A 56,361-nucleotide genomic window follows, 5' to 3' on the forward strand; every position below is an offset into this window, starting at 1 on the left:
CCCTCGCGAAGGTGACGCAACAGCTTGAGCTTGTCGTCGTCGCTGATCCCGTCCTCGGCCGACTTGGCCGCTACGCCGGCAGCCTCCAGCCGCGCCAGCAACCGGTCCACCGGAATGCCGACCTCGTCCGCGAGCTGTTTAACCGTCGTTTGCGCCATCAATCACTCTCCGTTAGCCAAGTCCGCCCGAACAGGCCGAGTCGTCTATTCGGCCTTGGCTTCCTCGTCGGCGAACCAGTGCGCGCGCGCCGCCATGATCAATTCACCGGCGCGCTGCTCGTCCAGTCCGCTAATCTCGACCAATTCGTCCACACCCTGCTCGGCCAGATCCTCGCGGGTGACCACACCGTTGGCGGCCAGGTCCGCGGCAAGGGTTTCGTCCATGCCTTCCAAGGCCAGCAGGTCTTCGGCCGGCTCGGAGACGTCGCCGCCCTCGACCGAAGCGATCGCGCGGGTCAGGAGCACGTCCCGTGCCCGCGCCCGCAATTCCTCGACCACGTCCTCGTCGAACTCCTCGATCTCCAGGAGCTCGGCCGGCGGCACGTAGGCGATCTCGTCGACCGTGGTGAAGCCTTCCTGGACCAGGATCACGGCCACCTCGTCGTCGACATCGAGCTGCTCCCGGAACATCGTCTGGAGCTGCTCGCCCTCGGCCTCGCTCTTGGCGTCGGCCTCCTCGAGGGTCATCACGTTCAAGTCCCAGCCGGTCAGGTCCGAGGCCAGCCGGATATTCTGGCCGCCGCGACCGATCGCCTGGGCCAGCTTGTCCTCGGCGACCGCCAGATCCATGCTGCCGGCGTCCTCGTCCATCACGATGGACTCGACGTCGGCCGGCGCCATCGCGTTGATCACGAACTGCGCCGGGTTCTCGTCCCAGAGGACGATGTCGATGCGCTCGCCCGCCAGTTCGTTGGACACGCTCTGCACCCGCGAGCCGCGCATGCCGACGCAGGCGCCGACCGGGTCGATCCGGCGGTCCTTGGCCTGCACCGCGATCTTGGCGCGCAGGCCCGGATCGCGCGCGGCGCCGCGCAGCTCGATCAGGCCCTGCCCGACCTCCGGCACCTCGAGCTTGAACAGCTCGATCAGGAATTCCGGACGGGTCCGGGTCACGAAGAGCTGGGGGCCGCGCGGCTCGGTGCGCACATCGTACAGGTAACCGCGGACGCGGTCGCCCGGGCGCATCGGCTCGCGCGGAATCACTTCCTCGCGCGGGATGATGGCCTCGGCGTTGCCGCCCAGGTCCAGGATCACGGCACCGCGCTCCATGCGCTTGACCAGGCCCGTGACCAACTCGCCGACGCGGTCCTCGTACTGCTCGACCACCTGGGCGCGCTCGGCCTCGCGGACCTTCTGCACGATCACCTGCTTGGCCGCCTGCGCCGCGATCCGGCCGAACTCGACCGACTCCATCGGCTCTTCGACGAATTCGCCGGGCTGTATGTCCGGATGCGTCTTGCGCGCCTCCTCGAGGGAGATTTCGCGCTCGGGCTCCTCGATCGCGAGCGGCTCGCCCTCCTCGTCGGTGGCGCTCTCGTCGATCACTTCCCAGCGGCGGAAGGTCTCGTAGGCGCCCGTCTCGCGGTTGACCGACACGCGCACGGCGATATCGCCGCCATGCTTCTTGCGCGTGGCGGACGCCAGGGCCGCCTCGATCGCCTCGAAGATGATCTCCTTGTCGACGCCCTTCTCGTTGGAGACCGCCTCGGCGACGAGCAACACATTCTTGTTCATGACCTCGCCTCTCTAAAACGTCGGGACCCGTCGGGGTCCGTCGGCATCAATCGAATTCCGGCACCAGCCGCGCCTTGGCGATCGACGCGAACGGCAGCGTCACCGGCTCGCCGTCGCACTCCAAGCGCACGCCCTCGTCGTCGGCATCGCTGAGTACCCCGTTGAAGCGGCGCCGGCCCTCCAGGGGCGCATACAGCGTCACCCGGGCACGCTCGCCGAGGAAGCGCCGGAAATGGTCGGGCTTCGTCAGGGGCCGGTCCAGTCCCGGCGACGACACTTCCAGGCGGTAGGCCCCCGGCAGCGGGTCGGCGACGTCCAGGGCCGCGCTGACCTCGTGGCTGACGCGCTCGCAATCCTCCAGCACGATGCCTTCGGGCGCATCGATATAGAGCCGCAGGAGGCGATTGTCGCCGCTGCCCTCCAGCTCCAGATGCCATAGCTCGAAGCCGAGATCCTCGACCACCGGCTCCAGGATTTTTACCAGACGCTGCGACATACTGTTCCCGCCGCCCCGTCATCCACGGTGCCCGGTCGGCACCAATAAAAAAGCCCCGCATCGGGGGCCGGCGTTGGAGTCCCATGTTGGTAGCGGGGGCAGGATTCGAACCTGCGACCTTCGGGTTATGAGCCCGACGAGCTGCCAGACTGCTCCACCCCGCACCCGATGTGGCGGCATTGTACTCGCGCGATGTCGCTTTCGCAACAGACGGTCGGCCCATGCGAGTATTGCCCCTCGCGGTCGCCGTATCGGCCGTCAACGCCGCACCCTGGATTCATACGACCACGATAACGAGACAGGGTTCCGTCATCGTCCGGCCTCCGCGCGGGACGGGGCCCGACGCGGAGTGGAGAGATAATGAGCAGCCCCGATCTGAAGCGAGCCGTATGGGCATTGTGTCTCGTCACATACGCCGGTGGCACATGGGCCGGCGAGGACATGACCGGCGCGACCGTCCTGGACCCCGTCCGGGTGGAATCGCCCCGCCTCGAGCGCGACTGGCTGTCGACGCCGGCGGCACTGAGCGTGGTCGCGGGCGAGGACCTGGATCAGGGACGCCAGCACCTGCAGATGGACGAGCAGCTCGCGCGCGTGCCCGGCGTCTTCACCCAGAACCGCTTCAATTACGCCCAGGACCTGAGGCTGTCCATCCGCGGCTTCGGCGCGCGCTCCGCGTTCGGCATCCGCGGGGTCAAGCTGATCGTCGACGGCATCCCCGAGACGGTGGTCGACGGCCAGTCCCAGACCGATGCGATCGATCTCACCTCGGTCACGGAGATGGAAGTGATCCGCGGCCCCGCCTCGGCACTCTACGGCAACGCCACCGGCGGTGTGCTCGATATCGACACGTTCGATCCACCGCCGCGACGACTGGCCCGGCTGCGGCTGGATGCCGGCAGCTTCGGCTACGACCGCCAGAGCGTGCAGGCCGGACGGCAATACGAGGACTGGGGTTACGCCGTCAGCGCCTACAGCCTGGACTACGACGGCTATCGCGAGAACAACGAGGCCGAGCGCAAGCTGGCGAACGGCAAATTCAACGTCCGCCTGGGCGGCGACGCCACCCTGCAGGGCGTGGTCCGGTTGCTGGACGCGCCGGTGAGCGAGGACCCCGGCGGCCTCAAGATCGAGCAGGTCCGCGAGGACCGCAGCCAGGCCCGGCCCGAGAACCTGCTCTATGACAGCTATCAGGCGGCCGAACAGCGCACGTTCGGCCTGGTCTACCGCAACCCTGTCGGCGAGAACGACGAATTCACCGCGCGCGCGTTCCACACGCGGCGCGACCTGACCCAGTTACTGCCGTTCGAGAACGGGGGCATCGTGACCTTCGACCGCGCCTTCTTCGGCGGCGGCCTGCAGTACCGGGGCGATCTCGATACGGCCGGCCTGCCGGGCCGTTTCACGGCCGGCATCGACGTGGAGAAGCAGGAGGACGACCGCCGGCGTTTCGACAACGACGAGGGCGAGTACGGCGATCTGTCGCTGGACCAGATGGAGGAGGCGCGCGCGATCGGCGTCTATGCCCGTCATGTGCTGCCCCTCGGCGAGCGCTTCGAGCTCACCACGGGCCTGCGCTACGACGATATCCGTTTCGAGATCGACGACCGCTTTGAAGTGTCCGACCAGAACCCCGACGAATCCGGCCGCCGCGACTACGAGGAACTCAGCGGTAGCGTGGCCCTGGGCTATGCCCTGTCGGCGCGCCACCGGCTCTATGCGACGGTGGGCACCGCCTTCGAGACCCCCACCTTCACTGAGTTCGCCAATCCCGCCGGCGGCGGCTTCAATCCGGACCTGCAACCGCAGGAAGCCGTCAACTACGAAGTCGGGGCGCGCGGCTTTCTGCACGACCGCGCGCGCTATTCCCTGACCCTGTTCCGGGTCGAGGTCGAGGACGAACTGGTGGCCTTCGACGTGCCCGGCGACGACACCGACCGAGATTTCTTCGAGAACGCCGGCGAATCCGTGCGCAACGGCCTGGAAGCCCAGATCGAGGTGCTCCTGGCCGAGCGCTGGACCACCACCCTGGCCTTCACCTATTCGGACTTCGAGTTCGAGGAATTCGTCGACAGCGGGGGCAACGATGTCGCCGGCGAGCGTCTGCCCGGCATCCCCGAGAGCCAATTCTTCGCCGAGCTGGCCTATCGCTCGCCCGGCGCGTTCTTCGCGATCCTGGATGCCAGCGTTTACGACGAGCTTTATGCCGACAACACCAACGAGGTGAAGGTGGCCGGCTACGGCCTGGTCAACGCCCGGCTCGGCATCGAGGAACATCCCGGCCGCCGCACGCTGACCCTGTTCTTCGGGGTCAACAACCTGCTCGACGAGGCATATTTCACCAATATCCGGATCAACGCCTTCGGCGGGCGTTACTACGAGCCGGCGCCCGGTCGCAATCTCTACGCGGGGGTCAAGCTGGAACTCTAAGGCACGTCAATGCTTCCCGCCGGCGCGCGACGCACGCGGCAAGGATTGACCAACACCGGGACGACTAGCGTATTTCCTGGAAGGCGCGCAGGACGTCGCTGCGGGTGATCTGGCCGGCGAGGCGGTTGTCGTCCATCACCGGCAGGGACTTGAACGAGGTGTTGCGGAAGATACGGGCGACGTCGAGGATACTGGCGTCGGCATCGACCGTGATCACCTCCGGCGTCATGTACTCCGAGACATTGCCGCCCCATTCCTCGTGATAGCCGGCATCCATGGCCACCTGCAGGCAATCCTTCTCCGAGAGGAAGCCGACCACATTGCCCAGCTTGTCGGTGACCGGCGCGCCGCTGACGTTATTCTCCAGGAGCAGGTGGATGGCCCGCAGGACATCCGTCTCCGGCGTCAGATGCACCAAGCTGGCGGACATGTAGTCCTTGACCTCGACGGAATGCAGCATGCGCGTCACCCCCGATATTCGGGATCGGCGTCGCACCGATCCTTGCAGGCGCAATCGCCGCCGTTGAGGCCGCCGCAACTGCCCTTGATCTCGCGGCCCGTGAACATCACGCCCACGGCCATCGCCAGGACCACGAGGGACATGACGACGAAGGCGATGGCGGATACGGTGATTAGGGAATTCATGGCTTGTCACCTCGGGACATGTAGCGCTCGAACGCGGCGGTCGCGGTGCCAGTATACCCGTCGTCGTCGCCCGCGATAAACAAGGCCGCGAGGTCATGCTCGCGGGCGTATGCGAGCCCCGCGTCCGGGCCCAGCACGAGCAGCGCCGTGGCCAATCCGTCGGCGTCCGCCGCGGACCGCGCGATTACCGTCACCGAGCGCAGATCGTGGTCCGCCGGGCGTCCCGTGCGGGGGTCGATGGTGTGGGAATAGCGCTCGCCGTCGGCCTCGAAAAAGTCACGGTAATCCCCGGACGTGGTCATGCCGACACCGTCGATGCCGACGGTGCCGCGCAGGCGGCGCACGCCCGGCGTGGGCTCCTCGACCCCGATGGTCCAGGACTCGCCGCGGGCATTGCGACCCCGGCCGAAGAGTTCGCCGCCGAGCTCGACCAGGTAGCGATCCGCGCCGGCCGCGTCGAGCCGGTCCGCCAGGCGGTCGACCGTGTATCCCTGGGCGATGCCGTCCAGGCTCACCAGCACGCCCGCCCGCGCCTTGCGCAATGCCGGCGGCTCGCGCCGGGTCCCGATCATGTCGGGGCCGGTGCGGGCGCGCGCCTCGCGGATCGCGGCATCGCCCGGCACGTGCCGCGGACCTGCCGCCTCGGGGCCGAACCCCCACAGGCGCAAAAGCGGCGCCACGGTGATATCGAAGGCACCGTCCGTGCGGCGGCCGATCTCCAGGGAACGCGCCACCAGCTCGACGAGCTCGGCCGGCACCGGCACCCAACGTTCGGCGGGCGCCCCGTTGAAGCGGGCCAGATGGGAATCGTCGCGCCAGATGGAGAGCAATTCGTCGACGGCCGCGAGCTCGGCTTCGACGGTCGCGCGGAGTTTCGCCTCGTCGAGGCCGTCGGGCGGCGCGACCACCTGCACCGAGTAGGTCGTACCCTGCGCCGGCCCGGAAATCTCCAACACCTCCGGACCCGACTCGCAGGCCGCCAGCAAGGCGGCAAGACATAAGATTAACCACAGAGGCACAGAGGACACAGAGCGTGAGGAATCAAGTACGCAAAGAGCGTGGACAAGAAGGGATGATGACTTTCGTCGCCTTCTTCCTAACCCCTGCGCTCCTTGTCGCAAATCCTTTCAGTTCTCTTCCTCTGTGATCTCTGTGACTCTGTGGTTCACACGCTTAACCGCCGAAGTCGTCGAGCATGATGTTCTCGGGCTCGACGCCCAGGTCTTCCAGCATGTTGATCATGGCGGCGTTCATCACCGGCGGACCGCAGAGGTAATACTCGCAATCCTCCGGCGCCGGATGGTCCTTGAGATAGCGCTCGTACAGCACTTCGTGGATGAAGCCGGTATCGCCTTCCCAATTGTCCTCGGGCTTGGGATCGGACAACGCCACATGCCAGGTGAAATTGTCGTTCTCCGCCTCCAGCTCGTCGAAGTCCTCGACATAGAACATTTCGCGCTTGGAGCGGGCGCCGTACCAGAAGGTCATCTTGCGGTCGGTCTTGATGCGCCGCAACTGATCGAAGATGTGCGAGCGCATCGGGGCCATGCCGGCGCCGCCGCCGACGAACACCATCTCGGCGTCGGTTTCCTTGGCGAAGAACTCGCCGAACGGTCCGGCGATGGTCACCTCGTCGCCCGGCTCCAGCCCGAAGATGTAGGAGCTCATGATGCCCGGCGGCAGGTCCGGATTGTTGGGCGGCGGCACGGCGATACGCACGTTCAGCATGATGATGCCGCGCTCTTCCGGGTAATTCGCCATCGAATACGCCCGCGTCACCGGCTCGCGCACCACGGACTTGTAGCGCCAGAGATTGTGCTTGTCCCAGTCCTCGTGGAAGCGCTCGTCGATCTTGAAGTCCTTGAATTCGACCTCGTGCGGCGGGCAGGTGATCTGGATGTAGCCGCCGGCGCGGAAATCGACGTGCTCGCCCTCCGGCAACTCCAGGACCAACTCCTTGATGAACGTCGCGACGTTATCGTTGGAGCGCACGCGGCAGGTCCACTGCTTGACCCCGAAGACCTCCTCCGGGACCCGGATCTTCATGTCCTGCTTGACCGTGACCTGGCAGGACAGGCGCTCGCCCTCGCGGGCCTCGCGCTTGCTGATGTGCTGTTCCTCGGTGGGCAGGATGGCACCGCCGCCCTCCATCACCTTGACCCGGCACTGGGCGCAGGTGCCGCCGCCGCCGCAGGCGGACGAGACATACAGCTTGGAGTCCGCCAGCGCCCCCAGCAGCTTGCTGCCGACCGGTGCCTGGATAGTCTTCTCGCCGTTGATCTCGATGTCGACGTTGCCGGTTGCGACCAGCCGCGACTTGGCCAACAGGATCACCATCACCAGCGACAGCACCACCCCGGTGAAGACCCCGACACTGAGACCGATTTGCGCTATTTCACCCATATTTCGCTCTGCCGAATATGAACCACAGAGGCACAGAGATCACAGAGAATATTCATTCGCGCATATCTCCGCTCTGTGCCCTCTGTGCCTCTGTAGTTAATTCTCTTTACAGCTGGATGCCCGAGAAGGCCATGAAGCCCAGGGACATGAGGCCCACGGTGATGAACGTGATGCCCAGCCCCTGCAGGCCGTCCGGCACGTCCGAGTACTTGAGCTTCTCGCGCACGCCCGCGAGCGCGGCGATCGCCAGCGCCCAGCCGATGCCGCTGCCCATGCCGTAGACCACGCTCTCGCCGAAGCTGTAGTCGCGCTCGACCATGAACAGCGAGCCGCCGAGGATGGCGCAGTTCACGGTGATCAGCGGCAGGAAGATACCCAGGGCGCTGTACAGCGCGGGCACGAAGCGGTCCAGGAACATCTCCAGGATCTGGACCATGGCCGCGATCACGCCGATGTAGCTCAGCAGGCCCAGGAAGGACAGGTCCACGTTGGGCAGCCCGGCCCAGGCCAGCGCGCCCTCCTTGAGCAGGTGCTGGTAGATCAGGTTGTTCACCGGGACCGTCAGGCCCTGCACCACGATCACCGCGATGCCCAGGCCGATCGCGGTCGAGATCTTCTTGGACAGCGCCAGGAAGGTGCACATGCCCAGGAAAAAGGCCAGGGCCAGGTTCTCGACGAAGATCGCCTTGATCAGGAGGCTCAGATACTGTTCCATCGCGTTCGCTCTCGAATGCCGTCGGGTTCGCCGGAATACCGGGTCACATGACCTCGGTGCGGTGGACCTGGTGGATCTGGTAGTCGGCCTTCTCCACCTGCTCGCTCTTCCAGGTCCGCAGCCCCCAGATGAAGAAGCCGATGATGAAGAACGCGCTCGGCGGCAGCAGCATCATGCCCACCGGCTCGTACCAGCCGCCGGCGCTGGCCAGCGGCAGGAGCTGGTAGCCCAGCAGCGAACCGGAGCCGAAGAGCTCGCGCAGCGTGCCCACCACGATCAGGATCAGGCTGTAGCCCAGGCCGTTGCCGATACCGTCCAGGAACGACAGCATCGGCGGCTCCTTCATGGCGAAGGCCTCGGCCCGGCCCATCACGATGCAGTTGGTGATGATAAGACCCACGAACACCGACATCTGCTTGGCCAGGTCATAGGCGAAGGCCTTCATCACCTGGTCCACCACGATCACCAGCGAGGCGATGATGGTCATCTGCACGATGATGCGGATGCTGGACGGGATGTGGTTGCGGATAAGGCTGACCGACAGATTCGAGCAGGCCACCACGGCCGTCAGCGCCGCGCACATCAACAGGGAGGTGGCGAGCTGGGTGGTGACGGCCAGCGCCGAGCAGATACCGAGCACCTGCAGGGCGATGGGGTTGTTGTTGAACAACGGGTCGGTCAGGACCTTGGTCGCTTGATTCGCCATGGTTACCTCTGCCTCTACGTCCTATACCGATTCGGATTGCTCGCGGATGCGGTCGAGGAACGGCTCGAAACCGCGCTCGCCCAGCCAATAGTGGATCATGCTCGAGACACCGCGGCTGGTGAGGGTCGCGCCGGACAGGCCGTCGACCTTGTGTTCCTTCTGCGGCGTGTCCGGACCGACGGCGCCCTTGATCACGCTGAGCCGGACCTCGCCGTCCTCGCCATAGACCTTCTTGCCGTCCCAGAGCGCCCGCCACTTCGGATTCTCGACCTCGCCGCCGAGGCCGGGGGTCTCGCCCTGCTCGTAGAACTTGAGACCGATCACGGTGTTGGCGTCCGGCTCCAGGGCCAGGAAACCGTACATCGTGGACCACAGGCCATAGCCGTGGACCGGTAGGATGATGGCCGAGAGCTCGCCGTTCTCGTCACGCGCCAGGTACACCTCGGCATATTTGGCGCGCCGCTTGATCCCGGCGATGTCTTCGCCGCGCGGCACGTTCACGCTCATCTGCGGATCGCGGGCGGCCTCGCGCTGGTCGTATTCCGCCGGATCGATGTCCTCGGCGAACTCGCCCGTCTCCAGGTTCACGATGCGCGGCTCCAAACGCTCGTTGAACACCTCATTCACGTCGTCGCCCGGCTGGTACAGCTCGGCGACCTGCAGGATGTTGCGGCGCTTGTCGATCTGCGCGTTGGCCACTTGCAACGGCTTGAGATACACCGCCGAGGCCGCCACGAACACGGAGCAGACCAGGCAAACCGCCAGCGCGAACACGACGATGTAGGCGACGCCGTCACGGGAGAATGTCAGCAGTCCGGGCATGGCGTCACTCCGCGGCGGCGACCGGCTCGCCGCCCGTGTCGGGCGCCGATTCCGCGGCGGCCCGGGTGCGGCGCTGCCGGCGCCGGATATTGGATTGGGTCACGAAATAGTCGATCAGCGGCGCGAAGATGTTGGCGAACAGGATCGCCAGCATGATGCCCTCCGGGAAGGCCGGATTGACCACGCGGATCAGGCCGGTCATCACGCCGATCAGGATGCCGAAGGCCAGCCGCCCGGTGTTGGTCATGGCCGCGCTCACCGGGTCGGTGGCCATGTAGACCGTGCCGAAGGCGAAGCCGCCGATCACCAGGTGCCAGTACCAGGGCACCCCGAACATCGCGTTGGTATCGCTGCCGACCATGTTGAACAGGCCGGTGATCGCGACCAGCCCGATCACGCAGCCCAGCATGATCCGCCACGACGCGATCCGCGTGTAGAGCAGGAAGGCCGCGCCGAACAGGATCGCCAGGGTCGAGGTCGAGCCCAGCGAACCCTGGATGTCGCCCAGGAAAGCGTCCCACCAGGTGACCTGGGCGGCGATGCCCGCGATGCCCTCGGTGGCGCCGATACCCAGGGGGGTGGCCCCCGAGAAGCCGTCCACCGCGGTCCAGACGGAATCGCCGGACATGTAGGCCGGGAAGGCGAAGAACAGGAAGGCGCGACCGGTCAGGGCCGGGTTCAGGAAGTTCTTGCCGGTGCCGCCGAATACCTCCTTGCCGACCACCACGCCGAAGGTGATGCCCATCGCCACCTGCCACAGCGGGATCGCCGGCGGCAGGGTCAGGGTGAACAGGATGGAGGTGACGAAGAAGCCCTCGTTGACCTCGTGGTTGCGCACCGCGGCGAACAGCACTTCCCACAGGCCGCCCACGATGAAGGTGACCATGTAGGCCGGCAGGAAATACCACAGGCCGTGCGCGAAGTTGTCCCAGAAACTGGTCGGGTCGTAGCCGACGCCGAACAGGTGGAGCGGAATCCGGCGCCAACCGTCGACGTCGGCCAGCCCCATGTCCGCCATCGCCATGTTGGCCTGGAAACCGGTGTTCCAGCAGGCCATGAACATGCAGGGGAAGGTGGCCAGCCAGACGTAGATCATCACCCGCTTCAGGTCGATGCCGTCGCGTACGTGCGGCGCGGTGCGGGTGGTGTCCGACGGCGAATAGAAGAAGGTGTCCACCATCTCGTAGACGGCGTAATACTTCTCCAGCTTGCCGCCCTTGGCGAACAGCGGATGAATGCGGTCGAGAAAATTGCGAAGGCGTGCCATGGCGTATCTTCGGCTCCCCGCGCCGCGCCCGTCGGGCGCCGCCGCGGTTACGGCCCTATCCCTCCTTCTCGATCAGTTCAAGACTGGCCCGCAGATGGGGCCCGAAATCGTATTTGGCGACGTCGACGAACGACAGCAGCGCCACGTCCTCCTCGTCCAGCTCCATGCAGCCCAGGGCCTGCGCGCTGTCCGTGTCCCGCACCACCAACGCCCGCAGCAACTGGGTCGGCAGGATGTCCAGCGGCATCACCTCCTCGTAGTTGCCGATCGGCACCATCGCGCGCGGACTGCCGTTCTGCGTGGTGGTGAAGCGGTACTCCGAGGGCCGCAGCAGGCTGGATATGAATACGTTGATCTTGGAGAACTTGTTGCGTCCCGGCCGCAGCCATCCCATGAACTCGCGCTCGCGCTCCTCCGGCAGCACGGTGATCTGGGTGTGATAACGGCTCAGGTAGGTGCCCCAGCCGGCGGCACGGCGGCCCGAGAGCACCGAGCCCGAGATGGCCCGCGCCTCGCCGGGCTCGAGCTCCTCGCGCAGCAGGTCCTCGGTATTGGCGCCCAGGCGCGTGCGCAGCAGCCGGGGCCGCTCCACGCTGGGCCCGCCGAGGGCGATCACGCGGGAGACGTCGATCCGCCCCTCGGTGAACAGCGTGCCCAGGGCGATCACGTCCTGGTAGCCGATGTGCCAGACACGGGTCTCGGCATCCACCGGGTCCAGGTAATGGATGTGCGTGCCCACCAGACCGGCGGGATGCCGCCCGGCGAACTCCGCCACCTGCCAGCCGCCGCCCTCCGGCACCGGGATATCGGCATCGGGCGCGGTGCACAGGAAACGCTTGCCGTCGGTGAGACGCGCCAGCACGCGCAGGCCGTTGACGAAATCCTCGCGGCGCTCGCCGACCACCACCTGCGGGTCCGCGGCCAGCGGATTGGTGTCGATGGCGGTGACGAAGATCGAGCGCGGCACGCTGCCCGGTGCCGGCACCTTGCTGTAGGGCCGGGTCCGCAGCGCCGTCCACAGGCCGGAATCGATAAGACGCCGCTGAACGGCATCGCGATCGAGCGTATCCAGACGATCGGCCGCCACGGGCTCGAATCCCGCGGCATCGTCCTCCCGGCCGTCCAGGCGGATGACCACCGATTGCAACGCCCGCTTGTGACCGCGGTTGATCGCGGTGATCTCGCCCGAGCCGGGCGCGGTGTAGAACACGCCCGGGGTCTTCTTGTCCTCGAACAGGGCCTGACCGAGGGTAACGCGGTCACCCTCCGACACCATCATGGTCGGTTTCATGCCGACGTAGTCGCGACCGACCACCGCCACAGACCCTACCGTCGGCGCCGCCTCGATGACCTGCTCCGGCGCCCCGCTGATGGGCAGATCGAGCCCTTTCCTGATGGTGAAACGCATTAGTTTGGTTGTCCCGAATCCTGCGAACCCGCTGGTCGCGACCGCATGCCGCCGGCATGCCCTGTCGCGGCGGCCACTACTCTGGTACCGACGGCGTTGTCGGCGTCTCCTCGGCGGCTTCGTCCGCCGCCGGGGCTTCCTGATCCTCGAGCAATTCGGCGCCCGGCGCCTGCAACCGCTCGGTGACGCTGTCCTCGCCGCCGCCGACCCCGCTCACGAGATAGGCGAGCGACAGGCTCACGGCGAAGAACACGGTGGCCAGGGCGGCGGTCGCGCGGCTCAGGAAGTTGGCCGAGCCGCGAGCGCCGAAGACGGTGCCGGACGCGCCGCTGCCGAAGGCGGCGCCGGCATCGGCACCCTTGCCGTGCTGGATGAGGATCAGGCCGACCAGGGATACTGCGATCAGCACCTGTATCACGACCAGAATGGTGTAGAGCATCGATGACCCGTCGGACTTGGGTGGTTGCCGTATCCGCAGCGCGCGCCCGCCGACGGCGGCCACGGGCTACGGATCAATCAATCAAGCGCCGGCGATCCCGAGGAAGGACGCGGCGTCCAGGGACGCACCCCCGACCAGACCGCCGTCGACATCCGCGCCCGCGAACAACTCCGCGGCATTGTCGGGCTTGACGCTGCCGCCGTAGAGGATGCGAACGCGATTCGCGAGTATATCATCCTCGGCGGCGATTTGGGCCCGCAGGAACGCGTGCGCGGCCTGAGCCTGCTCCGCCGTCGCGCTACGGCCGGTGCCGATCGCCCAGACCGGCTCGTAGGCCACGACCGCGCGCTCGAATGCGGCGACACCGCTCTCCGCGAGCACGGTACCCAATTGCCGGCGCAGTACCTCTTCGGTGGCGTCGGCCTCGCGCTGGGCCAGGGTCTCGCCGACGCACAGCACCGGAATCAGACCCGCCTCCTGGGCCAGCGCGAACTTCTCGGCGACGATCTCGTCGTCCTCGCCGTAGAGCGCGCGCCGCTCGGAATGACCCACGATCACGTGGCTGCAGCCGACGTCCGCGAGCATGGTCGCGCTCACCTCGCCGGTGAAGGCACCCGGACCGGCCTTGTCGCACACATTCTGGGCGCCCACCGCCAGACCGCAATCGCCGGCGCGCCGCGCCAGGCGCTCGATCTGGACGAACGGCGGACAGATCAGCAGGTCGGTGTCGCCCCGCTCGCCGGCACCGCCCGCAAGGGCGTCCGCGAACGCATCCACCTGTTCCAGGCTGCCGTGCATCTTCCAATTGCCGGCGACCAATCGGCGTCGAGCCATACGATCACTCCATCCCTCGGGTTTCAAGGTGGCGCAAGGCTAGCACACCCGCGCCCGCGCGAACCGGTCACGCCCGCCGCGCGGCGGCCTCCCGGACGGTATCGGCGACCCGCTCCGCGGCGGCGCGCACGGCCGACTCGTCGACGCCTTCCACCATCACCCGGATCAGCGGCTCGGTGCCCGACGGCCGCAGGAGGACGCGGCCGTCGCCGTCGAATCCGCTCTCCACCGAATCCACGGCCGCGGTGACGTCCGCGTCGCGCAAGAGGCCGTCGGCCAGGCCGTTGGCGACCGGTACGTTGATCAGGACCTGCGGGCATTTCTCGACATCCGCCACCAGACCGCGCAACGGCTCCCCTCTCGCAACCATGGCCGCCAGCACCTGCAGCGCGGAGACGATACCGTCACCGGTGGAGGTGCGGTCCAGGCAGAGGATGTGCCCCGAGGACTCGCCGCCGAGATTGCCTTCGACCGCCAGCAGACGCTCGAACACATAGCGGTCGCCCACCTTGGCCCGTTCGAAGCCGATACCGGCGCGCGCCAGGGCCCGCTCCAGCCCCAGGTTGCTCATCAGCGTACCCACCACGGGGCCGCGCAGCGCCGCCTCGGCCTGGCGGGCGCGGGCGATCACGTAGAGGAGCTGGTCGCCGTCGACCACCGCGCCGGCGTCGTCGACCATGATGCAGCGATCCCCGTCGCCGTCCAGCGCGATGCCGACGTCGGCCCCGCTCTCGCGTACGACCGCGCATAAGGTATCCACGTGGGTCGAGCCGCAGTCACGGTTGATATTGAGGCCGTCCGGCTCGTCGGCGATCGCCGTGACCTCGGCGCCCAGCTCGCGGAAGACATCGGGCGCCACGTGGTAGGAGGCGCCGTTGGCACAGTCCACCACCAGCTTCAGGCCCTTCAGGGACGCATCGTCCAATCGGAAGCTGGACTTGCAGAACTCGATGTAGCGCCCCGGTGCGCTCTCCAGGCGGCGCGCCCGCCCCAGTTCGGCGGGCGCCACGCACGTCACGGGCTGTTCCAGCCGCGCCTCGATGTTGGACTCGACCGCGTCCGGCAGCTTGCGGCCGTCGCCGGAGAAGAACTTGACGCCGTTGTCCACGAACGGATTGTGCGAGGCGCTGATCACCACGCCGGCGGCGGCGCGGAAGGTGCGCGCCAGATAGGCGATGGCGGGCGTCGGCATGGGCCCCACCAGCAGCACATCGACCCCGGCCGCGGCGAACCCCGCCTCCAGGGCGGATTCGAACATGTAGCCCGACAGCCGCGTGTCCTTGCCGATCAGGACCCGCGGCCGCTCGCCACCGGTCTCCGCGGTCAACTCACGCCCCGCGGCCCAGCCGAGCCGGAGCAGGAAATCGGGGGTCATCGGCGGCTCGCCGACCGTGCCCCGGATACCGTCGGTGCCGAAATAGCGTCGTGTCATTGCGGGACGTGATTGGTGATTCGTGACTGGTGATTCGTTGCCGGGATGGGCCGGCCCTATGGCGCCATCATTTCAAATCCTGCACCACAAATCACGGATCACGTACTTCCCAGGCGATATCCACGGCTTGGCGCGTGGCGGCCACGTCGTGCACGCGCACCAGCCTGGCACCGCGTGTCACCGCGATTGCGGCGGCGGCCAGGCTGGCGGGCAGGCGTTCCTTGGCGGGTATGTCGCCCAGCAAGTGCGCGAACATAGACTTGCGCGACACCCCCACCAGCAGGGGCGGACCCAGCTCGACCAGCTCGGGCAGGCGCCGCAGCAGCGCCAGGTTGTGTGCCAGGTTCTTGCCGAAGCCGAAGCCCGGATCGACGACCAGGCGCTCGCGCGGGATACCCGCCCGGACGCAGGTCTCGATGCGTTCCGTCAGGAAATCGCGGACGTCCAGCACAACGTCGCTATAGTTCGGCGAGGACTGCATGGTGCGCGGGCGACCCTGCATGTGCATCAGGCAGACCCCGGCCCCGGTCTCGGCGGCGGCGGCCAGGGCGCCGGGCTCGCGCAGCCCGCGCACATCGTTGATCAGGTCGGCGCCGGCGGCGCAGGCGGCACGCATCACGCCGGGCTTGACCGTGTCGATGGAGATCACCGCACCGGTACGCGGGCGCAGCGCCTCGATGACCGGCAGCACGCGTTCGAGCTCAAGGGCCTCGTCGACCGGCTCGGCCCCGGGCCGGGTGGACTCGCCGCCGATATCGACGATATCCGCCCCCTCTTCCACCATCGACAGCGCGCGCCTGACGGCACGGTCGATGTCGTCGTGCTCGCCGCCGTCGGAGAAGGAATCGGGGGTGACGTTGAGCACGCCCATGACCGCCGGGCGTCCCAGGTCGAGTGTCCTGTCTCGGCAGATCAGTTTCATGGCGGACTACGGCGGGGCGCGGAGCGCGCGTCGTCGCGCCGACTCCACGCCCCCGGCCGGTCGGATGAAGCGTCAGGACTGGCGGTGATGCGCCGGGCTGGGTACCCCGTCGTCGCCGCCGGGCTTGGGCCGGGGCGACTTGTCGCCGCCGGCGGCCTGCGGCGACCCGCCGCCGGGCCCGGACTCGTCGGAGTCGTTCCAGTGCTGCGGTGGTCCCGGCTCGTGGCCCTGCATGATCTCGTCGATCTGCTTGCGATCGATGGTCTCGTACTTCATCAGCGCATCCGCCATCAGATGCAGCTTGTCCATGTTGTCCTCGAGGATCTGCTTCGACCGCCGGTAGCAGTCGTCCACGATCGCGCGGATTTCCTCGTCGATGGCGTGCGCCGTTTCGTCCGAGATGTGCTTGTGCTGGGTCACCGACTTGCCGAGGAAGACCTCGTCGTCGTCGGAGCCGTAGGCCAGCGGCCCCATGCGATCGGACAGACCCCACTTGGTGACCATGTTGCGGGCGATCTCGGTCACGCGCTCGATGTCGTTGGAGGCGCCCGTGGTCACCGCCTCCTTGCCGAAGATCAGCTCCTCGGCGAGACGACCGCCGAACAGCGAGCAGATCTGGCTGATCAATCGCTGCTTGGAGTAACTGTACCGGTCCTCCTCGGGCAGGAACATGGTCAGGCCCAAAGCCCGCCCGCGCGGCACGATGGTCACCTTGTGCACGGGATCGTGCTGGGGCACGGACAGGCCGATGATGGCGTGGCCGGCCTCGTGGTAGGCCGTGAGCTTCTTCTCGTCCTCGCTCATGACCATGGACCGCCGCTCGGCGCCCATCATGATCTTGTCCTTGGCGCGCTCGAAGTCCTCCTGGTCGACCAGGCGCTTGTCCGCGCGCGCCGCGAACAACGCGGCCTCGTTCACCAGATTGGCCAGATCGGCGCCGGAGAAGCCCGGCGTGCCACGCGCCAGCACCCGCACGTCGATGCTGTCCTGCACCGGCACCGTCTTCATGTGGACCTTCAGGATCTGCTCGCGGCCGCGCACGTCGGGTAGCGGCACCACCACCTGGCGGTCGAAGCGGCCCGGACGCAGCAGCGCCGGGTCCAGGACGTCCGGGCGGTTGGTGGCCGCGATCACGATCACGCCCTCGTTGCCCTCGAAGCCGTCCATCTCCACCAGGAGCTGGTTCAGGGTCTGCTCGCGCTCGTCGTGACCGCCGCCCAGGCCGGCGCCGCGATGGCGGCCGACCGCGTCGATCTCGTCGATGAAGATGATGCAGGGGGCGTGCTTCTTGGCCTGCTCGAACATGTCGCGCACGCGCGAGGCGCCCACGCCCACGAACATCTCCACGAAGTCGGAACCGGAGATGGTGAAGAACGGCACCCCGGCCTCGCCGGCGATGGCGCGCGCCAGCAGCGTCTTGCCGGTGCCGGGCGGCCCGACCATCAGGACACCGCGCGGGATCTTGCCGCCCACGCGCTGGAACTTGCCGGGATCGGACAGGAACTCGACCAGTTCCTGCACCTCGCCCTTGGCCTCCTCGACACCGGCGACGTCGTCGAAGGTGATCTTCACCTGGTCGGCGGCCATCATCCGGGCCTTGCTGCGGCCGAAGGACATCGCGCCGCCGCCGCGGCCGCCGCCCTGCATCTGGCGCATGAAGTAGATCCAGACGCCGATCAGCAGCAGGAACGGGAACCAGGAGATCAGGATCTGCTTGAGGAAGGAGCCGTCGTCCGGCGGCTCGCCGGTGACCTCGACGTTGTGTTCGAGCAGGGTACCGATCATCGCCTTGTTGTCCGACTCGGGACTGAAGGTGACGAAACGGGTGCCCGAATCGAGTTGCCCCTCGATTCGCTTGTCCTTGATATGGACCTGCTGCACGCTGCCCTGCTCCACCTGCTCGATGAAGCGGGAATAGCTGATCTCCTGGCCACTGCTGTTGCTGGGGGCGAAGCTGGAGAACACGCTCATCAGCACCAGCGCGATCACCACCCAGAGCAGCAGGTTCTTGGCTAACTCGTTCAACGCGTTCTTCCCCGGTCCGGACCAGCGGACCGTTTCAAATGGTATCTCTCACCGCCACGGCCCGAGTATAAATCATACGGTCCCGTACGGTCCCGGCCCCGCCCGATCAGCCGCGCCAGCCGCGGCCCAGCAGGTACTGTTCGCGGCTGGCGTCGCGCGAGGCCTCCGGCTTGCGCACCATGGTGCGCTCGAAGCGCCGACGCATATCCGCCAGCAGGGCGTCGAAGCCCTCGCCCTGAAACACCTTGACCAGCATGTCGCCGCCGGGTTTCAGGGCCTCGCCGCAGAAATCCAGCGCCAGCTCGGCCAGGTGCATCACGCCCATCTGGTCGACGACCGACACACCACTCAAGTTGGGGGCCATATCGGAAAGCACAAGGTCCGCGCTGTCGCCGGCCAGGGCCTCGTGCACGGCGTCCAGGCCGGCCTGCTCGGCGAAATCGGCGTGGATCACGGTGACGCCCGCGACCGGCGCCATTTCCAGGCGGTCGATGGCGATCACGCGGCCGTCGCCGCGCAGGGCGCGCGCGCAATACTGGCTCCAGCCGCCCGGCGCGGCGCCGAGATCCACGATGGTCATACCCGGCCGGACCAGGCGGTCCCGCTCGTCGATCTGCGACAGCTTGAAGACCGCGCGCGAGCGCCAGTCGCCGGCGGCGGCGGCGCGCACGTACGGATCGGCCTTGTGGGCCGCCAGCCAACGTTTGGTATCGCGGCGTTTGCTCAAGGGTTAGACTCCTCGCCCGATCAACAGTACGGCACGCGCATGGATCTGGACGCCGACACCCGCCTCGCGCTCAAGCGCCGGGCGCATCATCTCAAGCCCGTGGTACAGACCGGCGCCGCGGGGCTGACCGACGCCGTGCTCGCCGAGATCGAGCGCGCCCTGTTCGACCACGAGCTGATCAAGCTCAAGCTGGCGGCCGGGGACCGCGCGGAGAGGCGGGCGATGGTGGAACGCATCTGCACCGAGCTGGACGCGGCCTGCGTGCAGACCATCGGCCATACCGCGACGATCTACCGGCCGCGCCCGGAAGAAGCCTGAGACGCGCGGCGCGCTACTCGTAGCGTACCCCCACGATCTCGAACGTACGCTCGCCGCCGGGGACGTCGACCTCGACCACGTCGCCCTCGTTCTTGCCTATGAGCGCCCGCGCGATGGGCGAGGCGAACGACAACCGGCCCTCCTTGATGTCGGCCTCGTCCTCGCCGACGATCTGGTAGGTCAGCTCGTCGCCGGAATCGTCGTCCACCAGCTCGACCGTGGCGCCGAAGATCACGCGGCCGCCGGCACGGGCCCCGGCGCTGACCACGTCCACGATCTGGGCGTTGGCGAGCTTGCCCTCGATCTCGGCGATACGCGCCTCGGCGAAACCCTGCTCTTCCTTGGCGGCATGGTATTCCGCGTTCTCGCGCAGGTCGCCATGCGCACGCGCCTCCTCGATCGCTTTCACGATACGTGGGCGCTCCACGCTCTTGAGCCGCTTGAGTTCGGCACGCAGGGCTTCCGCCCCGCGCTGCGTCAGCGGGGTCTTGTCCATCGTCGACCTACCTCCGTCGATACGGCCGCCGTCCCGCGGCGGCCGCGGAAACGAATGATCTCAACCGGGGTCGGGATACAGCGGGAAAGGCTATCGGGCCCGGGCAATGCAACCGAGGCCCGCCAATACACCCGGCGAGCCGGTCCCCCCGGCATCCGGCCTTCCGGCGAAGCCTAGCAACGCCCCGCCCGGAAGTCGAGGCGTCAGGCCAGCGGCAGCCGGTCCAGTGCGATGCCGACGAATACCACCATGCCCAGATAATTGTTGTGCAGAAAGGCGCGGAAACAGGCGTCGCGATCGCGGCCGCGGATCAACCACTGGTGGTAGACCGCGATCGCCGCCGCCGCGGCGAGCCCGATGTAGTACACCGGCCCCAGCCCGAACGCGAGGCCGGCGGCGACCAGCAGCGCCAGGAATACCGCCTGGAAGACGCCGATCCACAACCGGTCGTGGCGGCCCCAGAGCACGGCGGTCGATTTCACCCCGATGCGCAGGTCGTCGTCGCGGTCGACCATGGCGTACATGCTGTCGTAGACCAGCGCCCATACCAGCGTGGCGGCGAAGACCAGCCACGCCGCGGCCGGCACCGTGCCGGTGACCGCCGCGAAGGCCATGGGTACCGCCCAGGCGAAGGCCGCGCCCAGGAACATCTGCGGCCAGTGGGTCGCGCGCTTGGTGAAGGGGTACAGCACCGCCAGCCCGGCACCGACGAACGACAGCAGGACGGTCAGGCGGTTGAGCAGCAGCACCAGGGCGAAGGCGGCCAGACAGAGCCCCGCGAACAGGGCGACCGCTTCCGCCACGCCCATCTCGCCGGTGGCCAGAGGCCGGGCCTTGGTGCGGCGCACGTGCGGATCGATCCGGCGGTCGGCCACGTCGTTGATCACGCAGCCGGCCGAGCGCATCAGGACGCAGCCGAGCAGGAAGACCGCCAGCGGCAACAGCGGCGGCACGCCATCGGCGGCCAGCCAGAGCGCCCAGAGCATGGGCCACATCACCAGGAAAATGCCGATGGGACGGTCCAGGCGCGTCAGCCGCAAATAGCGGTCGATGCGTCCCGCCGTCGCCACGCCGTCCGTCATGTCGCCTCCCGGGGTCCGTGTGAGGTATCCGCGGCCGTCCCGGTCTTCTTCCGGGACGGCCCCGGCCTGGACGCGCCAGTGTCCCGTCTCATAAGCAAGCTTGCATTGCGCGCGGCGTTGCCGGACGCGCCGATGGACTCGCACTCATGAGACAAGCCACTTATAGGACGGGACACTAGCACGCGGCGACCGCTTAGGCACGGGTGCCCAGGCATGGTAGCTTTGCCGGCCCGGCCCCGGCCGGAAGACGATCCCAACAAAGGTATGAACGATGTCCGCACCCTCGCGTTCCGGCGGCGAGCCGATCGAAGACCGGCGACAGTTGGTGACGTACTTCGAGCAGGGTTGCAAGGAGCCGGCCGACTGGCGCCTGGGCACCGAGCACGAGAAATTCCTGTTCCGCCTGGACGATCGCTCGCCCCTGCCCTACGAGGGCGAGGCCGGCGTCGGCGCCTTCCTGGAGGCACTCACCCGCTACGGCTGGGAGCCGCTACGCGAGGACGGCCGGGTGGTGGCCCTGCGCATGGGCGGCTGCCACATCACGCTGGAGCCCGGCGGCCAGCTCGAGCTGGCCGGCGCCCCCCTGGAAACCATCCACCAGGCCTGCGCCGAGGTCCACGAGCATCTGGCCCAGGTCAAGACGGTCGCCCAGACTTTGGGCGTGGGTCTGATCGGCCTCGGTTTCGCGCCCAACTGGCGACGCGACGAGGTGCCGTGGATGCCCAAGCAGCGTTACGACATCATGCGCCGCTACATGCCCACGCGCGGCGATCTCGGCCTGGACATGATGCTGCGCACCGCCACCGTCCAGGTGAACCTGGACTACGCGTCCGAGGCCGACATGGTGCGCAAGTTCCGGGTCGGGCTCGCCCTGCAGCCGGTGGCCACGGCCCTGTTCGCCAACTCGCCGTTCACCGAGGGCCGGCCCAACGGCTTCCTGAGCTACCGCAGCCAGATCTGGACCGATACCGACCCCGACCGCTGCGGCATGCTGCCCTGGGCGTTCGAATCCGGCATGGGCTTCGAACGCTACGTCGACTACGCCCTGGACGTGCCGATGTACTTCGTGCACCGCGACGGCCGCTACATCGACGCCGCGGGCCAGTCCTTCCGCGACTTCCTGGACGGCCGCCTGCCGGCCCTGCCCGGCGAGCGTCCGACCCTGGGGGACTGGGACGACCACCTGACCACCATCTTTCCCGAGGTACGGCTGAAGCGCTTCATGGAAATGCGCGGCGCCGACGGCGGCCCCTGGCGCCGACTCTGCGCCCTGCCCGCGCTATGGGCCGGCCTGTGCTATGACACCGCGTCCCTGGACGCGGCGTGGGAACGGGTCAAGGACTGGACCGAGGAGGAGCGCGACACCCTGCGCCGCGAGGTGCCGCGCACCGGTCTGGGGACGCCGTTTCGAGGCGGCACCGTGGCCGACCTCGCCAGGGACGTACTCGCGATCGCCCGGCAGGGCCTGGAACGTCGCGATCGCCGCGATGCCATCGGTCGCGACGAAAGCCACTTTCTGGATCAGCTCGACGAGATCGCCGACAGCGGCCGCAGCCAGGCGCAGGTACTGCTCGACGCCTACGAAGGGCGTTGGGGCCAACGCGTCGATCCCGTCTTCGACGAATATGCGTATTGAGGGAGGACGGGCGAGAGCAAGGGGCTCAGCGGAACAGGACCTCGATGCGGCGGACGGCGGGCATGCGCTCGGCCAGCGCCGCGTAACGCCGCTGCAACCCGGCCGCGCCCTCCGCCTGCGCCTCGGCCTCCGCCAGGGGCATGAGCACCTCCACGTCGATGGCCTCGTCCAGGTAGTGCAGGGTCACGCGCTGGATCGAGTCCGCACCGGGGAAATCGCGCCAGGCGGCCCGCAGGTCCGCCACCACCGCCTCGCGCAGCGGCAGATCGTAGGCCGCGGGCGCATCCGCGTGGCCGTCCGGCTCGATATGGATGCAGATATCGGCGATCTCATCCACGTGATCGACCAGGCGGGCGCTGATCGCCTCGCTGATGCGGTGGGCCTCGGTGAGGCTGATGTACGGGTCGACCATCACGCCCACGTCGGCGAACGCCTCGTGGCCACCCATGGTCCGGGTCCGTAGCCGGCGCATGCGGCGCACGCCCGGCACCGATGCGATATGGCGCCGGACCACGGCGAGCCGATCCGGCTCCAGGCCGGTATCCACCAGCTCGCGCAGACTCTGCCAGGTGTAGCGGACCCCCACCCCGGCCAGCATGACCGCGATCACGATCGCCCCGGCGGCGTCGAGATAGGGCATGCCGGCCATGCTCCCGCCGATCGCGGCCAGGGCCGCCACCGAGGACAGGGCGTCGCTACGGTGATGCCAGGCGTTCGCCTCCAGCAGCGGCGAGCGCGTGCGGCGCGCGGCGCGGATGGTGTACCAGTAGATGCCCTCCTTGAGGGCCAGCGACGCGGCGGCCACGATCAGGGCCGGCCAGCCGGGCCGCAACAGCAGCGACGGGTCCGCCAGCCGCCGCAGGGCGTCGAAGGCGATCCCCGCCCCGGCCAGGATCAGCAACAGCGACACGAAGGCCATGGCCGCGGTCTCGATCCGGGCATGGCCGTAGGGATGGTCGTAATCGGCGTTCTTGGCCCCGACCCGGATCGCCGCCAGCACCAGGGCATCGCTGACCAAGTCCGCCAGGGAGTGCAGTCCGTCCGCGAGCAACGCCTGGGAACGGCCGAAATAGCCGGCGGCGATCTTGATCGCCGCCAGCGGCAGGTTGATCGCCGCGCCGGCCAGGGTGGCGCGGCGCTTGCGGCGATAGGCGCGGTAGTCGCTCGCCGCCGGCGTGCCGACGCGCTTGTCGGATAGTGTCTGAGCCATGCGAAGGGGTCTCGCCCAATCTTTTCGGACCGGATCGGTCCTATATTGTAACGGCCCCCGGCGCCGCTGTCCCGTGTCTACATTTCGCCGCCGCGCCGCGGCATGTCCACCGGAGCGACGCCCTGCGGCGCGGCGGCGCCGCCACCATCGGCGCCGCCGGTATCGATGACCGGACCGTCGACCAACGCATCGCGGTCGTCCGTGGCGCCCGCGATCGTCGGCGGCGCCGTGAGTTCGCGGCGTATCCGGACCGCCAGGCGCGTGAGTTCGGAGGCGCCGCCCGGCCCGACCAGCGCATAGTGCTTGCCGTGCGCATGCCATTCCACGAGACGCGTGTCGCCGCGCTCGAACAGCCGGAACAGTCCCTCCGCCGCCGGGGCCTCGCGCTCCGCGACGTACAGCGCGACCCGGGCGCCGTCGTCACGACGGTAGCGATACTCGACGAGTCCCCCCGACGCCGACCCGATACGGCGCCGACCGACGGGCTCCAATCCCCCGGCCGGCGGTGCCGTGTCCGACACGGCCTGCGCCCGAACCACCTTTTCCGCATAGGCTTCCAGGGCGGCCGTCGTAAAATCCGGCGGCGGCGGTGCCCAGACCAGCCGGCCGACACCGGCCGTCAACACCGCCACGGCGGCAACCGCCGCGAGCGCGGGCCACACCCGTCGCCGACGCCCTGCCGCAAGCGCTGCGTCAGGGTTCGGTCCGGGCTCGTCCGCGTCGACGTCAAACGCCTTTTTCAGTGCCGCTTCCCGCCGCCAGTAGGCATGTATCCGGTCGGCGTCGGCGGGCTCCGAACGCAGATGGGCCGCGACCCGCGCCGCGCGCCGGCGCGGCAGGGCACCGTCGGCGAAGGCGCTGAGGTCCTCGTCGCTGACAGGTCGGTCATCGGGGGACCACCGGATCATTTGACCCTCCGCAGATATCGTGGCGCGCCGGCGGCATCCGCCTCGCAGCGTTGCCGGATGGTCTCGCGGGCACGCGCCAACCGCGAGCGCAGGGTGCCGATATTGATATCCAGTATCCGGGCCGCGTCCCGGTAACTGGGCCCCTCCACCGCCATCAGCAGGACGGCGGCGCGCTGGCCGGACGGCAACCCGTCCACGATCGCCATGATGTCGTGACAATGCGCGTGGGCTTCCTGCGTGCCGCGGGCGATCAAGGGGTCGCCCGCGTGCGGGGTGACCACCTCGCGCCGCGTGCGCGCGGATGTCCGGTCGTTGAGATAGGTCCGGTACAGGATCCGGAACAGCCAGGCCCGAAGGCGCCCCTTGGGACGCCAGAGATGGCGCTTGCGCAGGGCCCTCTCCAGGCAATCCTGCACCAGGTCGTCGGCCGCCGCCGGATCGCCGCACAGCGAGCGCGCGTAACGCCGCAGATGGGGCAGTTGCTCGCAAACTTGCCGCTCGAAACTCAAAGCCGACGCCTGTCGTTCTCGGACCCTGTCATACAAGTACAACGCCCGGACGGCTTTGGTTCCATGGCGGGCCGACGGCTGACACCGTGGGCAATGACGGTTGGAACCAGGGGCCGCATGCCCTTGTTGGTGGGACAGCGGCGCATGACGCGTCGTATCCGGACCACAGACGCAAGGAGTTGAAGATGAACGATATACGCAAGCGACTGACCATCCTCGCCGGGGCGATGGCCCTCGCCGGCAGCGGGGCGGCGGCCGCCCAGGGCGACTACGACCAGGGACAGCAGGGCAATGCCCCGGCGTCCGCGCAACAGGCCCCGAAGGGCGCGTCCGACTTCTCCGACAAGGAACTGCAGTCCTTCGCCGAGGCGCAGCAGGACGTCAGCGAGATCAGCAAGACGTACGAAGGCAAGATCAAGGACAGCCAGGAGCCGGCGAAGATGGCCGAGATGCGGCAAAAGGCCAACAAGGAGATGGTCAAGGCCGTGCGCGACGCCGGCCTCGAGCCGGCCCGCTACAACGCCATCGCCAACGCGGTGCGTTCCAACCCCGAGCTGGCCTCCAAGGTCGAGCAGATGCAATGAAATCCGCCCTGGCGGGGCCCGCGGCCGGACGGCCGCGGGCCCGTCCGGCGTTCAGTCCCCGGCGCGCTCGCGCCGCAGCCAGGGATAGGGGCTCGCCGATCCGCCCCGGTCGCCGCAGATCTCCTCGCGGCCGTAGAACTTCACGCCCTTCTGGATGCGCGGCCGGCCCTGGGCCCGCCGGTGCTGGTTGGTGTCGCGCAGCGAATAGACGCAGCCGCAGTATTCCTGCTGGTAGAACGCCTCGCGCTTGGCGATCTCGATCATCCGCTGGGAACCGCCCTTCTTGCGCCAATTGAGGGTCCAGTAGGTGACCTCGCCGTAACGGGCGGCCGCCCGCACGCCGGCCTCGTTGATCTGGGTCATGTTCTTCCAGCGGGAAATGCCCAGGGTGCTGGAGATCAGCGGATAACCGTGCTCGGCCGCGTACAGGGCCGTGCGCTCGAAACGCATGTCGAAGCACACGGTGCAGCGGCGGCCGCGCTCCGGCTCGTTCTCCAGGCCGGCGATGCGGTCGAACCAGTTGTCGGTATCGTAGTCGCCGTCGACGAAGGGCATGCCGAGGCGCTCGCAGAAGCGGATGTTCTCCTGCTTGCGCATCTCGTATTCCTCGCGCGGGTGGATGTTCGGGTTGTAGAAATACACCGTGACATCCATGCCGGCGGCCTGGACGGCCTCCATCACCTCGCCGGCGCAGGGCGCGCAGCAGGAATGCAGCAGCAGACGCCGCTCGCCGTCGGGCGTCTCCAGATCCGGGCGCTCGTATCGATCCAGGCTGTAGGGGTTCATCGCGCGTGGGCGTGCAGGGATAATGCGCGCCCATGATGGGCCAGGCGCCCGCGATCGTGCAATATCGCGCCTGTTACGATTGCCATCACCTACGGGAAACAGGGAGACGAACATGACCGAGACAGCCCGTCAGGGAAGCCTCCTCCTGGCGATGATCTGGATGGCCCTGATCTCGCTGCTGCTGTTCTGGCTACCCGTCATTGGGCCGTTGATCGCGGGCGTGGTCGGCGGTCGTACCGCCGGCGGCGTCGGCCGGGGGTTCCTGGCCGCGATCCTGCCCAGCGCCCTACTCGGCGCGCTGTTGTTCCTGTTCGGCACGGCCCTGACCGGCCTGCCGCTGATCGGTGCGTTGGCCGGCGGCGGCGTCTTCGTGCTGGTGCTGTTCCAGAGCGGGCCGCTGATCGTCGGCGCGCTGATCGGCGGCCTGCTGGCTTGAGCGGGGCGAACGCCACGGTCGACGCCATTCTCGACGAATGGCGCGATGCCCTCGGGGCGGCCCACGACCCCTATCGCAACCATGCGCAACGGGTGTTCCACCTGGCCCGGGCGCATGCCGGCGACGAACGCACGCTCGCGGTCGCCGCCGCCTTCCATGACCTCGGCATCTGGAGCGACGGCACCTTCGACTATCTGGAACCCTCCGTGGGCCGGGCCGCGGACTGGCTGTCGGACCGTGGCGAATCGTCGCGCCTGGCGGCGGTCGCCGCGCTGATCCGTTTCCACCACAAGTTGACGCCCTATCGCGGGCCGCATGCCGCCGCGGTCGAAGCCTTCCGGCGCGCGGACCTCGCGGATGTGTCCATGGGTCTGATCCCGGGCGGGCTGTCGCGGCGCGACTACCGTGCGCTGCGGCGGCGGTTTCCCTATCTCGGTTTCCACCGCCTGCTCGTTCGCCTGACCTGGCGCGAATTCCGTCGTCGCCCCCTGCGACCGTTGCCCATGCTGCGCTGGTGACGCCGCGCTCAACCGGATGGCGTCGTCGTCCGGCCGGTGTCCTCCCCGCTCAGCGCCGCGCCGCGATAATCGCGGCGCACCGCCCGCGCCAGCATCAGGGCCATGAACACCAGCAGCATGCAGAACGGCAGGCCGAGCGTGGTGATTACGTTCTGAAGCGCGCCGAAACCGCCCAGCACCAGCAGCGAGCAGGCCACCGCCCCGCCGCCGAGGGCCCAGAACACCCGCTGACGGGTCGGCGATTCGGTAACGTCCCCCGAACTGAGCATATCCATGACCAGAGACGCCGAGTCGGCCGAAGTCGCGAAAAAGATCACGACGATCAACACGCTCAGACCCGAGGTGAGCTGGGCCATCGGATAATGCTGCAGAAGGCTGAACAGCGCGATGGCGACATCCTCGTCGACCTGCTCCACCAGACCGCCGCGCCCCCAGAGCTCGATGTCGATCGCCGACAACCCGAAGATGCAGAACCAGACGATGGAGAACAGCACCGGCGCGAACAGCACGCCGCCGACGAACTCGCGGATGGTGCGGCCGCGCGAGATGCGGGCGATGAAGATACCCACGAAGGGTGCCCAGGAGATGGTCCAGGCCCAGTAGAACACGGTCCACTGCCGCTGCCAGCCGGTACGGCCGTAGGCATCGTTCCAGAAGGCCCAGTGGATCAAATTGTCGAGGTAATCCCCGGCGGTCTGCACCATGCCCTTGAGCAGGAACACGGTCGGTCCCGCCACGAACACGAACAGCAGCAGAAGCACCGCCAGGGATATATTGATTTCGCTCAACCGGCGGATGCCCCGGTCCAGTCCCAGCGCCACCGACGCCGTCGCGGCCAGCGTGATCACGGTGATGATCCCGACCTGCGCGGTCACGGTGTTGGGCAGCCCGATCAGGTGATGCAGGCCGCTGTTGATCTGAAGGGTGCCGAGCCCCAGCGAGGTGGCCACGCCGAACATGGTGCCGACCACCGCCACGATGTCGATGATCCAACCGATCGGGCCGTAGATCCGCCGCCCGAGCACCGGATAGAACATGGAGCTGATCCGCGGCGGCAGCCGGTGGCGGTAGATGAAGTAGGCCAGCGCCAGTCCCGGCAGGGCGAAGATGGTCCAGGTATGCAGGGCGAAGTGATAGAGCGTGATCTGCATGGCCTGTTTGGCGGCGGCCACGGACTGGGGCTCCACGTCGCCGCGCGGCGGGTTGCCGAAGTGCGAGATCGGCTCGGCGACGCCCCAGAACATCAGAATGGTCCCGATCCCGGCGGCGAAGAGCATCGTGAACCAGGCGAGATTACCGTACTCCGGCCGATCGTCGTCGCCGCCCAGGCGGATGTTCCCGTAGCGGCTCAGCGCGATCCAGATCAGGAACAGCAGCAGGCCGGTGACGGACAGGATGTAGAACCATCCCAGATGCGTCGCGACCCAGGTCGTGATCGCGCCGAAGAACGCGCTGACGGGTTCGTTGAACAGCGAGGCGACGGGCACGAACGCCGTGATGATCCCGGCGGAGACGAAGAAAATGAACGGATTGGTCTTCAGCCCCAGAGGCGTCTCGAGCCGTCGCAGCATGCCTGATCTCCCAGTCGGGCCGCGTCGGGGCGGCCCGTGTTCGGTCTCACGACCCTATGCGTGCCGACCGGTCGACGCAAACCGGCCCTGACCGGCCTCGACACGGTTGCGCCCGCGGGCCTTGGCCCGATACAGCCGGCTGTCCGCCTCGCCGTACAGGGCCTCCAGATAGGGCGCGGCCGGGTCCAGCTCGGCCACGCCCACGCTCACGGTCACCGGTATCTCGACCCCGTCGTGGACGAAGGCCATGTCCTCGATCCGGCGGCGCAGTTCCTCGGCGATCACGACCGCCTGTGCGGTATCCGTGCCCGGCAGGATCACGCAGAATTCCTCGCCGCCCATGCGGCAGACCCAGTCGGTGGCCCGCAGACGCGTGTCGAAGATTTCCCCCACCCGGCGCAGCAGGGCATCGCCGGCATCGTGGCCGTGGACGTCGTTCACACGCTTGAAGTAGTCCAGGTCGAACACTGCCAGGGACAGGGTCCCGCCCTGGCGGTCGATGCGTTTGAGCTCGCGCTCGAAGACCTCGCGGAACCGGGCCCGGTTGGGCAGGCCGGTGAGCGGGTCGGTGCTGGCCATGCGCAGGAGCTGGCGCTCCGAGCGTTCGCGGCTGATCTCGTAGACGTGGGAGAACGCCCAGATGGCGCCGGCGCAAAGGACCACGTTGCTCAGGGCCACGGGCGTGAGCAATTGCGCGTCGGCGTAATGCTTGATCACGAAGATCGCCAGGGCGCAGCCGAGGTAGAGCGCCGACATGGCGAAACCCCACACCCGGCCGAGCAGCAGGTAGGACAACAGCGGGATGATGAACACCCACACGAACACGCTGGCCGAGGTGTCCGGCACCGCCAGGGCCACCATCATCACCGTGTTGAAGGGGAACAGATAGATCAGCGTCCACCGCCGCAGGTTGGCGGTCCGTCCGACCACCACGTAGAGCGCGCCGGCGAAAACGGTCATCAGCAGTTCCAGCGTCCCGAGCAGATACTGCCCGCGCTGGAAATTGAACCCGAGGAAGAGCAGGCCGCCGACCATCGTGATCAGCAGCAGGGCTTTCAGGACCGCGAGGCGGTTCCGTCGTTCGGGGTCGAAAAGCATGGCCGGCCGCATCCCGGGTTTACTCGCACCAACGCCCGGCACCGGAATCCCTTCGCGCATGGCGCCTGGATCGGGCACGGGCCCGCCGCCGCAGATTACTGGACGGTGTCGATGACCTGCCACCGCCCCGGCGCCGGCCGCCGGTTGGAACGGCGGCCGGCCGGGCGCGATCAGTCCGTGTCCGGCAGGTAGGCGCCGTCCTCGTCGTGAATCTCGCGGCCGGTGACCGGCGGATTGAAGGCACAGACCAGCTTCATCTCGGTCTTGGCCTTCAGAGTGTGCTTGTCGTGCTTGTCCAGGGCGTACACCGTGCCCGGCTCGATCTTGTGCTCTTCGCCGGTATCGCGGTTCACGAGGGTACCCTCGCCCTTGTAGCAGAACACCGCTTCGAGGTGGTACTTGTACCACATGTCGAACTCGAGACCCGGCGGGAAGGTGGTCTCGTGGAACGAGAAGCCCATGCCGTCGCTCTTGAGCAGCCAGCGGACGCTGGTCCAGCCCGCGGGACTGACCACCTCGCGGTCGGTACCCCTGAGGTCCTCGGTACGCACTATCTTCATGTCAGCTCCTGATGTCGGTCGACAAGATCGCAGCGTAACGCATCCCGCACCGGCGACAGCCGGCGCGGTCCGGTATCACGCCGCGCTGTCGCGCAGCCCGTGGCGCTCCAGCACCGTCGTCAGCGCCTTCTCGATGATATCCAGGCCCTCCTCGAGATCGGCGTCGGTGGCGATCAGCGCCGGCATCACCTTCATCACGTTGTCGTCGGCACCGGCGGTCTCCGCGATCAGACCGTTGGCAAAGCATTCGGCCGCGATCTCGTCGGCGAGTTCCGCGCGCGCGCAGTCCACGCCGATGAAGAAGCCGCGTCCGCGCACCTCGGCCTCGAAACCGGGATGCGCGTCGACCATGGCCTGCAGGCGGCTCTTGATGAGCTCGCCCTTGCGCAGGGTCTCCTTCTCCAGCTTGTCGTCACGCCAGTAGGTTTCGAGCATGGCGCAGGACGTGGCGAAGGCGTGGTTGAAGCCCCGGAAGGTGCCGTTGTGCTCGCCCGGCTTCCAGATATCCATGTCCGGCCGGATCATGGTGATCGCCAGCGGCAGGCCGTACCCCGACAGCGACTTGGAGACCGTGATGATGTCGGGCTTGATGCCCGAGGGCTCGAACGAGAAGAACGGACCGGTACGGCCGACGCCTGCCTGGATATCGTCGACGATCAACACCATGTCGTGCTCGCGGCAGATACGCTCGATGCGCTGCAGCCACTCGTTCGAGGCCACGTTGATGCCGCCTTCGCCCTGCACCGTCTCCAGGATCACCGCGGCCGGCTTCTCCAAGCCGCTGGAACTGTTCTCCAGCATCATCTCCAGGTCGGCGGCCGTGTCGCGACCGTCACCGTAGTAATCGCAGAACGGCATCGGCGTGGCGCCGGGCATGTGGATGCCCGCGCCCGCGCGCTTGGATTCGTTGCCGGTCACGGCCAGCGAGCCCAGCGTCATGCCGTGGTAGGCGTTGGTGAAGAACAGCACCCGGTCGCGCTGCTTGACCTTGCGGGCCAGCTTGAGCGCGGCCTCGACCGCGTTGGTGCCGGTCGGCCCCGGGAACTGGATCTTGTAGTCCATGCCGCGCGGTTTCATGATCACCTCCTCGAAGGTGAGCAGGAACCGGCGCTTCTGGTCGGTGGCCATGTCGAGACCGTGGGTCACGGCGTCGGACTGCACGTACTCCAGCAGCGCGGCCTTCATGGCCTCGTCATTGTGGCCGAAGTTCAGCGCACCCGCCCCGGCGAAGAAATCCAGGTACTCGCTGCCGTCCTCGGCTGTCATCCGACAGCCCTTGGCCTTGGTGAAGATCTTGGGGAACGAGCGCACGTATCCGCGCACTTCGGATTCGAGTCGATTGATGGTTTCCATGTTGGCTCCTGAGCTTTTGGCTCGGACTCTTCGGGACTTGCGGGTGAATTCGCGGGGACGCGCTACGCCGACGGGTCGGGAACGCGGGCTCGGTCCACGGGACCGATGCGGAACAGGATCTCGGGCTCGTGCGCCTCGGGGTCCGGAAAATGCTCGCGCGCGAACAACTCGGTCTCTTCGACCGCCGTGTCCAGCTTGCGCGCGAAGCCGCGGAACAGCGCCATGGAGGCCTCGTTGCTGGGCCCGATGGTGGTGTCGAGATAGCGCACGCCGCGTTCCGCGCAGGCCGGCCGGCGCATGATGTCGAACAGCATGCGCGTCGCCAGGCCGCGACCGCGGCCCGCGGCGGCGACCCCCACCTGCCAGACGAACACCGTCTCCGGCTTGTGGGGCGGACAGTAGGCGGACACGAAGCCGGCGATCTCGCCGTCGATCTCGGCGACCACGCTGGTGGGGCCGAAATGCTCGGCCACCAGCAGGTAGGCGTAGGGCGAGTTGAGGTCGAGCACGCCCGTATCCTTGACCAGGCGCCAGATGGCGGCGCCGTCGTCGAGGCCGGGGGCCCGGAGTATCAGGTTGCCGGAAGCGGTCTCCGGCTTGTTGTTCGATGACTCTTGCGGAATGACGATAATCCGTGGCGAATCCGGGTCTTATTATAGCGTGTTTGCCGGGACTTTGCCGCCCCGGGGGCTCCGTCGCCCGGGTCCGGGCCGGCCTCATGGGCGGCGGGGCCGGCTAGTCGAGGGTCTCGTAACGGGCGTGCAGGGACTGCAGCGAGTGCACCGACAGGTCGCCCAGGTGGGGCAGCGCGTTACAGCTCGCGCGGGCACCGGCGATGGTCGTGAAATAGGCCACCTTGTAGCGCAGCGCCGTGGTCCGGATGGAACGGGATTCCTCGATCGCGCGCTTGCCCTCGGTGGTGTTGACGATGAACTGGATCTGCTCGTTCTTGATCATGTCCACGATGTGCGGCCGGCCTTCCTTGACCTTGTTGACCTTCCGGCAGGGCAACTCGGCCGCCTGGATGGCCGCCGCGGTGCCGCCGGTGGCGACGATGTCGAAGCCGGCGTCGATCAGGGACTTGGCCAGGGCCGCCGCGTGCGGCTTGTCGGCATCGCGGATAGTGATCAGGGCCGTGCCCGAGGACGGCAGGCCCACGCCCGCGGCGAGCTGTGACTTGGCGAAGGCCTCGCCGAAGCTGTAGCCCACGCCCATGACCTCGCCGGTGGATTTCATCTCCGGCCCCAGCAGGGGATCCACGGTCGGGAACTTGCTGAAGGGGAACACCGCTTCCTTGACCGAGTAGTATTCCGGCACCCGCTCGGCGGTCACGCCCTGGTCAGCGAGACTGCGGCCGGCCATGCAGCGGGCCGCGATCTTGGCCAGCGGCAGGCCGGTGGCCTTGGACACGAACGGCACCGTCCGCGAGGCGCGCGGATTGACCTCCAGCAGATAAATCTCGCCGTTCTGGACCGCGAACTGCACGTTCATCAGCCCCACAACGTTCAGGCCGCGCGCCAGCGCGCGGGTCTGCTCGCGGACCTCGGTCAGCACGGCATCGTCCAGGCTGTAGGGCGGCAGCGAGCAGGCGGAGTCGCCGGAGTGCACGCCGGCCTGCTCGATATGCTCCATGATCCCGCCGACGAAGACCGACTCGCCGTCGGCAACGGCGTCCACGTCCAGCTCGATCGCATCCTCCAGGAAGCGGTCGAGCAGCACCGGGGTGTCCTCGGAGACCTTGACCGCGGCCTCCATGTAGCGCTGCAGGTCGTCGGGGTCGTAGACGATCTCCATGGCCCGGCCGCCGAGCACGTACGAGGGCCGCACCACCATCGGGAAGCCGACCTGCTCGGCCAGCTTCATGGCCTCGGCCTCGGAACGCGCGGTGCGGTTGGCCGGCTGCTTGAGGCCGAGCCGCTTGACCAGGTTCAGGAAGCGGTCGCGGTCCTCGGCCAGGTCGATGGAATCGGGCGAGGTGCCGATGATGGGGGCGCCGGCCGCCTCCAGGCGCCGCGCCAGCTTCAACGGCGTCTGGCCGCCGTACTGCACGATCACGCCCTTGGGCTTCTCGACGTCGATGATCGACATCACGTCCTCGAACGTGAGCGGCTCGAAGTACAACCGGTCGGAGGTGTCGTAGTCGGTCGACACGGTCTCCGGGTTGCAGTTGACCATCAGGGTCTCGTAACCGTCCTCGCGCATCGCCAGGGCGGCGTGCACGCAGCAGTAGTCGAACTCGATGCCCTGCCCGATCCGATTGGGGCCGCCGCCCAGGACCATGATCTTGTCGCGGTCGGAGGGCTCGGCCTCGCACTCCTCGTCGTAGGAGGAGTACTGGTAGGCGGTGGCGGTCGGGAACTCGGCGGCGCAGGAGTCGACCCGCTTGAATACCGGCGTCACGCCGAGGCGCAGGCGCGCCGCGCGCACCGCGAACTCGTCGCTGCCCAGCAGCTTCGCCAGCCGGCGGTCGGAGAAGCCGGCGCGCTTGAGGCGCCGCATGGCGGCGGCGTCCAGGTCGGCGAGCACCTTGCCCTCGAGCTCGCCCTCCATCGCGATCAGTTCCTCGATCTGATCCAGGAACCAGGGATCGATCCGGGTGAGTTCGTGCACCTCCTGCAGGCTCATCCCGGCCCGGAAGGCGTCGCCCACGTACCACAGGCGCTCGGCGCGGGGCGTCGCCAGCTCGGTGCGCAGGGTGGCCAGCGCCTCGTCGCCGGACAGATCGCCGAGCTTGCTCTCGAAGCCGTCGGAGCCGATCTCCAGGCTCCGCATCGCCTTCTGCAGCGACTCCTGGAGATTGCGGCCGATGGCCATGGCCTCGCCCACCGATTTCATCTGGGTGGTCAGGCGGTCGTCGGCAGCCGGGAACTTCTCGAACGTGAACCGCGGAATCTTGGTGACGACGTAGTCGATGCTGGGCTCGAACGAGGCCGGCGAGGCGCCGCCGGTGATCTCGTTGCGCAACTCGTCCAGGGTATAGCCCACGGCCAGCTTGGCGGCGACCTTGGCGATCGGGAAGCCGGTGGCCTTGGACGCGAGCGCCGAGGAGCGCGACACCCGGGGGTTCATCTCGATCACGATCATCCGGCCGTTCTCCGGGTTGATCGCGAACTGCACGTTGGAGCCGCCGGTGTCCACGCCGATCTTGCGCAGGCAGGCCACCGAGGCATCGCGCATCACCTGGTATTCCTTGTCGGTCAGGGTCTGCGCCGGCGCCACCGTGATCGAGTCGCCGGTATGCACGCCCATCGGGTCCAGGTTCTCGATGGCGCAGACGATGATGCAGTTGTCCGCGTGATCACGGACCACCTCCATCTCGTATTCCTTCCAACCCAGGACCGACTCTTCCAGGAGCACCTCGTTGGTCGGCGACAGCTCCAGACCGCGGGCGACGATGTCCTCGAATTCCTCGCGGTTGTAGGCGATGCCGCCGCCGGTGCCGCCCAGGGTGAAAGACGGCCGCACGATCACCGGGAAGCCGATGTCGGCCTGCGCCGCGACCGCCTCGGGCATGGAATGCACCAGCGCCGACACCGGCGTGCCCAGGCCGATCTCGTGCATGGCCTCGCGGAAGGACTCCCGGTCCTCGGCCATGTCGATGGCCTCCTGGGAGGCACCGATCAGCTCCACGCCGTGGCGATCGAGCACCCCCTCTCGCCACAGGTCCAGCGCGCAGTTGAGCGCGGTCTGGCCGCCCATGGTCGGCAGTAGCGCATCCGGCTTTTCGGCCTTGATCACCCGGGCCACGGTCTGCCACTGGATCGGCTCGATGTAGACCGCATCCGCCGTCTCGGGATCGGTCATGATCGTGGCCGGGTTGGAGTTGACCAGGATCACCCGGTAGCCCTCGGCCATCAGGGCCTTGCAGGCCTGCGCCCCGGAATAGTCGAATTCGCAGGCCTGGCCGATCACGATCGGACCGGCGCCGATGACCAGGATGCTTTGGATGTCGGTTCGCTTGGGCATTGACTAAAAATCCACGGATTTCAGAGATTTACACAGATTTCCTTGAAAATCCCTCATCTGTGTCGCTCTGCGTAATCTGTGGATCATTTACGAGATTCCATCAGGTCCGTGAATTTGCGGAACAGTGGCGCCACATCGTGCGGGCCCGGGCTCGCCTCGGGGTGGCCCTGGAAGGCGATGGCCGGCTTGCCCACGACCTCGATGCCCTGGAGCGTGCCGTCGAACAGCGAGCGATGCGTGGCACGCACGTTGTCCGGCAGGCTGTCCTCGTCCACCGCGAAGCCGTGGTTCTGGCTGGATATCCAGACCGCGCCGGAATCGATATCCAGCACCGGGTGGTTGGCGCCGTGGTGGCCGAACTTCATCTTCACGGTCTTGGCGCCCGCCGCCAGGCCCAGGATCTGGTGCCCCAGGCAGATGCCCAGGGTGGGCACGCCGCGCTCGATCAGCTCGCGGGCGGCGGCGATGGCGTAATCGCAGGGATCGGGATCGCCGGGGCCGTTGGACAGGACAACGCCGTCCACGCCCGGAGCCAGGACCTCATCCACCGGCATGCGCGGCGGCACCACCCGCACGCGGCAGCCGCTGTCCACCAGTCGCCGCAGGATGTTCCACTTCACCCCGTAGTCGTACACGGCGACATCGAAACACGCCCGGCGCTCGGCCTCGACGGCGTCCGGGCCGACCCAGGAAGGCTCGTGCCAATCGTAGGCCTCGATCGTGCCGGCGTCGGCGGCCAGGTCCATGCCCTTGAGGCCGGGGAACTCGCGCGCTAGCCGCAAGGCTTCGGCCTCGTCGATATCGCCGGCCATGATGCAGCCGTCCTGGGCGCCCTTCTCGCGCAGCAGCCGGGTCAGACGCCGGGTGTCGACATCGCCGATGCCCACCAGGCCATTGTCAGCCAGGTAATCGCACAACGACGCCTGCGAGCGCCAATTGCTGGGCGCGCGCGGCACCTCGCGCAGGATCAGGCCGGCGGCCTGGACGTCGGCGGACTCGCGATCGCCGTCGTTGGCACCGACGTTGCCCACGTGCGGATAGGTGAGGGTCACCATCTGCTTGCGGTAGGAGGGGTCGGTCAGGATTTCCTGGTAGCCGGTCATGGCGGTGTTGAACACCACTTCGCCGACCGTCGTGCCGGTTGCGCCAATGGCGACGCCGTGGAAAACGCTACCGTCCGCGAGCGCGAGCAGTGCCGGTTGGCGCAATCGGGTCTCCTACTGGTACGGGGGGCGGTGCGGCGCGAAATTATAGCCGCGCCGCTTCAGGCTGTCTAACGGGAAACCAAACCACAGAGTCACAGAGCGAGAAAAGTAATTTGCATTTTTTGCGCTCCGGATTTTTCTTCATGCCTTGCTCTTTTTTGTAATCTCTGTGTCCTCTGTGCCTCTGTGGTTGAGAACGTTTTACCCATGCAGGCCGAGCACGTCGGTCATGTCGTAGCAGCCGGGCGTGCGTCCGGCGACCCAGGCGGCGGCGCGCATGGCCCCGGCGGCGAAGGTCATGCGCGAGGAGGCCTTGTGGCTGATCTCCAGGCGCTCGCCGTCGCCCGCGAACAGGACGGTGTGCTCGCCGACGATGTCGCCGGCGCGGATGGTCTCGAAACCGATGGTCTTGCGGTCGCGCTCGCCGGTGTGGCCCTCGCGCCCGTAGACCGCGCACGTCTTCAGGTCGCGGCCGAGGGTGTCGGCGATCACTTCCCCCATCTTCAGCGCGGTGCCGGAGGGCGCGTCCACCTTGTGCCGGTGGTGGGCCTCGACGATCTCGATGTCCACGCTGTCGCCCAGGGCGCGCGCGGCCATCTCCAGCAGCTTGAGGGTGAGATTCACGCCGGCGCTCATGTTGGGCGCGAACACCAGCGGGATCCCGCGCGCCGCGGCGTCGATCGCCGCGATCTGGTCCGCATCGAAACCGGTGGTACCGATGACCATGGCGGCGCCCGACGCCCGGCAGTCATCCAGGGCCGCCAGCGCCGGCTCCGGCCGGGTGAAATCCACCAACACGTCGAATGCCGCGTCGCGGCGTTCGTCGGCGGCACGCAGCGGCACGTCCAGGCTTTCGCCGCCGGCCAGCGTGCCGGCGTCCTGGCCCAGGAAGGGCGAGTCCGGGGCCTCGAAGGCGGCGGTCAAAGTGAGCGCGTCATTCTGCACGCAGGCGGTGACCAGATTCCGCCCCATACGCCCGCCGGCGCCGTTGATCGCGACCCGAATATCATTCATATGAATCAAACCACAGAGGCACAGAGACACAAAGAGAAGCAGTAATGAACCACAAAGACACAAAGAGCACAAAGGCAAAAAAGCTAAAACCGCTTTGTGCTCTTTGTGTCTTGGTGGTTAGCCCTCTCTCGCTTTCTTTCCCTTAAATCCTCTGTGCCTCTGTGCCTCTGTGCCTCTGTGGTTAATGCCCTTTAACCGAGGTGTTCTTCGAAGAAGCGCTTGGCGCGGTCGAGCCAGGAGGCGCTCTCCGGGCTGTGCCGGCCGCCGCCCTCGTCCAGGCTCTCGGCCAGTTCCTCGAGCAGCTCCTTCTGGCGCTTGGTGAGGTTCACCGGGGTCTCGACCATGACCTTGCACAGCAGATCGCCCTCGGTGGCACTGCGCACCGACTTCACGCCCTTGCCGCGCAGACGCAGCACGCGGCCGCTCTGGGTCTCCGCGGGGATGCGCAGGGTGACCTTGCCGTCCAGCGTGGGCACGTCGATCTCGCCGCCCAGGGCCGCGGTGGTGATATTCACCGGCACGGTGCAGCGCAGGTCGTCGCCGTCGCGCACGAAGATATCGTGCGGCTTGACGTTGATCTGGACGTAGAGATCGCCGGCGGGACCGCCCATCTCGCCCGGCTCGCCCTCGCCGTTGAGCCGGATACGGTCGCCGTTGTCGACCCCCGGCGGCACCTTGACCGAGAGGTCCTTGTGCGAGCGGCGCTTGCCCTCGCCGCGGCAACGCATGCACGGGTTGTTGATCACCGTGCCGCGGCCGCGGCACTCGGGACAGGTCTGCTGGATCGCGAGGAAGCCCTGCTGCATGCGCACCTGGCCGCTGCCCTGGCAGGTGCCGCAGCGGATCTTGTCGGAGCCGGGCTCGGCGCCGTCGCCGTCGCAATGGTCGCAGTCCTCCAGGGTGGGGATGCGGATGCGGACCGTGTCGCCGGCGATCGCCGTCTCCAGGTCCAGCTCCAGGTCATAGCGCAGGTCGGCGCCCCGCGTCGGTCGCCGGCCGCCGCCCATGCCACCGCCGAATATGTCGGAGAAGATATCCCCGAAACCGCCGAAACCGGCGCCGCCCGCGGCCCCGGCCCCGGCCACGCCCTCGTGACCGAAGCGGTCGTAGGCGGCCCGCTTCTGCTCGTCGGACAGCACTTCGTAGGCCTCGGAGGCCTCCTTGAAGCGCGCCTCGGCCTCCTCGTCGTCCGGATTGCGGTCCGGATGGTTCTTCATCGCCAGACGACGATAGGCCTTCTTGATCTGTTCGGCGGACGCGTCGCGCGCGACGCCGAGGATCTCGTAGTAATCGCGCTTGCTCATGAAGGTATCGTGATTCGTGATTGGTGACTGGTGATTCGCGACAACCGACGCATATTACGCTTCCTACGGCTGCCCGGCGCACTCCCCCTGCGCCATGGTCGCGACCCGCGATTTGCAAAAGGCCGGAGGCGTCACGCGCCCCCGGCCGATCGCAAATCACGAATCACGAGTCACTTCAACTGCCGGTGCCCGACTTCTTGTCGTCGTCGTCGACTTCCTCGAACTCGGCGTCGACCACGTCCTCGCTGTCGCCGCCGGCCTGGGCACCGCCCTGCTGCTGGCCGCCCTCGGCCTGACCTTCGGCGCCGCCGGCTTGATCGCCGTAGGCCTTCTGGATCACCGGCGCGGCGGCCTCGGACAGCTTCTGGGTCTTGTCGTCGATGGCGTCCTTGTCGTCGCCGTCGAGGACCTCGCGCAGGGCCGCGATCGCTTCCTCGACCGGCTTCTTCTCGTCCTCGGTCACCTGGTCGCCGAGGTCGCGCATGCTCTTCTCGATGCTGTGGATCAAACCGTCCGCCTGGTTGCGGGCGGTGACCAGCTCGTCGAACTTGCGGTCCTCCTCGGCATGGGTCTCGGCGTCCTGGACCATGCGCTCGATCTCGTCCTCGGACAGGCCCGAGGACGCCTTGATCACGATCGACTGCTCCTTGCCGGTGGCCTTGTCCTTGGCGGACACGTTGAGGATGCCGTTGGCGTCGATGTCGAAGGTGACCTCGATCTGCGGCGTGCCGCGCGGCGCCGGCGGGATGTCCGCCAGGTCGAAGCGGCCCAGCGACTTGTTCGCCGAGGCCATCTCGCGCTCGCCCTGGAGGACGTGCACGGTCACCGCGGTCTGGTTGTCGTCGGCCGTGGTGAAGGTCTCGGTCTTGCGCGTCGGGATCGTGGAGTTCTTCTCGATCAGCTTGGTCATCTTGCCGCCGAGGGTCTCGATACCCAGGGACAGCGGCGTGACGTCGAGAAGCAGCACGTCCTTGGTGTCGCCGGACAGGACCGAGCCCTGGATCGCGGCGCCCACGGCGACCGCCTCGTCGGGGTTCACGTCCTTGCGCGCATCCTTGCCGAAGAAGGACTTCACCGCCTCCTGCACGGCCGGCATGCGGGTCTGACCGCCGACCAGGATGACCTCGTCGATGTCGGACGCGGACATGCCCGCGTCCTTGAGCGCCGTGCGGCAGGGCTCGATGGTGCGCGCGACCAGATCCTCCACCAGCGACTCGAACTTGGCCCGGGTGATCTTCATGTTGAGATGCTTGGGCCCGGACTGATCGGCCGTGACGTACGGCAGGTTGATCTCGGTCTGCTGGGTCGAGGACAGCTCGATCTTGGCCTTCTCCGCGGCCTCCTTCAGGCGCTGCAGGGCCAGCTTGTCCTTGCGCAGGTCGACGCCGTGCTCCTTCTGGAACTCCTCGGCGATGTGGTCGATGAGCTTCATGTCGAAGTCCTCGCCACCGAGGAAGGTGTCACCGTTGGTGGCATGGACCTCGAACTGGTGCTCGCCGTCGACGTCCGCGATCTCGATGATGGAAATATCGAAAGTACCGCCGCCGAGGTCGTACACGGCGATCTTCTTGTCGCCGCGCTGCTTGTCCATGCCGTAGGCCAGCGCCGCGGCCGTGGGCTCGTTGATGATGCGCTTGACGTCGAGCCCGGCGATGCGGCCGGCGTCCTTGGTCGCCTGACGCTGGGAGTCGTTGAAATACGCGGGCACGGTGATCACGGCCTCGGTAACGGTCTCGCCGAGGTAGTCCTCCGCGGTCTCCTTCATCTTGCGGAGCACGGTCGCGGAGACCTCCGGCGGCGCCATCTTCTTACCGTGGGCCTCGACCCAGGCATCGCCGTTGTCGGCCTTGACGATCTTGTACGGCACGATCTCCTTGTCGCGCTGCGTCGTGGGATCGTCGTAGGTGCGGCCGATCAGGCGCTTGATCGCGTAGAGCGTGTTCTCGGGGTTGGTCACCGCCTGGCGCTTGGCCGGACGGCCGACGAGCGTCTGCCCGTCGTCGGTGAACGCCACCATGCTCGGCGTGGTGCGCTCGCCTTCCGCGTTCTCGATCACCCTGGGCTTGTCGCCTTCGTACACGGCGACGCAGGAGTTCGTCGTGCCCAGATCGATTCCGATCACCTTACCCATCTTGAATCCCTCTCTATCGAAACCCTGTATGCGTGTGTTCGCGCCGGGTCATGTCTCGGTTAACCGCCTAGATGGGGCCGGCGCGTGCCATTTCAAGCGTTGGCGCTCAGCCGTCCTGTCCGCTCGGCGGCTTGCTGACGACGACCATGGCCGGACGCAGGACGCGCCCGTTGAGCAGATAGCCCTTCTGCATCACCGATACCACGGTGTTGGCGTCGTGCTCGGCGCTCTCCTGGGTGGAGACCGCTTCGTGGTAGCTCGGATCGAAGGGCTCGCCCTGCGGGTCCATGGGCTCGATCCCGAACTTCTCCATCGCCTGGTTGAGCATGCGCGAGGTCAACGCCATGCCCTCCTGGAGCTTCTCCAGGCTGCCGGATTCCTGCTCGGCCGCCTGCAGACCCAGCTCCAGGCTGTCGCGCACGCCCAGCAACTCGGCGGCGAACTTCTCCAGGGCGAACTTGCGCGCCGCCTCGACGTCGCGCTCGGCCCGCTTGCGCGCATTGTCGGCCTCGGCGCGCGCGCGCAGGGCCTGGTCGCGATACTGCTCGGCCTCGGCGCGGGCCTCCTCGAGCTGCGCGGCGAGCGCCTCCTCGGGGGTGGCCTCGGCCTCGTCCCGCTGCGCCTCCGGGGCGGCCGCTTCCTCCTCGGATGCGCCGTCGCGTTCGGCGTTCGCCTTGTGGTCACTCATGATCGATATCCCCGTCGTTCCCAAACGAATGCGCGGCGCGCGGTATGCCTCGCGCCCACGCCGCTGCGCCGGAGATGGAGACTAATTCGCGGTTTTCAAGGCCGTGCCGAGCAACCGGGCGGTGGCGTCGACCAGCGGGATGATGCGGTGATAGGCCATGCGGGTGGGACCGATCACGCCCAGCGTGCCCACGATCTCGCCGTCCACGGTGTACGGCGCGCTGACCACGCTGCACTCGTCGAGCACCCGGTAGCCGGACTCCTCGCCGATGAAGATCTGCACGCCCTCGGCGGACAGGCATTCGTCGAACAGCGCCAGCAAATCCCGCTTGCGCTGGAAGGCCTCGAACAGCTCGCGCAGGCGATCGACCTCGGCGAATTCCGGGAACCCCATGAGATTGGTCTGGCCCGCCAGCACATAGTCCCCGGGCGAGTCGCTCGGCTCGGCGAACAGTCGCCGCGCCATCTGCAGGCCGTCCCGCATGCCGCGATTCATGCGGCTGCGGGCGCTGTCCAGCTCGCGGGCCAGACCGGCCCGGATGTCGGTCAGGCTGCGGCCGGCGAAGCGCGCGTTCAGGAAATTGGCCGCGGTTTCCAGCTCGGCGGCGCCGTACTGACGGTCCGTCTCCAGGATGCGGTTCTGCACCTCGCGCTGGTTGATCACCAGGATCGCCAGCACCCGCCGCCCGGACAGCGGCAGGAACTCGATCCGACGCAGGCTGGCGGCGTCGGCGCGCGGCACGGTGACGATCCCGGCCATGTCCGACAGGCTCGATAACAGGCTCGAAGCCGACGCCAGCAGATCGCCGCCGGCGTCGAGCTGGGCCCGGAGCTGGCGTTCGAGGCTGGCGCGCTGGCGTGCCGGCAGGGACTCCGGCGACAGCAGGGTATCCACGAAGAAACGGTAACCGCGGACGGTGGGCACACGGCCCGCGGAAGTGTGCGGCGAGGCGACGAACCCCAGGTCTTCCAGGTCGGCCATCACGTTGCGCACGGTGGCCGCGCTCACCGACAGGCCGGAGTAGCGCGCCAGGGTGCGCGAGCCCACCGGCTGGCCGTCCTCGATGTAACGCTCCACCAACGCCTTCAGCAGCAGCCGGGCGCGGCGATCTAAGCTGGTATGCTGCGTTGGCGCCGTCATAGAATGTGGGTTCGGAGCCGCCGAAGGCCGTGTCTGCCTGGAGATTGCAGCCACCCCGCCGGAGTGTCAAGAACGCCCGCGGCGGCCGCCGGCGCCCCCCCGCGACGGACCAATACAGAGAACACGAAGGGTCGGCATCCAGTGTCCCAGGACTTCTCCGACATCGGCATCATCGGCAAGCGCGGCGATCCCACGGTGGCCGAGACCATCCTGCGCCTGGCCGATTACCTGCGCGACCGCGGGCGCCGCGCCATTCTCGACGCGGACACCGCCTCCCTGCTCTCCGACTGGGAAGGCGACACCCTCGACCGTGACGGCCTGGGCGCGGAGTGCGACCTGGTCGTGGTGGTCGGCGGCGACGGCACCCTGCTGGACGCCGGCCGCGTGGTGGCGCCGCACGGCACACCATTGCTGGGCGTGAACCTGGGACGGCTCGGTTTCATGGTGGACGTGCTGCCCGCCGAGATGACGGCAACGCTGGACGAGGTCTTCGCCGGCCATTTCGTGCGCGAGCCGCGGTTGCTGCTGGCCGCCCGCATCGAGTACGCCAATCCCGACACCGGGCCGCTGGGGCCGTTCTTCGCCCTCAACGACGTCGTGGTACGCAACAAGGAGTTCGCACGCGTGCTGGAGTTCGACACCTTCATGGACGAGTCCTTCATCAGTCATCACCGGGCCGACGGCATCATCGTCGCCAGCCCCACCGGCTCCACCGCCTATGCCCTGTCGGGCGGCGGGCCCGTGCTGCACCCGGCGCTGCCGGCGATCGCCCTAGTGCCCATATGCCCGCATACGCTGTCCGACCGGCCGCTGGTGGTCGATGCCCACCACCGTCTGGAAGTCCGGGTGGGACCCGACGACGACACGCGCGCACTGTTCACCGTCGACGGGCAGATGAGCCAGACGCTGTGCGCCGGCGACCGGGTCGTGGTCGAGCGCGCCGACCGCGACCTGACGCTGATCCATCCCCCCGGCTACGACTACTTCAAGATCCTGCGCAACAAGCTGCAGTGGGGCCGCGGCCAGCGCGCCCTGCCCTCGCGATAGGCCGCCGCCATGCTCGCCGAGCTGACGATCCGCAACTTCGCGATCATCGACGACCTGGCCCTGGAGCTGTCACCGGGCATGACCGTGCTCTCCGGCGAGACGGGCGCCGGCAAGTCGATCCTGATCGACGCCCTGGGCCTGCTGCTGGGCGACCGCGCCGACGCCGACGCCGTGCGCGACGGTGCCGAGCGCGCCGAGATCGACGCCCTGTTCCGGCTGGACGACGCCCCCGCGGCACGCGACTGGCTCGCCGAGCGCGAGCTGGACGACGGCGAGGAGTGCGTGCTGCGGCGGGTGGTCTCGCGCGAGGGTCGCAGCCGGAACTGGATCAACGGCAGCCCCGCGGCCGCGCGCGACCTGCGCGCGCTGGGCGAATGCCTGGTGGACATCCACGGCCAGCACGAGCACCAGTCCCTGCTGCGCGCGTCCGTGCAGCGGGAGATCGTCGACGGCTACGGCGGCCACGAGGACCGCGTCGCGGCGGTCGCCGAGGCCTGCCGGCGCCTGCGTGCGCTGGAAGACGAGATCGCCGGCATCGAGCAGATCGGGGACGACGGCGAGAGCCGGCTGGACCTGCTGCGTTACCAGGTGCAGGAGCTGGAGGCGCTCGATCTCAAGCCGGACGAGCTGCCGGAACTGGAGGCCGAGCTGCGCCGTCTGGCCAACGCCGAGCGCCTGATCGCCGACGGCAACAAGGCAATGGGCCTGCTGTACGAGGCCGAGGAGAACAGCGCCACCGATCTGCTCGGGGCCGCCGAACGCCTGCTGACCGATCTCGCCGAACTGGACGAGGGCTTCCGCGAATCCGCGGAGGCCACCGCCGCCGCCCGCATCCAGGTCCAGGAATCCGCGGACGCGCTGCGCCGGCGCCTGGACGGCGTGGAGCTGGACCCCGAGCGCCTGGCGACGGTGGAGTCGCGGCTGGCGAGCATCCAGGACCTGGCCCGCAAACACCGCTGCGAACCCGAGGCGCTTCCGGAACGCCTCGAACGGCTGCAGCGGGAACTGGCCGACCTGGAGGGGGCCGGCGAGCGGCTGGCGGCGCTGCGGCGCGACCGCGACGCGGCCCTGGCCGACTACCGCGAACGGGCCGCCGCCCTGCATGACGCTCGCGCCGAGGCGGCGGCGTCCCTGACCGGATCCGTGACCGCGGGCATCCGCGAGTTGGGTATGCCCCAGGGCGAGTTCGAGGTCGCGGTGGCCCACGACGCCGAGGCCGCCCCGACCGCGCACGGCAACGACCGTATCGTCTTCCGCGTGACCGCCAATCCCGGCCAGGCGGCGCGGCCGCTGGAGCGCGTGGCCTCCGGCGGCGAACTGTCGCGGATCAGCCTCGCGATCCAGGTGGTGGCCGCAGCCGCGACGCGGGTGCCGACCCTGGTCTTCGACGAGGTCGACGCCGGCATCGGCGGTGGCGTCGCCGAGATCGTGGGACGGCAACTGCGGCGGTTGGGCGCCGATCGCCAGACCCTGTGCGTCACCCACCTGCCCCAGGTGGCCGCCCAGGCACGGCAGCATCTGCATGTCAGCAAGGAAGTCGCCGACGGCACCACCCGCACCCGTATCCGGGAACTCGCCGCGGACCGCCGGGTCGAAGAACTGGCGCGCATGCTCGGGGGAGTCGAGATCACCGATCAGACCCTGGCGCATGCGCGCGAGATGATCGAACGCGCGGCAGGCTAGAGTCCGTTAACACCGCAGTCGCGGCCACGGCCGAAGTGTTAACAGGCCCTGGTATCTTGCCGCTGCCGCCGACGCTCCCGTAACATGCCGCATTTTCCGCAGGGCTGGTCACATCACATGAAAGCCGTCGCCGCCGTCGTCGCCACCGCCGCGCTGCTCGCCGGCTGCAGCCTGCCCACGCTGTTCCGCGTGCCCATCCTCCAGGGCAATATCGTGGACAGCGAGAAGGTCAAGCAGCTCGAACCCGGCATGACGCCGCGCCAGGTCCGCTATCTCCTCGGCACGCCGCTGATCGACAACAGCTTCGACGCCCGGCGCTGGGACTACGTCTTCTACCTGCGGGACAAGAACGCCAACGTCAGCGAGAGCCAGCTCAGCCTGTTCTTCGACGACGGCAAGCTCGCCCGCATCGAGGGCGACAAGACCTACCAGGCCATGCTCCCCGAGGAGATGCGCGAGATCGACCCCGACGAGCTCGAGGAAGCCATGGCGGACGACGATTCGCCGCTGCCCGCCGAGCGCCGGCCGACACCGGAGCCGGGCCCCGACACGCCCTCGCCCGTTCCCGGCGGCTGACGCCGGCGCTCACGCGCCCGGTCGCCGCGGGCCCGGTTCCTCGCGAGTCTCCGACGCGGACGGTCCTGCCTCCGCCGCGTTTTCCTCCTCCGCGGGCCAACGCTCCTCGATCAAGCGCTCGATCTGCGCCTGCACCATCGCTTCGTGCAACTCCCACTGGCGGCGTTCCTCGCGCAGTGACTTGAGCAGCGCACCCGCCATGAAAATCATCAAGAGCATGAACGGGAAGGCGGCGAGGATGGAGATGGTCTGCAACGCCGCGAGCCCTCCGCTCAGAAGCAGCACACCCGCCACCACCACCTGCAGCACGCCCCAGGTCACCCGGATCAGCCGCCCCGGCTCCAACACGCCCTTGCTGGTGAACATCCCCAGGACGAAGGTCGCCGAGTTGGCGGACGTGATCACGAACAGCACCACCAGCGCGACAGTCAGCGCACCCAGGTACTCCGCGGCCGGAAGCTGTGCCAGGGTCACGAACAGGGCCGAGCTGAGCTCGCGGGTGACGGCATCGCCGATGCCCGCGCCGGCGAACATCTCGTAGTACAGCCCGGAACCGCCGAAGGTCGCGAGCCACACGGCGCTGAGCACCACCGGCACGCCGATCACGCCGAGCACGAACTCGCGGATCGTGCGCCCGCGCGAGATGCGGGCTATGAAGGCGCCGACGAACGGCGCCCAGGCCAGGCCCCAGGCCCAGTAGAAAATGGTCCAGCGCTCCACCCAGTCGCCGCCGGTATACGGCGTCATCACCAGGCTCATGCCGATGACGTTGCCGAAATACTCGCCGACGGCATTGGTCAGGGCCGCGGTGATGAAATCGGTCGGCCCGGCGAAAAAGACGAATACCAGCAACGCTGCCGCCAGCAGCATGTTCAGGTCGCTGACGTAACGCACGCCCCGCTCCAGCGGCGTCAGGGCACACAGCAGGAACACCAGCGCCACGCCGCCCAGGATGGCGAGCTGCTCCGTGGCGCCGAAGCCGATCTCCCAGGGCGACACCGCCACCAGGCCGCTGTTGATCTGGATCACGCCCAGACCGACCGTGGTGGCCACGCCGAACACCGTGGAGACCACGGCGAGTGTATTGATGGCATGTCCCCGGACGCCGTCCACGGCATCGCCCAGGCTGTCGCGGAAGGCCTCGCTGATCAGACCCGGACGCTGCCGGCGAAAGCGCACGTAGGCGATGGCCAGGCCGACCACCGCGAAATTGGCCCACTGGTGAAACCCCCAATGGAACAGGGAATAACGCAGAGCCAGGTTGGCCGCCTCGGGCGAACGCGGCGTGGCGCCTCCCAGGGGCGGCGCCACATAGTGGGTCATGGGCTCGGCCACGCCCCAGAACACCAGGCCCACGCCCATGCCGGCGGAGAAGATCATCCCCAGCCAGGTGGTATAGGGAAACTCCGGAGCCTCGCCGTCCGCGCCCAGGCGGATGCGCCCGTAGTCGCTGAACGCCACGCCGATGCAGAACACCAGGAACCCCGTGGTGGCGAACAGGTACAGCCAGCCGAAGTGCTGCGTGGTGAAATCCAGTCCCGTCTGGGCCCACCTCGCCAACTCGGCCGGCATCGCCACGCCCGCCGCGACGAAGGCCGCGAGCGCGGCGACCGACAGATAGAAGACCCAGCCGGGACGTGTGCTGGACGTCATCAAAGCCCTCCCTGGGTGTCCCGGGCCGCGGCGCGCCGGCGGCGCGCCTCCTTGGGATCGATCGTCAGCGGGCGGTAAATCTCGACCCGGTCGCCCTCGCGCAGCAGGCGCTCCGGCGACACCTTGCGGCCGAATATCCCCACCGGCGTCCCCGGCCAGTCGATCTCCGGATGCCGTTCCAGCACCCCGGACGCCGTCACCGCCTCGGCCACGCTGCTGCCCGGCGGCAGGTCCAGTGTCAGCAGCGTCTGCCCCTCGGGCCGGGCATAGGCGACTTCCACCCGCATCACCAAAGATTCTCCATGAACGCGAAGATGCCGGCCGAATAGAGCAACACCAGGATCAGCCCGATCCGGGCCGGGTAGCGCAGGATCCAGTGCCACAGCCGGAAGGCGCGGGCCCCGTCGCCCGCGCTCCAGACATCGCGCAGGGCGCCCGGACTCAGGAAGCGGCCGGCGAAGACGCACAGCAGCAATCCCACCAGCGGCAGCAACAGGCGCGACGACAACTGCGACAGCCAGTCGAACACGGTCCGCTCGTACAGGGTGAAGTCCGCCATCAGGTTGAACGACAGCAGGGTGCCGAGGCCCAGGAACCAGATCACGATGCCCGTGCCCGTGGCCGCGGCCACGCGCGTCACCGCGAAGCGGGCCATGACCCAGGCCACCACCGGCTCCATCAAGGCCACGGCGGACGTCAGTGTCACCAACAGCAGCATGAAGAAGAACAGGGTCGAGAGCCAGCCGCCGGCCACCGCCGCGGCCGCCGCCGGCACCGCCTCGAATACCAGTTTGAGACCGCTGGCCGGCGCCTGTCCCGCGGCCGACAGCAACGCCATCACCGCAAACCCCGCGACCAGGGCGAAACCCATGTCCAGCAGCATCACGGCGCCGCCGACGCGCACCAGCGAGGTCTCCTCGCGCAGATAGGCACCGAACGTGAGCATCACGCCCAGACCCAGGCTCAGACTGAAGAATGCCTGGTGCAGGGCCTCGACCACGCCGCGCCAGCCCAGGGCCGCGAAATCCGGCCGCAGCAGGTGTACCAGCGCCGCGTCCCTGCCGGGCCCGGCCGCGACCAGGGCCAGCGCCGCCGCCGACAACAGCGCGCCACTGAGCAGCCAGCGGGCCGCCGGTTCCAATCCCCGGCGTACGCCGTGCGCCACGATCACGGTCGACGCCACCATGAAGATCGTGTGCCAACCCAATCCCTTTTCCGGATCGGAGACCAGGACCAGAAACGTCTCACGCAGGGCTTCCGGGCGCGCCCCCTCCAGACCGCCGGCGATCGAGCGCAGCAGGTAGGCCATGCTCCAGCCGGCGATCACGCTGTAGTAGGACAGCACCAGCGCCGCCCCCAGCAGGGCCAGGTGGCCCACCGACCGCCAGGCGCGATGCAGGCCGCTCGCGGCGGCCCAGCGTCCGAGCATGGTCGGCAGGTCGGCGCGCACCCCGCGACCCAGGAGCAACTGCGCGATCAGAAGCGGCAGTCCCATGAAAACCAGCGCCAGCATGTAGACGAGAACGAACGCGCCGCCCCCGTACTCGCCGGCCAGATAAGGCAAGCGCCAGACATTGCCCAGGCCGATGGCCGCGCCGGCCGCCGCCAGGACGAACAGCGTCGGCGAGGACCAGCGGACGGGCGCGTCGGCGGCTCCCCCCGGCATCGCGGTGTCTCGTTCTTCTGTCACTGCATCGCTTCCGTCAACAGGCTCCGGGGCCGCCGCGTTGCGGCCCGCGGGAGTAGAGTCTACGCTACACGCGCCGCGGCCCGCGCCGCCACGACTCCACCGCCGCAGCCCGACGCCGCCGACAGATTCCTATGGCCAAATCCAAGACCGCAAAAGCCGCACCCGCGACCATCGCGCTCAACCGCAAGGCCAAGCACGACTACTTCATCGAGGAGCGCCTGGAGGCGGGCCTGGTCCTCCAGGGCTGGGAGGTCAAGTCGCTGCGCGCCGGCAAGGGCCGCATCACCGAGGCCTACGTCATCATCAAGGACGGCGAGGCCTGGCTGCTGGGCGCGCACATCCACCCCCTGCCCTCGGCCTCGACCCACATCGAGACCGATCCCACGCGCACCCGCAAGCTGCTGCTGCACGACCGCGAGATCGCCCACCTGATCGGCGCCACCGAGCAGAAGGGCTTCACCATCGTGCCCCTGGCCCTGTACTGGAAGCGCGGCAACGCCAAGCTGGAGATCGCGCTGGCCAAGGGCAAGGCCAAGCACGACAAGCGCCAGGCCAAGAAGGACAAGGACTGGCAGCGGCGCAAGGCGCAGTTGTTGCGGCATGAGTGAGTTGGTGATTGGTGATTGGTGATTGGTGATTGGTGATTGGTGATTGGTGATTGGTGATTGGTGATTGGTGATTGGTGATTGGTAAAGAGTGTACAAGTTTCGTATTTACCCGACACATGGGGTCTCCGATGACTCTGATTATGCCGCTTCTCTGGCGTCGGTTTCCTCCTCTTTCGGGATGATCGGTGGCAGCTTCTTGCGATCCAGCGCCTCGCGTAGCGCCTGAGCCGGTGTTCGGCCCTTCAGGCGATAGCCCTGGTGGCTGCGTTTGAGGTTGTAGAACTCGAGGAAGCTGTCCAGGTCGCGCTGGATTTCCTCGGCCGAGTCGTACCACTTCTCCCGTCCCTTGATCCGGAAGTGCTCGTCGAGCAGCGTGCGGTTCATGCGCTCGACAAAGCCATTGGTACGCGGCGAGCGGACCTTGGTGGTGCGGTGCTCGATGTCGTGCAAGGCCAGCAGCAGCTCATAGGGATGCTGCTCCGGCCGGCCACTGAATTCGCGGCCATTGTCGGTGAGCACGGCTTTCACGGGCACGCCCAGGGCCTCATAGAAGGGCAGCACGCGGTCGTAGAGCAGATCGGCCGCGGTGATCGGCATCTTCGAAGTATAGACCTTGGCGAAGGCCAACGAGCAGAAGGCGTCGACCACGACCTGGACGTAGATTTTGCCCACGCCCTTGAGCGTGCCCCAGTAGAAGGTGTCCTGGTTGAGCAGCTCGCCCGGCGCGCGGGTCTCGACGTGGCGCATGCGGAACTCCGGTGAATGGCGCTCCAACAAGCGGATCTGATCCTCTGAGAGGACGACGGTCTGCTCCCGGGCCTCGGCCTCGAGCCGCATCAAACGCTTGTAGCGGGTCTCCAGCTCGTGGCGCAGCCACACGCCCCGTACGCCGGAGGGGCCGACATCCACGCCCTGCAGCCGCAGTTCATTGGCGATGCGCTGGCTGCCGTAGGTGGGCTTTTGCAGCGACAGCTCCAGGATCTGGCGCTCGACGTCCTCCGGGACCCGGTTGGGGTGCGGATTGCGAGGCCCGCGCCGCTGCTCGACCAGGGCGGCCACGCCGCCGACCTTGAAGGCCTTCTGGACCTCGTAAAACGTATCGCGGTGATAGCCCATGATCTGACAGGCCTTGGAGACATTACCCAGCTCCTCGGCCAATTGCAGCAGCGACAACTTGCGCTTGGTACTCTGTGAAACGGTGGTCATCGGGGATCCTCCTGTGTAGCTCTGCGTGTGGTAACGAAGAGTCTATCGGAGACCCCGGTGGCCACCCCCGCTTAATCCAACTCAGCAGGGGCGGGTGTCGGATAAATACTCAACTAGCTCAGCAAAGAGCGTAACCCTCCCTCTTCCCAACGAATCACAAATCACTAATCACGGATCACGTTCTTCCCGAATCACAAATCACCAATGACGGATCACGTCCCCTTGAAACGCCCGCCGCAACCACCATTATTACCGTGACGCCGGCGATAGGCGGCGTGCTATGATGAGATTCCTTCGGGGGCGACATGGCTTCGACGCAGGTGTCGAAACCCGAGGTGCATGCCGAGGTTGCGATCCACCTCGTTAAACAGGTTGCACCCTAAAGATAGTTGCCAACGACGACAACTACGCTCTGGCGGCCTAAAACCCGCTAGCGTCCGCCCGGTAAGTGCCTGTGCTTCCGGTCACGGGCGTCGAATCTCACAGGCTCGCGGCTAGGCCCCGTCCCGGGCCGAACCGTTAAGAGCAAACGGGACTAAGCGGCCGTTTTCCCTGTCCGTCGGGTAGCGGTCGCCGACAATCAAAGACGGAATAAGCATGTAGATCCGAGGGCGGAGGACCTGCGGACGCCGGTTCGATTCCGGCCGCCTCCACCAACGACGAAAGCCCCTCTCTCGAGGGGCTTTTTCTGTTGCGCAGCGGCCGGCAGCCCCCGGGCCCGGTCCGGCACAGCCCGGCTCGGCGCTTGCCTTTGAGCCTGTAGGCGGCGTGACGGGTGGAGCGGCCCCCTTTGTCCGGTGAACAGAGGAAGTCCGACGAACGCGACGCCGAAGGTGTAGCTGGAACGGTCCGAAGCCTCCAAGCCAGACTGATGGATGTCCCGATCTACCGGCAGCAGAGTAATCGACAAATGGATCGGGAGCGTCCGATCGGCGCTGGGGTGCGATAGAAATCGCGCCCCTTCTACTTTGCAGGTGAAGGCCGTGCGCTATTCCGGCTAAGCAATGGCGCTCTCTGCCATCAACTCCGCCTGGCGAATGACCAGTTGGGTGGCAGCTTCCTGCGCATCGGGCGGGTAACCGTATTTCGCCAAAAGGCGCCGCACCGTTCTGCGCATGTCTGCCCGTACTGCATCACGCTGAGTCCAGTCCAGGGACGCTTTTGCCTTTATGCGCTCGGAGAGTTCACGTGCGATCAGCCGAAGCGTTTCGTCCTGAATCACTTCCCGCGCCGATTCGTTGTCCGCGAGCGCGTCGTAGAACGCTAGTTCCTCGTCGCTCAGTCCGAATTCCTCGCCACGATTCACAGCTTCACGAATTTCCCGCGCCAGGCCAATTAGTTCCTCAATCACTTGCGCTGTCGTGATGGCACGGTTCGTGTACCGCGTGAGAACGGTCTCAAGCGATTCACGGAAGCTTCTGGACTCTACGATGTTGACCCGCTCACGACTTCGAATCTGATCGTTCAACAACTTGCGCAGCGTCTCAAGGGCCAGGTTCTTGTGCGGTAGCGCGGCCAGCCGGTCAAGGAAGTCGTCGGACAGGATGCCGATATTTTGCTCCGCCAGACCCGCCGCCTGGAACAGATCAATCACCCCGTCGGAGGCAATGGCGCCTGAAATCACCTGGCGCACAGCGACCCGTGAATCCACGGGCGGCGGCCCCTTGTCATCGCCAAGCCGCTTACGGATGGCGGCGCGAACCGCCTGAAAATACGCCAGATGGTCGCGTATAGCCTCCGTCTCCGGTCGCGGCACTGACAGGGAAAAAGCCTTCGACAGCCCCGTCACCATGGTCATGAAACGCCGCTTACCGTCGCCTTGCTGGAACACATAGTCGGCGCCCGCCGTGACAGCGCCCAACTGATCGGCCTCATTCCCGTTGAAAAAGCCGCTGTAGTCAAAGCCGTTGAAGAAATCCCGCAGGGCCTCGAATTGCCGCTCCATCAGCGGCACGGCTTCTTCCTGAATATCCTCAACCGGGCTGCCGGCCCCACCCGCCTGGGTGTAGGTCTGTACCGCATCCCGCAACTGGTCTGCGATGCCGAGAAAATCGACGACCACCCCACCCGGCTTCTCCCCGAAAACGCGGTTCACCCGGGCAATGGCCTGCATCAGGTTGTGGCCCGCCAGTGGCTTGTCCAGGTACATGGTATGCATCGGCGGGCAATCAAAGCCCGTCAGCCACATGTCGCAAACGATCACCAACCGCAGATCATCTTCCGGGTCCTTGAAGCGACGCGCCAGCGCTTCGCGCCGTGCTTTTGTGCGCGAGTGAAAAGTGACCCGCTCACCCTCGGCCGCGGAACCGGTCATGACAACCTTTACGAACCCCGCATCGTCGTCCTCAGCGTGCCAATCCGGCCGCAAGGCGACGATCTCGTCATACAGATTCATGCAGATTTCACGGCTCATGCACACGGCCATGGCCTTGCCTTCGATGACTTCACGCCGCTTCTCGAAGTGCTCGACAATTTCCCGCGCCACGAGCCTGAGACGTGCACGCGCTCCTGCCAGCGCTTCCAGCTCCACGCGGATATAATCGTCCACTTTCTGGCCGGACTTGTCCGCTTCGGCAGCCAGCCGAACCCTCATTTCCTCCTCGGCTTCGCGCACACCCTGCTCGTCAGGAACGAGCTTCACCAGACGCATTTCGTAGTAGATGGGTACGGTGGCGTTGTCTTCGATGGCCTGCCGGATGTCATAAACATCGGCGTAATCACCAAATACCGCCGGAGTGCTCCTATCGTCGCGTTCGAGCGGCGTTCCGGTGAACCCGACAAAGGTGGCATTGGGAATCGCGTCGCGCATCCAGCGAGCCCCACCTTCCAGAAAACCGTACTGGCTCCGATGCGCTTCGTCGGCCAGAACGACGATGTTCGAGCGCTCGCTGACCGGGCCGCCGCGCTCCTCGAACTTCTGAATGGTCGTGAACACGACTCCGCCGGACGCCCGGTTCAACCTGGCTGCCAGGTCGTCCCGGCTGTTGGCCTGCTCGGGCTGCTGCCGCAATAGCGCCCGACCGGCCGCAAAGGTGCCAAAAAGCTGCCCATCCAGATCGTTGCGGTCCGTGACGACAACCACCGTCGGGTTGGCGAGCTGATCGTCACCAATCAGGGCCCCGGAGAGCATCAACATGGTCAGGCTCTTGCCCGAGCCCTGCGTGTGCCAGATAACGCCGCCACGGCCGTCGCCTTCCCCAGCCGGCGGTCGCAAGGCCGCTTTCACGGACGCCCGCGCCTTCTGCATGGCTCGGAACTGGTGATAGCCGGCGATCTTCTTGACGATCTCTCCGGTCCGGTCGTCTTCCTCGAAAATCACACAGTGACGCAGGTAATCCAGCAGCCGTTGCGGCGCAAAAAGGCCCGTTGCCAAGGCTTCCAGGGTCGGCTCCCCCGGATGCGCAGCATCCTCGATCGAGCGCCACGGGGCAAAGCGGTCCGACCCCGCCGTCAATGAACCGACACGGGTGGCATCCCCATCACTGATCACCATCAGCTCGTTGTAGTGGAACAACGCAGGGACATGTTCCTTGTAGTCCTGAAGCTGGCGGTAAGCCTTCCATAGATCGGCCTGCACATCGGAAGGGTCCTTCAGTTCGATGACCGCAACGGGCAAACCGTTAAGAAACACCACCAGATCGGCCCGGCGAGTGCTGTTGCCCGCCTTCACCGTAAACTGATGGACAACCATCAGGTCATTCGCGCCAGGGCTGGAGAAGTCCGCGAGCCAGGCCTTGTCACCGCGCGTTTCGCCGTTCTGTGTCCGGTACTCCACGTCGATGCCGTCCGTCAGCAGACGGTGAAACCAGCGGTTATTCTGAAAAAGCGCGGGCTCCGGGGGCCGGGCGACAATGCGCACCGCCTGCTCCACGGCATCTTCCGGCAGGTGGCGGTTGATCCGGCGCAACACCGCGCGGAGCCTAGGTTCCAGAATCACATGCTCGTGGCTCTCCCGCAGGGGCGCGCCCACCCCCGGCGAGATGTCCGCCCCCTTGCGGATATCGAATCCCAGTGCTTCGAACCAGCCGAGAGCCGCTTTTTCAACTTGTTGTTCTGAAAGCGTCTTGGCCATTATTTATCCTGTGGATCAGCGCTCGGAATCATCGGCGAGGTCATTGAGCATGGCCAGAACGGTTTCAATGAGCACCGGGATATCGTTTCGGCAAATGGCGAAAACCTGTTCGGCATCGACATCAAAATAGCCGTGCGCGATTACGTCTCGAACACCTTTCACACCCGTCCAGTCGACACCCGGATAGCGGGCCAGCAACTTGCCGTCCGTTTTCCTGTCCACTTGCTTGAACGCTTCGCCCACCCCGACCAAAACCATGCAGATAGCGTCCAGCCGATCCTGTCCCTCGGCCGTATCGTAAAAATCTTC

General features: G+C 67.3%; 52 protein-coding genes, 1 tRNA gene and 1 other RNA gene (1 of these 54 only partly in view). 11 read left to right on the top strand and 43 right to left on the bottom strand.

Translation table 11 applies throughout. The features are described 5' to 3' along the window. The 4 genes from PC39_RS15250 to PC39_RS15265 form a co-directional block, all read right to left on the bottom strand. Nucleotides 1-158 (bottom strand): translation initiation factor IF-2 N-terminal domain-containing protein (locus tag PC39_RS15250; protein WP_353254323.1); only part of this gene is annotated, 158 nt, incomplete at its 3' end. Nucleotides 159-203: 45 nt separating this feature from the next. Beyond that, the gene (gene nusA, locus PC39_RS15255; protein ID WP_353254272.1) at nt 204-1,733 is read right to left on the bottom strand and encodes a transcription termination factor NusA; all 1,530 of its coding nucleotides are present in this window, start codon (nt 1,731-1,733) and stop codon (nt 204-206) included. Nucleotides 1,734-1,779: 46 nt separating this feature from the next. After that, nucleotides 1,780-2,229, bottom strand: coding sequence for a ribosome maturation factor RimP (rimP, locus tag PC39_RS15260; protein WP_353254273.1), 450 nt, complete (start codon nt 2,227-2,229; stop codon nt 1,780-1,782). An 87-nt stretch (nt 2,230-2,316) separates the two neighbouring features. Further along, nucleotides 2,317-2,393 (bottom strand) — tRNA-Met (locus PC39_RS15265). A gap of 277 nt (nt 2,394-2,670) precedes the next feature. On the opposite strand from PC39_RS15265, the gene PC39_RS15270 reads away from it, so the two are divergent. Next, a complete protein-coding gene (locus PC39_RS15270; protein ID WP_353254274.1) occupies nt 2,671-4,659 on the top strand; it encodes a TonB-dependent receptor family protein in 1,989 nt (662 codons plus the stop codon). Between the two features lie 64 nt (nt 4,660-4,723). Here the strand turns inward: PC39_RS15270 and PC39_RS15275 are convergent, their stop codons facing one another. From PC39_RS15275 to PC39_RS15345, 15 genes are all read right to left on the bottom strand, one after another. Further along, on the bottom strand, nt 4,724-5,119 hold the full coding sequence (locus tag PC39_RS15275) for a CBS domain-containing protein (protein WP_353254275.1): 396 nt from the start codon (nt 5,117-5,119) through the stop codon (nt 4,724-4,726). A 5-nt stretch (nt 5,120-5,124) separates the two neighbouring features. Next, nucleotides 5,125-5,304: a DUF539 domain-containing protein gene (locus tag PC39_RS15280; RefSeq protein WP_353254276.1), complete on the bottom strand. Its 180-nt coding sequence runs from the start codon at nt 5,302-5,304 to the stop codon at nt 5,125-5,127. Then, on the bottom strand, nt 5,301-6,260 hold the full coding sequence (locus PC39_RS15285; protein ID WP_353254277.1) for an FAD:protein FMN transferase: 960 nt from the start codon (nt 6,258-6,260) through the stop codon (nt 5,301-5,303). The genes PC39_RS15280 and PC39_RS15285 overlap by 4 nt, the downstream gene beginning before the upstream one ends. Before the next feature lie 217 nt (nt 6,261-6,477). Then, entirely contained in the window at nt 6,478-7,707 is a 1,230-nt protein-coding gene (gene nqrF, locus PC39_RS15290) for an NADH:ubiquinone reductase (Na(+)-transporting) subunit F (RefSeq protein ID WP_353254278.1), read from the bottom strand. Between the two features lie 106 nt (nt 7,708-7,813). Continuing rightward, nucleotides 7,814-8,422: an NADH:ubiquinone reductase (Na(+)-transporting) subunit E gene (gene nqrE, locus PC39_RS15295; RefSeq protein ID WP_353254279.1), complete on the bottom strand. Its 609-nt coding sequence runs from the start codon at nt 8,420-8,422 to the stop codon at nt 7,814-7,816. Nucleotides 8,423-8,465: 43 nt separating this feature from the next. Beyond that, on the bottom strand, nt 8,466-9,128 hold the full coding sequence (locus PC39_RS15300; protein WP_353254280.1) for an NADH:ubiquinone reductase (Na(+)-transporting) subunit D: 663 nt from the start codon (nt 9,126-9,128) through the stop codon (nt 8,466-8,468). 21 nt (nt 9,129-9,149) lie between these two features. Next, on the bottom strand, nt 9,150-9,950 hold the full coding sequence (locus PC39_RS15305) for a Na(+)-translocating NADH-quinone reductase subunit C (RefSeq protein ID WP_353254281.1): 801 nt from the start codon (nt 9,948-9,950) through the stop codon (nt 9,150-9,152). A gap of 4 nt (nt 9,951-9,954) precedes the next feature. Further along, entirely contained in the window at nt 9,955-11,217 is a 1,263-nt protein-coding gene (locus PC39_RS15310; RefSeq protein WP_353254282.1) for an NADH:ubiquinone reductase (Na(+)-transporting) subunit B, read from the bottom strand. Nucleotides 11,218-11,272: 55 nt separating this feature from the next. After that, nucleotides 11,273-12,625, bottom strand: a complete 1,353-nt coding sequence (locus tag PC39_RS15315; RefSeq protein WP_353254283.1) for a Na(+)-translocating NADH-quinone reductase subunit A — start codon at nt 12,623-12,625, stop codon at nt 11,273-11,275. 76 nt (nt 12,626-12,701) lie between these two features. Then, entirely contained in the window at nt 12,702-13,064 is a 363-nt protein-coding gene (secG, locus tag PC39_RS15320) for a preprotein translocase subunit SecG (protein ID WP_353254284.1), read from the bottom strand. Nucleotides 13,065-13,145: 81 nt separating this feature from the next. After that, nucleotides 13,146-13,898: a triose-phosphate isomerase gene (tpiA, locus tag PC39_RS15325; protein ID WP_353254285.1), complete on the bottom strand. Its 753-nt coding sequence runs from the start codon at nt 13,896-13,898 to the stop codon at nt 13,146-13,148. 67 nt (nt 13,899-13,965) lie between these two features. Further along, on the bottom strand, nt 13,966-15,330 hold the full coding sequence (gene glmM / locus PC39_RS15330; protein ID WP_353254286.1) for a phosphoglucosamine mutase: 1,365 nt from the start codon (nt 15,328-15,330) through the stop codon (nt 13,966-13,968). 91 nt (nt 15,331-15,421) lie between these two features. Next, nucleotides 15,422-16,252, bottom strand: a complete 831-nt coding sequence (gene folP, locus PC39_RS15335) for a dihydropteroate synthase (protein ID WP_353254287.1) — start codon at nt 16,250-16,252, stop codon at nt 15,422-15,424. A gap of 72 nt (nt 16,253-16,324) precedes the next feature. After that, complete coding sequence (gene ftsH / locus PC39_RS15340) at nt 16,325-18,277, bottom strand: ATP-dependent zinc metalloprotease FtsH (RefSeq protein WP_353254288.1); 1,953 nt, start codon at nt 18,275-18,277, stop codon at nt 16,325-16,327. Between the two features lie 106 nt (nt 18,278-18,383). After that, nucleotides 18,384-19,004, bottom strand: coding sequence for an RlmE family RNA methyltransferase (locus tag PC39_RS15345; RefSeq protein WP_353254289.1), 621 nt, complete (start codon nt 19,002-19,004; stop codon nt 18,384-18,386). A 39-nt stretch (nt 19,005-19,043) separates the two neighbouring features. Here PC39_RS15345 and yhbY point away from each other — a divergent pair, with 39 nt between their 5' ends. After that, on the top strand, nt 19,044-19,322 hold the full coding sequence (gene yhbY / locus PC39_RS15350; protein WP_353254290.1) for a ribosome assembly RNA-binding protein YhbY: 279 nt from the start codon (nt 19,044-19,046) through the stop codon (nt 19,320-19,322). 13 nt (nt 19,323-19,335) lie between these two features. On the opposite strand, the gene greA is transcribed toward yhbY, so the two are convergent. Further along, nucleotides 19,336-19,818: a transcription elongation factor GreA gene (gene greA / locus PC39_RS15355; protein ID WP_353254291.1), complete on the bottom strand. Its 483-nt coding sequence runs from the start codon at nt 19,816-19,818 to the stop codon at nt 19,336-19,338. 203 nt (nt 19,819-20,021) lie between these two features. Then, nucleotides 20,022-20,900 (bottom strand): 4-hydroxybenzoate octaprenyltransferase, encoded by an 879-nt coding sequence (gene ubiA / locus PC39_RS15360; RefSeq protein WP_353254292.1) that lies wholly within the window; start codon nt 20,898-20,900, stop codon nt 20,022-20,024. Nucleotides 20,901-21,171: 271 nt separating this feature from the next. Here ubiA and PC39_RS15365 point away from each other — a divergent pair, with 271 nt between their 5' ends. Next, on the top strand, nt 21,172-22,536 hold the full coding sequence (locus tag PC39_RS15365; protein ID WP_353254293.1) for a glutamate--cysteine ligase: 1,365 nt from the start codon (nt 21,172-21,174) through the stop codon (nt 22,534-22,536). 25 nt (nt 22,537-22,561) lie between these two features. Here the strand turns inward: PC39_RS15365 and PC39_RS15370 are convergent, their stop codons facing one another. The 3 genes from PC39_RS15370 to PC39_RS15380 form a co-directional block, all read right to left on the bottom strand. After that, nucleotides 22,562-23,746: a cation diffusion facilitator family transporter gene (locus tag PC39_RS15370; RefSeq protein WP_353254294.1), complete on the bottom strand. Its 1,185-nt coding sequence runs from the start codon at nt 23,744-23,746 to the stop codon at nt 22,562-22,564. Between the two features lie 77 nt (nt 23,747-23,823). Further along, on the bottom strand, nt 23,824-24,654 hold the full coding sequence (locus PC39_RS15375) for an anti-sigma factor (protein WP_353254295.1): 831 nt from the start codon (nt 24,652-24,654) through the stop codon (nt 23,824-23,826). Then, nucleotides 24,651-25,163, bottom strand: a complete 513-nt coding sequence (locus tag PC39_RS15380; RefSeq protein ID WP_353254296.1) for an RNA polymerase sigma factor — start codon at nt 25,161-25,163, stop codon at nt 24,651-24,653. The genes PC39_RS15375 and PC39_RS15380 overlap by 4 nt, the downstream gene beginning before the upstream one ends. 185 nt (nt 25,164-25,348) lie before the next feature. Here PC39_RS15380 and PC39_RS15385 point away from each other — a divergent pair, with 185 nt between their 5' ends. Further along, nucleotides 25,349-25,747 carry a DUF4168 domain-containing protein gene (locus PC39_RS15385; RefSeq protein WP_353254297.1) on the top strand — a complete coding sequence of 133 codons (399 nt, stop codon included), beginning with the start codon at nt 25,349-25,351 and terminating at the stop codon, nt 25,745-25,747. A gap of 51 nt (nt 25,748-25,798) precedes the next feature. On the opposite strand, the gene PC39_RS15390 is transcribed toward PC39_RS15385, so the two are convergent. Then, nucleotides 25,799-26,533, bottom strand: coding sequence for an epoxyqueuosine reductase QueH (locus PC39_RS15390; protein WP_502950887.1), 735 nt, complete (start codon nt 26,531-26,533; stop codon nt 25,799-25,801). Nucleotides 26,534-26,645: 112 nt separating this feature from the next. Here PC39_RS15390 and PC39_RS15395 point away from each other — a divergent pair, with 112 nt between their 5' ends. Next, nucleotides 26,646-26,969 carry a hypothetical protein gene (locus PC39_RS15395; RefSeq protein WP_353254298.1) on the top strand — a complete coding sequence of 108 codons (324 nt, stop codon included), beginning with the start codon at nt 26,646-26,648 and terminating at the stop codon, nt 26,967-26,969. Beyond that, complete coding sequence (locus PC39_RS15400) at nt 26,966-27,487, top strand: HD domain-containing protein (protein WP_353254299.1); 522 nt, start codon at nt 26,966-26,968, stop codon at nt 27,485-27,487. Before PC39_RS15395 ends, PC39_RS15400 begins: the two co-directional genes overlap by 4 nt. A gap of 8 nt (nt 27,488-27,495) precedes the next feature. Here the strand turns inward: PC39_RS15400 and PC39_RS15405 are convergent, their stop codons facing one another. From PC39_RS15405 to hrcA, 12 genes are all read right to left on the bottom strand, one after another. Then, nucleotides 27,496-29,058 (bottom strand): BCCT family transporter, encoded by a 1,563-nt coding sequence (locus PC39_RS15405; RefSeq protein WP_353254300.1) that lies wholly within the window; start codon nt 29,056-29,058, stop codon nt 27,496-27,498. A gap of 54 nt (nt 29,059-29,112) precedes the next feature. Beyond that, on the bottom strand, nt 29,113-30,156 hold the full coding sequence (locus PC39_RS15410) for a GGDEF domain-containing protein (protein WP_353254301.1): 1,044 nt from the start codon (nt 30,154-30,156) through the stop codon (nt 29,113-29,115). Nucleotides 30,157-30,326: 170 nt separating this feature from the next. Beyond that, nucleotides 30,327-30,716: an ectoine synthase gene (locus tag PC39_RS15415; RefSeq protein WP_353254302.1), complete on the bottom strand. Its 390-nt coding sequence runs from the start codon at nt 30,714-30,716 to the stop codon at nt 30,327-30,329. 75 nt (nt 30,717-30,791) lie between these two features. Then, nucleotides 30,792-32,069 (bottom strand): diaminobutyrate--2-oxoglutarate transaminase, encoded by a 1,278-nt coding sequence (ectB, locus tag PC39_RS15420; protein WP_353254303.1) that lies wholly within the window; start codon nt 32,067-32,069, stop codon nt 30,792-30,794. A 62-nt stretch (nt 32,070-32,131) separates the two neighbouring features. Next, a complete protein-coding gene (ectA, locus tag PC39_RS15425) occupies nt 32,132-32,701 on the bottom strand; it encodes a diaminobutyrate acetyltransferase (protein ID WP_353254325.1) in 570 nt (189 codons plus the stop codon). 103 nt (nt 32,702-32,804) lie between these two features. Next, a complete protein-coding gene (gene carB, locus PC39_RS15430; protein WP_353254304.1) occupies nt 32,805-36,035 on the bottom strand; it encodes a carbamoyl-phosphate synthase large subunit in 3,231 nt (1,076 codons plus the stop codon). Between the two features lie 83 nt (nt 36,036-36,118). Further along, nucleotides 36,119-37,243 carry a glutamine-hydrolyzing carbamoyl-phosphate synthase small subunit gene (carA, locus tag PC39_RS15435; RefSeq protein WP_353254305.1) on the bottom strand — a complete coding sequence of 375 codons (1,125 nt, stop codon included), beginning with the start codon at nt 37,241-37,243 and terminating at the stop codon, nt 36,119-36,121. Nucleotides 37,244-37,441: 198 nt separating this feature from the next. Beyond that, nucleotides 37,442-38,254: a 4-hydroxy-tetrahydrodipicolinate reductase gene (gene dapB / locus PC39_RS15440; RefSeq protein WP_353254306.1), complete on the bottom strand. Its 813-nt coding sequence runs from the start codon at nt 38,252-38,254 to the stop codon at nt 37,442-37,444. Between the two features lie 191 nt (nt 38,255-38,445). Continuing rightward, the gene (gene dnaJ, locus PC39_RS15445; protein ID WP_353254307.1) at nt 38,446-39,558 is read right to left on the bottom strand and encodes a molecular chaperone DnaJ; all 1,113 of its coding nucleotides are present in this window, start codon (nt 39,556-39,558) and stop codon (nt 38,446-38,448) included. A 175-nt stretch (nt 39,559-39,733) separates the two neighbouring features. Further along, nucleotides 39,734-41,689 (bottom strand): molecular chaperone DnaK, encoded by a 1,956-nt coding sequence (gene dnaK / locus PC39_RS15450; RefSeq protein ID WP_353254308.1) that lies wholly within the window; start codon nt 41,687-41,689, stop codon nt 39,734-39,736. Nucleotides 41,690-41,795: 106 nt separating this feature from the next. After that, a complete protein-coding gene (grpE, locus tag PC39_RS15455; protein ID WP_353254309.1) occupies nt 41,796-42,377 on the bottom strand; it encodes a nucleotide exchange factor GrpE in 582 nt (193 codons plus the stop codon). 81 nt (nt 42,378-42,458) lie between these two features. Continuing rightward, entirely contained in the window at nt 42,459-43,517 is a 1,059-nt protein-coding gene (gene hrcA / locus PC39_RS15460) for a heat-inducible transcriptional repressor HrcA (RefSeq protein ID WP_353254310.1), read from the bottom strand. Nucleotides 43,518-43,658: 141 nt separating this feature from the next. On the opposite strand from hrcA, the gene PC39_RS15465 reads away from it, so the two are divergent. The 3 genes from PC39_RS15465 to PC39_RS15475 all read left to right on the top strand — a co-directional run bounded on the left by PC39_RS15465 (nt 43,659) and on the right by PC39_RS15475 (nt 46,823). Continuing rightward, on the top strand, nt 43,659-44,564 hold the full coding sequence (locus tag PC39_RS15465; RefSeq protein WP_353254311.1) for an NAD(+) kinase: 906 nt from the start codon (nt 43,659-43,661) through the stop codon (nt 44,562-44,564). Between the two features lie 9 nt (nt 44,565-44,573). After that, a complete protein-coding gene (recN, locus tag PC39_RS15470) occupies nt 44,574-46,247 on the top strand; it encodes a DNA repair protein RecN (protein WP_353254312.1) in 1,674 nt (557 codons plus the stop codon). Between the two features lie 117 nt (nt 46,248-46,364). After that, a complete protein-coding gene (locus PC39_RS15475; RefSeq protein ID WP_353254313.1) occupies nt 46,365-46,823 on the top strand; it encodes an outer membrane protein assembly factor BamE in 459 nt (152 codons plus the stop codon). A 9-nt stretch (nt 46,824-46,832) separates the two neighbouring features. On the opposite strand, the gene PC39_RS15480 is transcribed toward PC39_RS15475, so the two are convergent. Genes PC39_RS15480 through PC39_RS15490 form a run of 3 tightly spaced genes read right to left on the bottom strand, consistent with a single transcriptional unit; the run spans nt 46,833 to nt 50,142 of the window. Further along, the gene (locus PC39_RS15480) at nt 46,833-48,476 is read right to left on the bottom strand and encodes a BCCT family transporter (protein WP_353254314.1); all 1,644 of its coding nucleotides are present in this window, start codon (nt 48,474-48,476) and stop codon (nt 46,833-46,835) included. Then, complete coding sequence (locus tag PC39_RS15485) at nt 48,476-48,763, bottom strand: RnfH family protein (RefSeq protein WP_353254326.1); 288 nt, start codon at nt 48,761-48,763, stop codon at nt 48,476-48,478. The genes PC39_RS15480 and PC39_RS15485 overlap by 1 nt, the downstream gene beginning before the upstream one ends. After that, on the bottom strand, nt 48,763-50,142 hold the full coding sequence (locus tag PC39_RS15490) for a sodium-dependent transporter (protein ID WP_353254315.1): 1,380 nt from the start codon (nt 50,140-50,142) through the stop codon (nt 48,763-48,765). Before PC39_RS15490 ends, PC39_RS15485 begins: the two co-directional genes overlap by 1 nt. A gap of 155 nt (nt 50,143-50,297) precedes the next feature. Here PC39_RS15490 and smpB point away from each other — a divergent pair, with 155 nt between their 5' ends. After that, entirely contained in the window at nt 50,298-50,774 is a 477-nt protein-coding gene (smpB, locus tag PC39_RS15495) for an SsrA-binding protein SmpB (protein ID WP_353254316.1), read from the top strand. Nucleotides 50,775-50,912: 138 nt separating this feature from the next. Here the strand turns inward: smpB and PC39_RS15500 are convergent, their stop codons facing one another. Further along, a complete protein-coding gene (locus tag PC39_RS15500; RefSeq protein ID WP_353254317.1) occupies nt 50,913-51,980 on the bottom strand; it encodes an IS481 family transposase in 1,068 nt (355 codons plus the stop codon). 296 nt (nt 51,981-52,276) lie between these two features. Here PC39_RS15500 and ssrA point away from each other — a divergent pair. After that, nucleotides 52,277-52,636, top strand: a transfer-messenger RNA (tmRNA) gene (gene ssrA, locus PC39_RS15505). 341 nt (nt 52,637-52,977) lie between these two features. Here the strand turns inward: ssrA and PC39_RS15510 are convergent. Both PC39_RS15510 and PC39_RS15515 read right to left on the bottom strand, forming a co-directional pair. Next, nucleotides 52,978-56,052, bottom strand: coding sequence for a type I restriction endonuclease subunit R (locus PC39_RS15510; protein ID WP_353254318.1), 3,075 nt, complete (start codon nt 56,050-56,052; stop codon nt 52,978-52,980). 15 nt (nt 56,053-56,067) lie between these two features. Then, nucleotides 56,068-56,361: the 3' portion of a HepT-like ribonuclease domain-containing protein gene (locus tag PC39_RS15515; RefSeq protein WP_353254319.1), read on the bottom strand. Its footprint extends 93 nt past the window's final position; only the last 294 of its 387 coding nucleotides appear in the window; its start codon lies beyond the right edge, outside the window — the gene reads right to left on this strand; it ends in the stop codon at nt 56,068-56,070.

It is taken from the genome of Salinisphaera sp. PC39, assembly GCF_040361335.1.
Classification (GTDB): Bacteria; Pseudomonadota; Gammaproteobacteria; order Nevskiales; family Salinisphaeraceae; genus APNM01.

Bases quoted from the DNA above. Each gene is read 5' to 3' on its own strand.
- nusA (WP_353254272.1), bottom strand. From the start codon at position 1,733: ATGAACAAGAATGTGTTGCTCGTCGCCGAGGCGGTCTCCAACGAGAAG.
- rimP (WP_353254273.1), bottom strand. From the start codon at position 2,229: ATGTCGCAGCGTCTGGTAAAAATCCTGGAGCCGGTGGTCGAGGATCTC.
- PC39_RS15270 (WP_353254274.1), top strand. From the start codon at position 2,671: ATGACCGGCGCGACCGTCCTGGACCCCGTCCGGGTGGAATCGCCCCGC.
- PC39_RS15275 (WP_353254275.1), bottom strand. From the start codon at position 5,119: ATGCTGCATTCCGTCGAGGTCAAGGACTACATGTCCGCCAGCTTGGTG.
- PC39_RS15280 (WP_353254276.1), bottom strand. From the start codon at position 5,304: ATGAATTCCCTAATCACCGTATCCGCCATCGCCTTCGTCGTCATGTCC.
- nqrF (WP_353254278.1), bottom strand. From the start codon at position 7,707: ATGGGTGAAATAGCGCAAATCGGTCTCAGTGTCGGGGTCTTCACCGGG.
- nqrE (WP_353254279.1), bottom strand. From the start codon at position 8,422: ATGGAACAGTATCTGAGCCTCCTGATCAAGGCGATCTTCGTCGAGAAC.
- PC39_RS15300 (WP_353254280.1), bottom strand. From the start codon at position 9,128: ATGGCGAATCAAGCGACCAAGGTCCTGACCGACCCGTTGTTCAACAAC.
- PC39_RS15305 (WP_353254281.1), bottom strand. From the start codon at position 9,950: ATGCCCGGACTGCTGACATTCTCCCGTGACGGCGTCGCCTACATCGTC.
- PC39_RS15310 (WP_353254282.1), bottom strand. From the start codon at position 11,217: ATGGCACGCCTTCGCAATTTTCTCGACCGCATTCATCCGCTGTTCGCC.
- PC39_RS15315 (WP_353254283.1), bottom strand. From the start codon at position 12,625: ATGCGTTTCACCATCAGGAAAGGGCTCGATCTGCCCATCAGCGGGGCG.
- secG (WP_353254284.1), bottom strand. From the start codon at position 13,064: ATGCTCTACACCATTCTGGTCGTGATACAGGTGCTGATCGCAGTATCC.
- tpiA (WP_353254285.1), bottom strand. From the start codon at position 13,898: ATGGCTCGACGCCGATTGGTCGCCGGCAATTGGAAGATGCACGGCAGC.
- glmM (WP_353254286.1), bottom strand. From the start codon at position 15,330: ATGACACGACGCTATTTCGGCACCGACGGTATCCGGGGCACGGTCGGC.
- folP (WP_353254287.1), bottom strand. From the start codon at position 16,252: ATGAAACTGATCTGCCGAGACAGGACACTCGACCTGGGACGCCCGGCG.
- yhbY (WP_353254290.1), top strand. From the start codon at position 19,044: ATGGATCTGGACGCCGACACCCGCCTCGCGCTCAAGCGCCGGGCGCAT.
- greA (WP_353254291.1), bottom strand. From the start codon at position 19,818: ATGGACAAGACCCCGCTGACGCAGCGCGGGGCGGAAGCCCTGCGTGCC.
- ubiA (WP_353254292.1), bottom strand. From the start codon at position 20,900: ATGACGGACGGCGTGGCGACGGCGGGACGCATCGACCGCTATTTGCGG.
- PC39_RS15365 (WP_353254293.1), top strand. From the start codon at position 21,172: ATGTCCGCACCCTCGCGTTCCGGCGGCGAGCCGATCGAAGACCGGCGA.
- PC39_RS15370 (WP_353254294.1), bottom strand. From the start codon at position 23,746: ATGGCTCAGACACTATCCGACAAGCGCGTCGGCACGCCGGCGGCGAGC.
- PC39_RS15375 (WP_353254295.1), bottom strand. From the start codon at position 24,654: ATGATCCGGTGGTCCCCCGATGACCGACCTGTCAGCGACGAGGACCTC.
- PC39_RS15385 (WP_353254297.1), top strand. From the start codon at position 25,349: ATGAACGATATACGCAAGCGACTGACCATCCTCGCCGGGGCGATGGCC.
- PC39_RS15390 (WP_502950887.1), bottom strand. From the start codon at position 26,533: ATGAACCCCTACAGCCTGGATCGATACGAGCGCCCGGATCTGGAGACG.
- PC39_RS15395 (WP_353254298.1), top strand. From the start codon at position 26,646: ATGACCGAGACAGCCCGTCAGGGAAGCCTCCTCCTGGCGATGATCTGG.
- PC39_RS15405 (WP_353254300.1), bottom strand. From the start codon at position 29,058: ATGCTGCGACGGCTCGAGACGCCTCTGGGGCTGAAGACCAATCCGTTC.
- PC39_RS15410 (WP_353254301.1), bottom strand. From the start codon at position 30,156: ATGCTTTTCGACCCCGAACGACGGAACCGCCTCGCGGTCCTGAAAGCC.
- PC39_RS15415 (WP_353254302.1), bottom strand. From the start codon at position 30,716: ATGAAGATAGTGCGTACCGAGGACCTCAGGGGTACCGACCGCGAGGTG.
- ectB (WP_353254303.1), bottom strand. From the start codon at position 32,069: ATGGAAACCATCAATCGACTCGAATCCGAAGTGCGCGGATACGTGCGC.
- carB (WP_353254304.1), bottom strand. From the start codon at position 36,035: ATGCCCAAGCGAACCGACATCCAAAGCATCCTGGTCATCGGCGCCGGT.
- dapB (WP_353254306.1), bottom strand. From the start codon at position 38,254: ATGAATGATATTCGGGTCGCGATCAACGGCGCCGGCGGGCGTATGGGG.
- dnaJ (WP_353254307.1), bottom strand. From the start codon at position 39,558: ATGAGCAAGCGCGATTACTACGAGATCCTCGGCGTCGCGCGCGACGCG.
- dnaK (WP_353254308.1), bottom strand. From the start codon at position 41,689: ATGGGTAAGGTGATCGGAATCGATCTGGGCACGACGAACTCCTGCGTC.
- grpE (WP_353254309.1), bottom strand. From the start codon at position 42,377: ATGAGTGACCACAAGGCGAACGCCGAACGCGACGGCGCATCCGAGGAG.
- hrcA (WP_353254310.1), bottom strand. From the start codon at position 43,517: ATGACGGCGCCAACGCAGCATACCAGCTTAGATCGCCGCGCCCGGCTG.
- recN (WP_353254312.1), top strand. From the start codon at position 44,574: ATGCTCGCCGAGCTGACGATCCGCAACTTCGCGATCATCGACGACCTG.
- PC39_RS15475 (WP_353254313.1), top strand. From the start codon at position 46,365: ATGAAAGCCGTCGCCGCCGTCGTCGCCACCGCCGCGCTGCTCGCCGGC.
- PC39_RS15480 (WP_353254314.1), bottom strand. From the start codon at position 48,476: ATGACGTCCAGCACACGTCCCGGCTGGGTCTTCTATCTGTCGGTCGCC.
- PC39_RS15485 (WP_353254326.1), bottom strand. From the start codon at position 48,763: ATGCGGGTGGAAGTCGCCTATGCCCGGCCCGAGGGGCAGACGCTGCTG.
- PC39_RS15490 (WP_353254315.1), bottom strand. From the start codon at position 50,142: ATGCCGGGGGGAGCCGCCGACGCGCCCGTCCGCTGGTCCTCGCCGACG.
- smpB (WP_353254316.1), top strand. From the start codon at position 50,298: ATGGCCAAATCCAAGACCGCAAAAGCCGCACCCGCGACCATCGCGCTC.
- PC39_RS15500 (WP_353254317.1), bottom strand. From the start codon at position 51,980: ATGACCACCGTTTCACAGAGTACCAAGCGCAAGTTGTCGCTGCTGCAA.
- PC39_RS15510 (WP_353254318.1), bottom strand. From the start codon at position 56,052: ATGGCCAAGACGCTTTCAGAACAACAAGTTGAAAAAGCGGCTCTCGGC.